Below are 55,522 nucleotides of genomic sequence, written 5' to 3'. Positions count from 1 at the left end.
GAGCCGCAGCCCGCCGATGACCCGCGTTTCGTCGCCGCAGAGGCCGCGCTGGAGCGCGGTGACATGGCCGGTGCCGAAGCGGCCTATGAGGCGATAATCGCCGCTGAGCCGGGCAATGAAGAGGCAAAGAACGCGCTGCGCCAGTTGCGCTTCCTGTCCCGTGCCCAGGCCATCCCGGACTCCGCGATCGCCACCGCGAACGCCGATCCGGCCGATATCGACGCCGCCCTCGATGCCGCCGATGTGGAGATGCTGCACCAGCGGCCCGATGCTTCGTTCGACCGGCTGATCACCGTGATCAAGAAGACGGCGGGCGACGACCGCACCAAGGCTCGCACGCGTCTGCTCGAACTCTTCGAATTGTTCGACCCGGCAGAACCTTTCGTGGTCGCCGCGCGCCGCAAGCTCGCCGCGGCCCTCTACTGACGGACGCGCCCCCGGGGAGTCATGGCTCGGGGGTCAGCCAGATGGCGCTGTTAGGGGGGAGGGCAACGGTGGCGGAGGCGGGGCGGCCGTGCCAGGGTTCGTCGGTCGCCTTGATGCCGCCGAGGTTTCCGATGCCGGAACCGCCGTATTCGACGGCGTCGGTATTGAGGATTTCGCGCCAGGTGCCGGTGTTCGGCAGGCCGACGCGGTATTCGCCGTGGACCGAGCCGGAGAAGTTGAAGACGCAGGCGATGACGGAGCCGTCGGAGCCGTAGCGCAGGAAGGCGATCACATTGTGGTCGCGGTCGTCGGCCTGGATCCAGGAATAGCCGCCCGGACTGGTGTCCTGGCTCCACAGCGCGGGATGGGCGCGGTAGACCGCGTTCAGATCCCGTACGGCGGTCGCAATGCCCTGGTGCAGTGGGTTTTCCAGTTCGTGCCAGTCCAGGCCGCGGTCGTGCGACCATTCCCGGAACTGGCCGAAATCCTGTCCCATGAACAGCAATTGCTTGCCGGGATGCGACCACATGTAGGCCAGCAGTGCGCGCACGCCCGCTGCTTTGGCGAAATCGTCGCCGGGCATTCTGGTCCAGAGTGTGCCCTTGCCGTGTACGACCTCGTCGTGGCTGATGGGCAGCACGTAGTTCTCGCTCCACGCGTACACCAGTGAGAAGGTGATCTCGTTGTGGTGCCAGGAGCGGTGAATCGGATCGCGACCCAGGTAGCCGAGGGTGTCGTGCATCCAGCCCATATTCCACTTCATGGTGAAGCCGAGACCGCCGACATCGGTGCCGCGGGTGACGCCGGGCCAGGTGGTGGATTCCTCGGCGATGGTGACGACGCCGGGATGATAGCGGTGCACGGTTTCGTTCAGGTCCTGCAGGAAGTCGACGGCCTCCAGGTTCTCCCGGCCGCCGTGCACATTGGGTTCCCAATCTCCGTCGGCGCGTGAGTAGTCCAGGTACAGCATGGAGGCGACGGCATCGACACGCAGTCCGTCGATGTGGAATTCCTCGATCCAATACCGCGCGTTGGCGACCAGGAAGTTGCGCACCTCGTTGCGGCCGAAGTCGAAAATATAGGTGCCCCAGTCGAGTTGCTCGCCGCGGCGCGGGTCCGCGTGCTCGTAGAGTGCGGTGCCGTCGAAGCGGGCCAGGGCCCATTCGTCGCGGGGGAAGTGGGCGGGCACCCAGTCGAGCAGCACGCCGATGCCCGCGGTGTGCATGCGGTCGACGAAGGCACGGAAGTCGTCGGGGGAGCCGAAGCGAGCGGTGGGCGCGTAGTAGGAGGTGACCTGGTAGCCCCAGGAACCGCCGAACGGGTGCTCGGCGATCGGAAGCAGTTCGATATGGGTGAATCCGGCGGCGTGCACGTAATCGGCCAGCTGGTCGGCCAATTCGCGATAGCCGAGGCTGGGCCGCCACGAGCCGAGATGTACCTCGTAGGCGCTCATCGGCGCGCGGGTCGGATCGGTGCGCTCGCGTGCGGCGATCCACTCGCTGTCGGACCAGGTGTAGGTGCTGTGGGTGACGACGGATGCGGTGGCGGGCGGCATTTCGGTGGCGAAGGCCAGCGGGTCCGCGTGATCGACGGTTCGGCCGTCCGCGCCGTGCACCCGGTATTTGTACTTCGTGCCCACCTCGACGCCGGGCACGAAGACCTCCCACACCCCGGAGGAGCCGAGCGACCGCATCGGCGCGGTATGCCCGCTCCATCCGTCGAAGTCCCCGATCACGGTGACGCCGCGGGCATTCGGTGCCCAGACGGCGAACGAGGTGCCGTCTACCTCGCCATCGAGGGTGGTGTAGTGGCGTGGATGCGCGCCGAGCACTTTCCACAGTTGTTCATGGCGGCCCTCGCCGATGAGATGCAGGTCCAGCGCGCCGACGGTGGGCAGGAAGCGATAGCCGTCCGCGCTGATGATCGTCTGCCCGCCTTGGTAATTGGTGACGATTCGGTAGTCCATCAGATCGGGATGCGGGACCACACCGGCGAAAATACCGTGCCCCAACGACTTCAGCGGATGCTCCACACCGCCGACCCGGGCGAAGACGGTATCGGCATGGGGGCGCAGCACTCGGATGACGGTGCCTTCGGGATGCGGATGCGCGCCGAGCACGGTATGCGGGTCGGTATGCGTGCCCGCCGCGAGCAGCATCAGATCGCGGCGCTTCATCGAAAGGTCCTGCGGAAGGCCAGTTCCGCGCGCGCCTGCTGCGGTACCGCAGGCAGTGTGAGGATATGGGCGACCGCGTGCGCCGGATCCAGCCGCACGTAATTCGTCTGCGCCCAGTGGTATTCCTCGCCGCTGACCTCGTCGAAAACCACCGGATGGTCATGCCATTCCCGGCCGATCGCGGGCAGATCGAGCGAGATCATGCCCCATTCGGCCGCATAGGGATTCAGATTCACCACGATCAGCACGGCGTCACCGCTGGCCGGATCGACCTTCGAATAGGCGAGTAGCGCGTCGTTGTCCACGTGGTGGAAGTGGATGCACCGCAACTGCTGTAGCGCCGGATGCGCGCGGCGGATCTCATTGAGTCGAGTGATCCACGGCTCCAGCGATTCGCCGCGCGCGAGCGCCTCGGCGAACGGACGCGGGCGCAGTTCATATTTCTCCGAATCCAGGTATTCCTCGCTGCCCGGCCGGACCGCCTGGTGTTCGAAGAGTTCGAATCCGGAGTAGACACCCCAGGTCGGGGCCATGGTCGCGGCGAGCACGGCGCGAATGGCGAACATGCCGGGCCCACCATGCTGCAGGCTCTCGTGCAGGATGTCGGGGGTGTTGACGAACAGGTTCGGTCTGGCCTCGTCGGCCTTGGCGGCCAGCTCGTTGCCGAATTCGGTCAGTTCCCATTTGGCGACGCGCCAGGTGAAATACGTATAGGACTGGCTGAATCCGCGGCGGGCCAGACCGTAGAGCCGGGCCGGTCGGGTGAACGCCTCGGACAGGAAGATCACATCGGGATCGGTGCGCCGCACGGTCGCGATCAGCCATTCCCAGAAGTCCGCGGGCTTGGTATGCGGGTTGTCGACGCGGAAGATCTTGACGCCCAGGCCGATCCAGTGCCGCACCACGCGCAGGATCTCCGCGTACAGACCGTCCGGCTCGATGTCGAAGTTGACCGGGTAGATGTCCTGGTACTTCTTCGGCGGATTCTCGGCGTAGGCGATGGTGCCGTCCGGGAGCGTGGTGAACCACTCCGGGTGGGCGGCGACCCATGGATGATCCGGTGCGCACTGCAGGGCCAGGTCCAGGGCCACTTCGAGGCCGAGTTCGGTTGCGGTGGAGACGAATTCGGCGAAGTCGGCGGCGGTGCCGAGTGCGGGATGGACGGCGTCGTGTCCGCCGTCCTTCGAGCCGATCGCCCATGGGGAGCCGACATCACCCGGTTCGGCGGAGAGCGCGTTGTTGCGGCCCTTGCGGTTGATCTCGCCGATCGGGTGGATCGGCGGCAGGTAGATCACATCGAAACCCATGCTGGCAATGCGCGGCAATTCCTTTGCGGCGGTGGCGAAATTGCCGTGGATCGGGTTGCCATCGACATCGCGGCCGCCCGTCGAGCGCGGGAAGAACTCGTACCACGAGCCGTACAGCGCGCGTTGGCGTTCCACCAGCACGGTGTGCTGCGGACCGCGAGTGACTATGTCCCGCAATGGCGTAGCGCGCAGGATCTCGGCGACCTCGGTGCCGAATGCGGGCGCGACGCGAGCGGGCAACTGCTCATCGCTGCGCAGCGCCGCCGCGGCCGCGCGCAGCCGCTCGAACTGCTTCTTGGGTACGGCCTGCGCGGCCCGCTCGAGCAGCCGGGCGCCGAGTTCGAGGTCGTTGTCCAGATCGGCGGCGCTCTGTCCGACGGCCAGCTTCGCCTCCACCGCTGCCCGCCAGGTGGCGATCGGATCCCCCCAGCCCTCGATGCGGTAGGTCCACGCGCCCGGTTGGTTGGGCACGAAGGTGGCATTGAAGACATCCGGCTCGAAATCCGGCGTCATGCGAATGCGGGTGGTCCGCGCCGATCCGGGGCCGCGCACCGCGAGCGTGGCGGAGACGGCCTCATGCCCCTCGCGCCAGACCACGGTGCGCACCGGAAAGACCTCGCCGACGACGGCCTTGGCCGGGCGGCCGCCCGGTATGGACGGGGCAGTGTCATCGATGGCGATGCGGCCGGTCACGTCGACCAACCTACCGGGTGCGGGGCGGTTGGTCGGGATCAGCGTGCGTCGGCCGCCAGACCGAGGCCGAGCGCGACCAAGATCGCGCCGAGGGCGCGTTCCACCCGCTGGCGGATGCCGGTGCGCCGCAGCCAGGCCCCGGCCCGATCGGCTGCCAGCACGATGCCGACGCACCAGGCCGTATCGATGACCAGCTGGATGGCCGCCAGGATCAGCACGGTCGGCAGCACCGGGCCGGTCGACGGCAGGAACTGCGGCAGGATGGTCAGGCCGAAGACGGCCGCCTTCGGATTCGCGGCGATCGAGATCAGCGATGCGCGAAAGGCCGAGCCGGGGGTGCGGCCGGTGGGCAGCATCTTGGTCATCGTGGCGCCGAATTCGTCGTCGCCGCGCGCCCCGCGCCAGGCCTGTACGCCGAGCCAGATCAGCACCAGCGCCCCGATGACGTGCACCGCGGTATTCATGAACCGGTTCGCGACCAGCAGCACCGACAGACCCGCGCCACCGGCGAGCGTCCACCCGAACACGCCTATTTCGTTTCCCGCCACCGCGGCCAGACCCGCCGCGCGACCGTCGCGCACCGCGCGCTGGAGGAACAGTGCCGTCGCGGGTCCGGGCAGGGCGGCCAGGATGAGACAGGCCAGCAGGAACTGTGGGAGCACATCGATCCAGTGCGGCATCAGCCGATGCTGCCATTGATGCCGGGGTTGCCGCGACCGATATTCCGGCGGGTGCCGTATGCATCGCACCGCGACGGACCCGGCGTCAGTGGTCCCGTCGTCAGGTCTGTGAGCGGGTCCGCCGGTGTGTGTGGACAGGTGACCTGGGTCGCTGTGGCCACCCGGGGACTCGGCATTCGGTAGGGTTCCGCACGTGAAGGCACTCCGTCGTTTCACCGTCCGTGCCCATCTGCCCGAGCGTTTGGCGGCCCTGGGCGAACTTTCCACGAATCTGCGCTGGTCGTGGCATTGGCCGACGCAGGATCTGTTCGCCGAGCTCGATCCCGAGTTGTGGCGCGAGGTGGGCCGCGATCCGGTGCGGATGCTGGGGGAGGTGCCCGCGGCGCGGCTCGACGAGTTCGCCGCCGACGCGGACTATGTCGGCCGGGTGGACGCTGCGGCCGCGGATCTGCGCGACTATCTGACCCGGCCGGGTTGGTTCCAGCGGCAGACCGACGAGCCGGTGCGCGGTATCGCCTACTTCTCGATGGAGTTCGGTGTCACCGAGGTACTTCCGAACTATTCGGGCGGGCTCGGGATTCTCGCCGGTGATCATCTGAAGGCTGCCTCCGATCTGGGGTTGCCATTGATCGGCGTCGGATTGCTGTACCGCTCCGGCTATTTCCGACAGTCGCTGACCGCGGACGGCTGGCAGAGTGAGCACTATCCGGCGCTCGACCCGCAGGGGCTGCCGCTGCGGTTGCTGACCACCGACGGCGCGCCGGTGCTGGTCCACGTGGCGATGCCCGACCAGCGGGTGCTGCGGGCGCGGGTGTGGATCGCGCAGGTCGGGCGGGTGCCGCTGCTGCTGTTGGATTCCGATATTGCCGAGAACGATCCGGAACTGCGCGCGGTCACCGACCGGCTCTACGGCGGTGATCAGGACCATCGGATCAAGCAGGAAATCCTGGCCGGTATCGGCGGGGTGCGGGCAGTACGCGCATACACGCGTGCGGCCGGACTGCCGGATCCCGATGTGTTCCATATGAACGAGGGCCACGCCGGATTCCTCGGTGTCGAGCGGATCCGTGAATTGGTTTCGACCGGACTCGATTTCGATACGGCGCTGGCCGCGGTGCGGGCGGCGACGGTGTTCACCACGCATACTCCGGTGCCCGCGGGTATCGATCGGTTCCCGATGCCGTTGGTGCGCAGGTACTTCGGCGGCGGCCACGGTGAATCCGAATCCGCCATGCTGCCCGGGCTTTCCATCGACCGGATCGTGGCGCTGGGTCGCGAAGCCGATCCGTCGGTGTTCAATATGGCGCATATGGGTCTGCGACTCGCGCAGCGCGCCAACGGTGTTTCCAAACTGCACGGCGAGGTGAGCCGCGCGATGTTCGCGCCGCTGTGGCCCGGATTCGATGCGACCGAGGTGCCGATCGGATCGGTCACCAATGGTGTGCACGCCCCGACCTGGGCGGCGCGGGAATGGTTCGACAAGGCACGCGAATACATCGGACCCCAACTGGTCGAGGAGGCGCGGGGCTGGGAGAAGCTGCGCGATATCGATCTGGCCGAACTGTGGTCGACCCGGAATACCTTGCGCGCCACCCTTGTCGCCGAGGTGCGGCGCCGGGTGCGGGCCTCCTGGTTGGAGCGCGGTGCCGCATCGGCCGAATTGGATTGGGTCGATGGCGTTTTCGATCCGAATGTGCTGACCGTCGGCTTCGCCCGCCGGGTGCCGACATACAAGCGGCTGACCCTCATGTTGCGCGATCCGCAGCGCTTGCGTGCGCTGCTGCTGAATCCGGATCGGCCGATGCAACTGGTCGTCGCGGGTAAGAGCCATCCGGCCGACGACGGCGGTAAGGCGCTGATTCAGCAGGTCGTCCGCTTCGCCGACGATCCGGAGGTGCGCCACCGCATCGTCTTCCTGCCCGACTACGACATGTCCATGGCTCGCTACCTGTACTGGGGTTGCGATGTCTGGCTGAACAATCCGCTGCGTCCGCTGGAGGCCTGCGGCACCTCCGGGATGAAGTCCGCGCTCAACGGCGGACTCAACCTCTCCATCCGCGATGGCTGGTGGGACGAGATGTACGACGGCGAAAACGGTTGGGCCATACCGACCGCCGACGGCGTCTCCGACGAACACCGTCGCGACGACCTCGAGGCGGCCGCCCTCTACGATCTCTTCGAACGCACGGTGGCGCCGCGGTTCTACGACCGCGATCGTTCCGATATGCCGGTGCGCTGGGTCGAGATGGTGCGCCACACCCTGGAAACGCTCGGGCCGAAGGTGCTGGCCTCCCGCATGGTCCGCGACTATTCGGTCGAGTACTACGCGCCCGCCGCGGTCGCCGGGAAACGTGCGAGCGCCGACGAATTCGACGGTGCCCGGGCGATTTCGGAGTATCGCCGCCGAGTGGAGGCCGCGTGGCCCTCGGTCAAGGTGATCCAGGTCGACAGCGCGGGCCTGCCCGACACCCCCATCATCGGCGCCGAGCTCTCCCTGTCCGCCCGTATCGACCTCGGCGGCCTCACCCCCGCCGACGTCACCGTACAAGCCGTACTCGGCCGCGTCTCCCCGACCGACGACCTCTCCGACATCACCACCTTCCCCATGGCCCACACCGGATCCGACTCCGGCACATACCTTTTCACCGTCGAAACCCCGGTCCCCCTCTCCGGCGCCGTCGGCTACACGATCCGCGTCCTCCCCCATAACGAGTTACTCGCCAGCGACGCCGAACTGGGCCTGGTCATCGCTCCGAGCGCCTGATCGGCCACACCCCGCCGAATCCGCCGTGCGGTGATCTCGGCAACCCCCGGCGCATCTCGACCGGAAACGCGATGTCCCCCCGACTTCCGATCTACTCGGAGGTTTTGGCGAGTTGGACCAGGCCCTTGGCGTCCCAGGGGAGGGGGCCGGTCGGGAAGCTGAAGCGGAGCATGCGATGGGGGGCGGTGGCTTCGAAGTGGAGGGTGAAGGCGGGGAGGATGCCGTGGATTATCTTGTCGAGTAGGCCGTTGATATGGGCGAAGCTGGGCTTGGCTTTTACCTGCCAGGCGTCGAATTTGCCCGCGGGGACGTCTACGGAGGTGCGTCTTTCGACCTTGACCTCGACCGGCCAGTGGATCGAATAGGCGAGCCAGAGGTTGATCGTGGCCTTGGCGCCCTTGGTGAAATCCAGGCCGCGGAAGGTGGTGGCGCCGCCGAGTAGGGAGGTCAGGGGGCTGGGGAAGGGTTCGACCTTGCCGCCGAACTGGAGGTGCGCGGTGCCGTCGAAGTTGCCTTCCTCGCGGCTGACCAGGGTGTCGCCGAATGTGCTCTCCGCGACGTAGCTGCGGGTGGAGAGGAAGCCGCCGGTGCGGTCGAAGATCTGCTCGACCCGCATAGCGAAGTCGTTGGCCATATCGAATGTCAGCTGGGTGCGGTAGGCGTCATCGCCGTCGTGCTCGACCAGCGACGTTACCTGGTACTCGGTCGGATCGGTGCCAACGGTCGCCACATACTGGGACAGTTCGCCATCGACAATGCCGGGATCGCGAAAAGTATTGCGCACGTTTACTTCCCCTCAAATGGTCCAGGCTGCTGACGCGAGCGCCGATGCGCACGGAACGCCGTGCGAAGTTAAGTTAGATGAATCTGTCTGAGATGGCTACCGTGATGCTGCTCACGAATGCTCGCACCGGCCCATTGGGGCGAGTTCTCGGATCCAGTGAACTGTCGGCTACCGTGCCCCTGGCACCCTCGTACTTATTTTCGACTGGAGAAACCCATGGTCACCGACGTTCTGAGCCGAACCCGAGGACGTTTGGACGCGTACTTCGGCATCAGTTCGAACGGCTCGACCGTAAAGCGTGAGCTGATGGCTGGAACGATCACCTTCCTGGCCATGTCCTACGTGCTCGCGGTGAATCCATCGGTACTCGGCGACCAGGGCGCGCTCGGCGCCAAGGGCATCCCCATGCAGGCGGTTTTCACCGCGACGGCCGTCGCCGCGGTGTTCGGCACGCTGGTGATGGGCATCTGGGCCAAATATCCGATCGCGCTCGCGCCGGGTATGGGCCTCAATGCCTTCTTCGCCTACTCGGTGGTGCTCGGGATGGGAATCCCGTGGCAGGCGGCGCTGTCGGGCACCTTCCTGTCCGGGGTGATCTTTTTCGTGCTCGCGGTCACCAAGGTGCGCGAGCGCATTCTCAATGCGATTCCGATGCAGATGAAGCTGGCCGTCGGCGCGGGCATCGGCATGTTCGTGGCATTCCTCGGCCTGAAGAATGCGGGCATCGTGGTCAATAGCGACGCCACGCTGGTCACGCTCGGCGACTTCACCAAGGGCACCACCCTGCTCGCGCTGTTCGGCCTGGTCATGACCGTGGTGTTCTTGGTCATCGGCTGGCACGGCGCGGTGCTGTACGGCATTGTGCTCACGGCGGTGGTCGGCGTCATCAGTGGTCTGGTGGATCTGCCGCACGGTGTCGTCGCGATGCCGAGGGGGCTCGAGCACACCTTCGGTCAGGCGATCATCCATCTGCCGGACGCCTTCACCGGCCAGATGGCCGTCGTCATCCTCACCATGCTGTTCGTCGACTTCTTCGACTGCTCCGGCACCTTGATCGGCGTGGCCAACCAGGCCGGGTTGCTCGATAAGGACGGCAAGTTGCCGCGCGCGGCCAGCGCCCTCGCGGCCGATTCGGTGGGCACCATGGCGGGTGCGGTCATCGGCACCTCCACCACCACCGCCTATGTCGAATCGACCGCGGGTGTCTCGGCGGGCGGGCGCACCGGCATGACCGCCGTGACCACGGCGGGTTGGTTCCTGATCGCCATGTTCTGCTACCCGATCTTCGCGGTCGTCGCGGGCTCGGCCGCCATCACCGCGCCCGCACTGATCGTGGTCGGTGTGCTGATGGCCCGTGCGCTCGGCGAGATCGACTGGAACCGGCTGGAGTACTCGATCCCGGCCTTCATCACCGTCATCATGATGCCGCTGACCTACTCGATCGCGAACGGACTGGCGATGGGGATGCTGTTCTACCCGATCGTCATGACCGCGAAGGGGCGCGTCAAAGAGGTGCATCCGGCGATGTGGGCGCTGCTGGTGATGTTCCTCGGGTACTTCTTCTTCCTGGCGGAATAACACCGAGGATCGCGCGGTTGGGCTGCACTGTGCGATAATCGGACCGCAGTCCGTTTCATTGCCGAGGCTAAACAGTCACTGTTCGAACCGATGCAGGGATGAGGACCAGCATGACCAACAACCGCACGCTCGAGCGCCCAGGCGGCTCGAGTATCACGACTCTCGACAACTCCGCCGCCGATCTCGGCCTCTTGGTGCTGCGCGTCGTCTTCGGTGGCCTGCTCGCTGCGCACGGCAGCCAGAAACTGTTCGGCTGGTTCAACGGCGTTGGCTGGAGCCGCAATGCCGCCACCTTCGATTCGATGGGTTACAACCCGGGCAAACTGTTCGGCACGCTCGCCGGACTGAGTGAATTCACCGGCGGCATCCTGTTGCTGCTCGGCCTGCTGACCCCGCTGGCCTCGGCCATCGTATTGGGCACCATGATCAACGCGATCAACACCACCTGGCACGGCGGCCTGATGAGCGGCAAGGGTTACGAAATGCCCCTGCTGTTCGCCACCGTCGGCGCGGTCGTCGCTTTCACCGGCCCCGGCAAGTTCTCCCTCGACAGCGGTCGCCCGTGGCGGCGTCAGGGCGTGGTGTGGGGCATTGCCTCGATTGTGGTGGCCGTGATCGCGGCCGTCGTCACGCTGATCCTCAAGTGGACGCTCTGATCCGGCAGTACGTGCGGCGCGGCGACCGAGGCGGGGTTGCCGCGCCGCTGCTTTATCTGGGGCCCAATTGATTTCACGCCGCGTCGGGGTGTGAATGCAGGACCAGGACCGTGGTGGCGCCGTGATGGAATTCGTAGCGGGTTTCTCGGAGCGAGGACCTGATCCCCTTGTCGTGCAGTTCTTTTCGCAGGTGCGCGACCAGATCGTCCTGGCGGGCGCCGGTGTGATCGACGAGCGGGTAGAGGCGGGTTTCGGCGGTGGACACCCTCGACAGTTCGAGCAAGGAAGCCAGATGGAAATCGGGGTCGAGGCGGTCGGCGTAGGTGAAGAGCAGATGGGAGCTCAGGACCAGGTCGAAACTGTTGTCGGGGAAGGGCAGCGACGGTAGCCGGGCCGCGACGTAACGATCGCGATGGGTGGTGAGGTCGGTGCCGAAGCGAGCCGCGGCGGCGAGGCGTATTCGTCGGTGCTGTTGTGGATCGCCATAGAAGTCCCAGCGGTAGCGGTCCAGATGCGCTGTTGCCCAAATGTTTCCGCGATCGGTTTCGGATCGGGCGAGGTCGCGCAACTGCTCCGCGGCCAGGGCATAGATCGGGTCCGCCGCGATGACGGTTCCGCCGAATTCACTGGCCTCCGCCGTGAAACTTGCTGCGCCGCCGGGACAGTCGAGGATGCGTCCGCTGAGGTCGGCATCGGTGAGTGCGAAGATCGCCCGGTATTCGGCCAAAGATCTTGCGCTGATCAAGAATTCGCCGAGAGTGTCGATATCTGGCTGGTGCGTCATTGAGAAACGGTCTCATGTGGGGATCGGCCGCGACAGGGGTTCATGGTGTCCCCGCGCCGCGTGCAGGGCTTGGCGCGGGGACCGCCGATACGTCCGGTGTGGGAATTGGGGGGTCCACCGAAGTATCGAATCTCAACTTACTTCTGTATGGAAATAATGGACCATTTTGTGAGTGGTGTCACAGTTCGACCTGATCAGGCGCTGGCGGCGGTCAGGCGCCGGAGTGCTTTGGTGACGACTTCCGGATCCGAGGTCTCCCAGTACGGCGGCAGTGAGGCGCGCAGGTATCCGCCGTAGCGTGCGGTCGCCAAACGCGAATCCAGGATTGCCACGACACCGCGGTCATCGACGCTGCGCAAGAGCCTGCCGGTGCCCTGGGCCAGCAGCAATGCGGCGTGATTGGCCGCGACGGTCATGAAGCCATTGCCCCCGCGCGACTCCACCGCGCGCTGCCGCGCGGTCAGCAGCGGGTCGTCGGGGCGCGGGAACGGGATGCGATCCAGAATGACCAGGCTCAGCGACGGGCCGGGCACATCGACGCCCTGCCACAGCGACAGCGTGCCGAACAACGAGGTCTCCGGGTCGTCGGCGAACTTGCGCACCAGTGCGCCGGTCGCGTCGTCCCCTTGACACAGAACGGGCGTGTCCAGCCGCTCGCGCAGTGCCTCGGTGGCCGCGCGTGCGGCGCGCATCGAGGAGAACAGACCGAGGGTGCGGCCGCCTGCCGCCGTGATCAGCCGCTCGATTTCGTCGAGATAGGCCGGTGCCAAACCGTCGCGGCCGGGGGCGGGCAGATGTTTGGCGACATACAGGATGCCGGACTTGGCATGGTCGAACGGCGAACCGACATCGAGCGAACTCCAGCGCACGGTATCGGCGTCCGAGGGCGCCTCGGCGCCGTTCGCGGCCGCGGTATCGCTGCGGTTGGCCGATTGCGCGGGCAGGCCCCAGGTGATGGCGAGTCCGTCGAAGGAGCCGCCGATCTGCAAGGTGGCCGAGGTGAGCACGACGGTGGCGGTGCCGAAGAGTCTGCTGCGCAGTAGCCCGCCCACCGAGAGCGGCGCCATTCGCAGTGTGCGCCGGGCGACGCCGCGGATCTCGTCCGCGGCGAGCCAGATGACATCGTGGCGTTTGGCCGGATCGGGTTCATCGAACGCGGTCAAGGCGCGCACGGCACTGTCGTGCACCTCGTCGATGGCGGCCAGTGCCTGGGTGCGGGCGGCGGCGCTCTCCGGATCGCCCTGGGCGGTGGTGCCGCCCTGCGGCGCGAGCGCGGTGCGGGCATTCCAGGCGGCGTCACGCACCAGCGCCAGCACCGGCGCGATGCCATCGGGCAGGGCGTCCCAGCGGGCGGCGGGCAGTTCGTCCAGCACCGTGTGCCAGGCCTCGGCGGCCTCCTCCAACCGGTCCACTTCCTGCTGGTCGATGAGTTTGGCGCAGCGCCGGGCGGCGGCGCTGATCGCCGAGGCGGCCAGTTCGGCGGTGGCCACGCCGGTGACCCGGTCGACCAGCTCGTGCGCCTCGTCGATGACGACCACATCGTGTTCGGGCAGGACCTGGATGCCGCTGATCGCGTCGATGGCCAGCAGTGCGTGATTGGTCACCACCACATCGGCCTGCGCCGATTCCGCCCTGGCCCGCTCGGCGAAGCAATCCTGACCGAACGGGCAGCGCGACTTGCCGAGGCATTCCCGCGACGACACGCTGACCTGCCGCCAGGCCCGGTCGGTGACGCCGGGGACGAGCTCGTCCCGGTCGCCGGTCTCGGTATCGGAGGCCCATTCGTTGAGCCGCTGCACCTCCCGGCCGAGCCGTGAGATGGCGAACGCGTCGAAGAGTTCGGCCTCCTGCGGCTCGTCCGGAATCGCGCTATTGATCTTGTTCAGGCACAGATAGTTGTTGCGCCCCTTGAGGATCGCGAATTTCGCGGCCCGGCCCAGCGGCTTACTCAGCGCCTCGGCCAGTCGCGGCAGATCCCGATCGACGAGCTGACGCTGCAGTGCGATCGTCGCGGTCGACACCACCACCGTCCGCCCGGTCCGCACCGCATGACGCAGGCTCGGCACCAGATACGCCAGCGACTTCCCGGTCCCGGTCCCCGCTTGCACCGCGAGGTGCTCCTTGGCAGCGATCGCATGGTCCACCGCCGCCGCCATCGTCAGCTGCCCGACGCGCTCCTTCCCGCCGAGCGCATGCACAGCGGTGGCCAAAAGCTCGGGGACGGGCGGCAGTTCGGGCACGCGACGAGCCTACTGCGTGGAACCGACAGAGATCACCGCCCGATCCGGTCCGCGCGGTGCTTCGCACACCTTCGATGCGCCATCCCGGCGTGTCCTGCGGCAGGTCGGGATGCGCGGACCGGGCTACCGGGCGACCGACCCCTCGAGATCAACGCCCGCGGTGCGCATGCGATCGAGGGCGGCGGTGGTGGTCTCGGGTGCCACGCCCGCGGTGAAGTCCAGCAGCACCCGGGTGCCGAACCCTTCGATGCGGGCATCGAGGGCGGTCGCGCGGACGCAGTGGTCGGTGGCTATTCCGACGATGTCGAGTTCGTCGATGGCGTGCTCGCGCAACCAGTCGGCCAGGCTGGCGCCGTCCTCGGTGGCGCCCTCGAAACCGGAATAGGCCGCGGAATATTGGCCCTTGGAGAAGATCTCCTGGATCGGCGCGGTATCGAGATTCGGGTGGAAATCCGCACCGGAGGTGCCGACCCGGCAGTGCGGCGGCCAGGTGTCGACGTAATCGGGATGTTCGGAGAAATGTCCGCCCGGATCGATGTGGTAATCGCGGGTCGCGACGACCGCACTGTAATGCGTGGAGTTCAGATAGTCGGTGATGCGACGGGCGACCGCGGCCCCACCGGTGACGGCGAGTGATCCGCCCTCGCAGAAATCGTTCTGCACGTCGACGATGATCAACGCTCGGTTCATGCCGACCTCACTTTCCCAGGATGTCATGCGCCGAGGTGTAAACGCTCGGGCTCCTGTCTGTGGATTACATTGTGCCGCCTGATCGATCGGGCGGGCCACGGCACCTGGAGGAACACGTGAACAGCACCGTCAGAATTTCGATCGCACTCTTCATCGGCTACACCGCCTATCTCGCCACCGCCTTTCTGCTCGGCGACCGCCCCGACGCGGCCGCTGACTGGGCGCGGCTGCTGATCAAGGGGGTCCTGATCGCGCTGATAGCGGTTTCGACCGTCGAATGGCTGGCCAAGCGGCGCAATGCCAAGGCCGCCACGTCCCCGGTCAGTTCAGAAATGTCGTCGGAATCGCCGGCTCCCCATCCGACAGTTTCAGGCCCTCCCACGGCAGGCTGACCAGCCCGCGCGAAACCAGTTTGCGACTGTCCGCGAGCGTGGGCAGTCCATCGACCACCTCGCCGCCGCGGACCAGCGGAACCAAGAGCTCGCGCATTTCGAATCCGTTTGCGGCGGGCTGCGTTCCGGCGGCCGGGTAGATGATCTCCTCGAACACGGTGCCGGTCCGGCGGGACAGCCGGACCGCCTTTTTGGTGCCGCCGCGCGACTCCTTGTGGCTGCTGCGTTTGGCGACGGGCAGCCCGTCCACCTCGACCAGTTTGTAGACCATGCCCGCGGTGGGCGCTCCGGACCCGGTGACCACCGACGTCCCGACGCCGTAGACATCGACCGGTTCGGCCCGCAATGCCGCGATCGCGTATTCGTCGAGATCGCCGGAGACCACGATGCGGGTCTTGGTCGCGCCGAGCCGGTCGAGTTGCTCGCGCACCTGCCTGGCCAGTACGCCCAGATCGCCGGAGTCGATACGGACACCGCCCAATTCGGGTCCGGCGACCTCGATGGCGGTGGCCACGCCCTTGGTGATGTCGAAGGTGTCCACCAGCAGCGTGGTGCCGATGCCGAGCGCATCGATCTGGCCGCGGAAGGCGGCCGCCTCGTGCGCGCCGTCCGCGGCGCTGTGCAGCAGGGTGAACGCGTGCGCGCTGGTGCCGGCGCCGGGCACGCCGAAGCGGCGCACGGCCTCCAGATTGGAGGTGGCGTCGAAACCGGCCAGATAGGCCGCGCGCGAGCTGGACGGCGCGGCGAGTTCGTGGGCCCGGCGCGAGCCCATCTCGATCATCCGACGCCCCGCGGCCGCGCTCACCATGCGTGCGGCGGCCGAGGCGATCGCGCTGTCGTGGTTGAGGATCGACAGGGCCAGGGTCTCCAGCAGGACGCATTCGGCGAAGCTGCCGCGCACCGAAAGAATCGGGGAGCCGGGGAAATACAGCTCGCCCTCCGGATAGCCGTCGATATCGCCGGTGAAGCGGTAGTCGCGCAGCCAGTCGACGATCTCGGAGTCCAGGAAGCCCGCCGCGATATCGAGCTCCGGTTCTTCGAAACGGAAGTGCGCCAGCGCGTCCAGCAGGCGGCCGGTACCCCCGACCACACCGTAGCGGCGACCATTTGGCAAGCGGCGGGCAAACACCTCGAAGCTGCAGCGGCGGTGTGCCGAGCCGTCGCCGAGCGCGGCCGCGAGCATGGTCAGTTCGTACTGATCGGTCAGCAGAGCGGTACTGCGCATGTCCACCAAGTCACTCTAAACAGCTGCCGCGCGCATGATAGGCCGGTGCTGCCGGGGCGTCCGCCAAATCCGGGTGTGTGGGTGTTGTGTATCCGGAGTCGAGTCGTACCCTGAGTGTTATGGCCTTGTGCAAAGCGAACGCGACACTGTCGGCGGCACAGGCGACTCCGGAGGCGGTCGAGTACACCGAGATCCTGGAGGCCGAGGACCGTCCGTGGGTGACGGTCGTCTGGGATGATCCGGTCAACCTCATGCACTACGTCGCCTACATCTTCCAGAAGCTGTTCGGCTACAGCAAAGCGAAGGCGACCGAATTGATGCTCAAGGTGCACAACGAGGGCAAGGCCGTGGTGTCGTCGGGTTCGCGGGACAAGATGGAACAGGACGTGCGAAGGCTGCACGCGGCGGGACTCTGGGCGACCATGCAACGGGATGACTGACCGTACGACTACGCTGACGTCAGTGCGGAAGTGGAGCCGGAAGAACTCGCTGAGCGGCCTCAAGCTGCGATCCGAGATGGACGCGCGTGAGGCGAGTGTGCTGCGGTCCCTGGTCGGCGCGGTCTCCGGGCTGCTGACCGAGCGGGCCGAATCCGCGCCCGCCGACGAACTCACCGAGCTGACCGGGTTGCGCAGCGGCAATACGACGCCGCCCGAGGATCCCCGGCTGCACCGGCTGCTGCCGGACTTCCATCGCAGCGAACCCGGTTCCCCCGACGCCGACCGCGCCGATCTCAATAGCGCCCTGCGCGGCCTGCACGAACCCGAGATCATCGATGCCAAGCTGGCCGCGGGGTCGGTGGTGCTGAATACAGTGCCCACCGACGGCGGGAAGATCGTGCTGACCCCCGAGCAGGCCGATGCCTGGCTGACCGCGCTCACCGATGTGCGGCTGGCATTGGGCACGGTGCTCGGAATCGATGCCGACACACCCGATCACCTCGAACCCGATGACCCGCGCGGGCCGCATCTGGATGTGTATCACTGGCTCACCTGGATGCAGGATTCACTGCTGCAGGCGCTCGCGCCCTGACTCTGCCGCGGCTGGCCGGAAGACGCCACCCTGGATCGGTGCCGAGTAGTCAGGAGCAGCAGCTGTGAATGCGCAAGCGGGACCGAGGAATTCGCTCACCGACGTCACCGGCCTGTTGGTCGGGCACCAGCACGCGATCGATTCGGACGCGACGCTGGGTTCCGGCGCGGCGACCGGCTGCACCGTCGTACACGCGCCCGGCGGTGCCATCGCCGCGGTCGATGTTCGCGGCGGTGGGCCGGGGACCAGGGAAACCGATCTGCTCGACCCGGGCAACACTGTGCGCCAAGTGAATTCGATCCTGCTCACCGGCGGCAGCGCCTACGGACTCGCGGCCGCCGACGGAGTGATGCGCTGGCTGGAGGAACATCGCGAGGGCATCCCGATGGATCCGGCCGATCCGAGCCGCGTGGTGCCCATTGTGCCCGCCGCGGTCATCTTCGATCTTCCGGTGGGGGACTGGGACATTCGCCCCACCGCTGACTTCGGGTTCCTGGCAGCCGAGGCGGCGGCGGTCGAGTTCGAGCGCGGTTCGGTCGGGGCCGGGGTCGGCGCGCGTGCCGGTTCGATCAAGGGTGGCGTCGGCACCGCGAGCGTGGTGCTCGGTGCGGGTGTCACCGTCTCGGCGCTGATCGTCGCCAACCCCGTCGGCTCGGTCTTCGACCCACGCACCGGCCTGCCCTGGGGCGTCGGCACCGACGGTCCCGAGCACTTCGGGCTGCACCCGGCAACCCCGGACCAACTGGCCGCGGCCAACGCGCTCCCGGTCAAGGGCACCGTCCTCAACACCACCATCGGTGTGGTCGCCACCGACGCGCCCCTGGACCCCGCGGGCTGCCGGCGCGTGGCCGCCACCGCCCACGACGGCCTCGCCCGCGCCATCCGCCCGGCCCACTCACCCCTGGACGGCGACACCCTGTTCGCCCTCGCCACCGGCACCGCCGAGATCACCGCCCTGCCGATGCCCCCGGCCTTCCCGGCCGATCTACTCCTCCTCGATGCCGTCTGCACCGCCGCGGCGGTTTGCGTGGAGCGCGCCATCGTCGACGCCATCCTCTCGGCCCACTCCGTCGCGGGCATTCCCGCCTATTCCGACCTCTTCCCGCGCTGATCCACCGGGGGCCGATGCGTCGGGGCGAACGCGATCTGGCCGACGAACGCGAAAGTGGGCGTGCGACTTGGGAACCGCGCTGGTCCGGGTGCCGGTGGGCGGGAACCTCCGGTTGCCGACGCCCGATCGCCGGTCGGTGTGGGCACCGCGAGCGCGGCCGCCGGAGGGGTACCGGCCGACAGGCGGCCGGGAATAGCCGAATATTCTTGGTCGTTGTCGGGTGCGTTGTGTCGGCGACTGTGGTGCCGAAATGCGGAAGGGTTTGACTCGTGCTGGTGATAAGGGCCGACCTCGTGGAGGCGATGGTCGCGCATGCGCGCGCCGATCACCCGGACGAGGCGTGCGGTGTCATCGCCGGTCCGGAGGGGTCCGATCGCCCCGAGCGGTTCATCGCCATGGTCAATGCCGAGCGCTCGCCGACCTTCTACCGGTTCGACTCCGGTGAACAGCTGAAGGTGTGGCGGGCCATGGACGACGCCGATGAGACCCCGGTGGTGATCTACCACTCGCACACCGCCACCGAGGCCTATCCGAGCCGCACCGACATCTCCTACGCGTCCGAACCGTTCGCGCATTACGTGCTGATCTCCACCCGCGATTCCGAGCAGCACGAGCTGCGCAGCTACCGGATCGTCGATGGTGTGGTCACCGAGGAGCCGGTCGAGGTCGTCGATGCGTACGAGACTGTTCAGTAACCCCATGTTCGTCGAATTCGAGGAGTCCCCGTGCCGGTAACCGTGTCCATCCCGACCATCATGCGTGGCCTCACCGGAGGCGAGAAGCGCGTCGACGCCCAGGGTTCGACCCTGTCCGCGCTGATCGAGAACCTCGACGCGAACCATCCCGGCCTCGCCGAGCGGCTGCTCAAGGACGGCAAGCTCAACCGCTACGTCAATATCTATGTCGACGACGAGGACGTGCGCTTCGCGGGCGGCCTCGAGGCGGAGGTTCCGGAGGGTGCGAGCGTCACCATCCTGCCCGCCGTCGCCGGAGGCTGATCAACCCCGTGGCGCGCTATGAATCGCTGATCGCGACCCTCGGCAACACCCCGCTGGTCGGGCTGCGCAATCTGTCCCCGCAGTGGGACGGGGAGCACCCGGTGCGGCTGTGGGCCAAGCTCGAGGACCGCAACCCGACCGGTTCCATCAAGGACCGCCCGGCCCTGCGGATGATCGAACAGGCCGAGACCGACGGCCGGCTCACGCCCGGCTGCACGATCCTCGAGCCGACCAGCGGCAATACCGGTATCTCGCTGGCTATGGCGGCCAAACTCAAGGGCTACCGGCTGGTGTGCGTGATGCCGGAGAACACCTCGGTCGAGCGTCGTCAGCTGCTGACCATGTTCGGCGCGGAAATCATCGATTCCCCGGCCGCCGGCGGTTCGAATCAGGCGGTCGCGCTGGCCAAGCAGATCGCCGCGGAGAATCCGGACTGGGTGATGCTCTACCAGTACGGCAATCCGGCGAACTCGTTGGCGCACTACGAGACCACCGGGCCGGAAATCCTGGCCGACCTCCCCGAGATCACCCATTTCGTCGCGGGTCTCGGCACCACCGGCACGCTGATGGGGACCGGGCGGTTCCTGCGGGAAAAGGTGCCCGGTATCGAGATCGTCGCGGCCGAACCGCGCTATGGCGAACTGGTTTACGGACTGCGCAATATCGACGAGGGCTTCATTCCCGAGCTCTACGACGAGTCCGTGCTGACCACACGCTTTTCGGTCGGCCCGTACGACGCGGTGCGGCGCACGCGCGAGCTGGTGCTCGAAGAGGGCATTTTCGCCGGCATTTCGACCGGTGCGATCCTGCATGCGGCGCTCGGCGTCGCGCGCAAGTGCGTGCGGGCGGGTCAGCGGGCCGATATCGCCTTCATCGTTGCCGACGGCGGGTGGAAGTACCTGTCCACCGGCGCTTATGACGGGACTCTGGAAGAGGCGGAAGAGCGCCTCGACGGCCAGCTCTGGGCCTGAGCCGTGATCCGATCCGGGCGCGATGTGTCCCGGTACTCTCGAAAGAGCGAGCCCTGGCGGGCAGCTCTCGACGGCCCGGGGACTCGCTCGACGAGGAGGTTGCGATGACCGGCGGTTCGGGAATCGGTTCGTCGTTCGATCCGGAGCGGATCGCCGCACTGCGTGCCCAACTGGGGCAGCCGATCGGTTCGACCCCGGGTGTGCCGACTCCGCCGAAGTCGAACAACTTCGCTCCCGTCGGACAGCTCTGGCTGCGCGCGGGTGTCATCATCACCGCATTCGTCGCCCTGCTCTACGGCGTCGAAGGCGTCGACACCCTCGACGACAACAAACTCGACTACAACGGCATCGAGCCGCGCGAGGCCGATGGCCTGTGGGGAATCCTCTGGGCACCGGTCCTGCACCACGGTTGGGACCACCTGTTCGCCAATACGCTCCCGGTACTCGTCCTCGGTTTCATCACCCTGCTCGCGGGCATCGGACGTGGACTGGCCGCCACCGCGATCATCTGGATCGTGGCCGGTGTCGGCGTCTGGTTCACCGGCGCCACCGGATCGGTGCATCTCGGCGCGTCCTCGTTGATCTTCGGCTGGCTCACGTTTCTGATCTCGCGCGGCTGGTTCGCCCGCAATATCGCCCAGATCGGTATCGGCTTGGTGGTGCTGGCGATCTACGGGTCGGTGCTGTGGGGTGTGCTGCCCGGACAGCCCGGAATCTCTTGGCAGGGGCATCTTTTCGGGGCGGTGGGTGGAGTGCTTGCTGGCTGGGTACTCTCTGGAGATGCACGTCGAAACCGTCGCGGGGATCGAGCCGGAGTCAATGCGTAGTCGCGGGATGTGCGCGGCTCGTAGTGGAATGTGGGGGATCGGTTCTTGAGTGAGAAATCGTCGTGGGAGCATGGGGGAATGCGCCTTACCGTCCTCGGGTGCTCGGGCAGTGTGTCCGGCCCGGACTCCCCTGCGTCGGGGTACCTGCTGACCGGGCCGGATATGTCGCCGGTGGTCATCGATTTCGGGCCCGGCGTGCTCGGCGCGCTGCAGCGCTATGCCGATCCCGGTGAGGTCGATATCTTCCTCACCCATCTGCACGCCGATCACTGCCTGGATCTGCCCGGGCTGCTGGTCTGGCGGCGCTACCATCCGACACCCCCGGCGGGACAGGCGATCGTGCGCGGTCCGTCGGACAGCGCGGTGCGCATCGGCAATGCCTCGGCCGAGGTCGGCGGCGAATGCGACGACTGGTCCGATGTCATCGATCACCGGACGTGGGTCGAGGGCGAGGCGGTTGAATTCGGCCCCGGCCATACGGTGCTCGCGCGCCGGATGTATCACCCGCCGGAGTCCTATGGACTGCGCATCACGACCGCGGCCGGACGGACCTTCGTCTACACCGGCGACACCGCCATGTGCGATGCGGTGCTGGAACTCGCGCAGGACGCCGACATCCTGATGTCGGAGGCGTCGTGGACGCACGATCCGGCGAATCGGCCGCCCGGCATCCATCTGTCCGGCACCGAGGCGGGCATGATCGCGGCGCGCGCGGGCGTGAAAGAGTTGCTGCTCACCCATATTCCGCCATGGACGTCGCGTGAGGATGTGATCGCCGAGGCGAAGGCCCAATTCTCCGGGCCGGTACACGCCGTGGCACCGGGCGAAACCTTCGACATCTGACCGGTTGCCGCGCGCGGCGGGTCGTATGACTAGGCTTGGCGCGTGTCGAGACGAGCCGATGGCAGGGCGGACGATGAGCTCCGCGAGGTACGGATCACCCGTGGATTCACCACGCATCCAGCCGGTTCGGTGCTGGTGGAGTTCGGGCAGACCCGAGTGATGTGCACCGCGAGCGTCACCGAGGGCGTGCCCCCGTGGCGTCGCGATTCCGGACTCGGCTGGCTGACCGCCGAATACGCGATGCTGCCCGCGGCGACGCATACCCGCAGCGGACGGGAATCGGTAAAGGGCAAGGTCGGCGGGCGCACCCAGGAGATCAGCCGGTTGGTCGGCCGGTCGCTGCGCGCCTGCATCGATCTGGCGGCCATCGGTGAGAACACCATCGCCATCGACTGCGATGTGCTGCAGGCCGATGGCGGCACCAGGACCGCGGCCATCACCGGTGCGTACGTCGCGCTCGCGGATGCGGTCACCTACCTGGGCGCGGCGGGCGGATTGGCCGACCCACAGCCGATCTCGTGTGCGATCGCGGCGGTGAGCGTCGGCGTCGTCGACGGCCGGGTGCGACTGGACCTGCCGTACGAGGAGGATTCGCGCGCCGAGGTCGATATGAATGTGGTCGCCACCGACACCGGCACCCTGGTGGAGATCCAGGGCACCGGCGAGGGCGCCACCTTCCCGCGCTCCACGCTGGACAAGATGCTCGACGCGGCACTGGCCGGATGTGAGCGGCTGTTCGTGGTGCAGAAAGAGGCGCTGGCGCTGCCCTACCCCGGCGTGCTGCCGCAGCCGTCCGAGTCGAAGAGGAAGTAATGTCGCGCCGCGTCCTGGTCGCCAGCCGCAATGCCAAGAAGTTGAACGAATTGCGTCGGATCCTCGCCGACGCGGGTATCGCGGGCATCGACATCGTGGGGCTCGACGATGTGCCCGCCTACGACGAGGCGCCGGAGACCGGTGCGACCTTCGAGGAGAATGCGCTCGCCAAGGCCCGCGACGGTGCGGCCGCGACCGGATTGCCTTGTGTGGCAGACGATTCCGGTATCGAGGTGGATGCGCTGAACGGGATGCCCGGGGTGCTGTCCGCGCGGTGGTCCGGCAGGCACGGCGATGACGCGGCCAATAACGAGCTGTTGCTGGCCCAACTCGGTGATGTGCCGGACGAGCGGCGCGGCGCGCGGTTCGTCTCCACCTGCGCGCTGGTGGTGCCCGGCGGTGCCGAGACCGTGGTGCGTGGTGAATGGCCCGGCTCGATCGGCCGCAAACCCGTTGGGGACGGCGGTTTCGGCTACGATCCGCTGTTCATTCCGGCGGGCGGCGATATCAGCGCCGCCCAGCTGACCCCGACGGAAAAGGACGCGGTCTCGCACCGCGGCCGTGCCCTCACCCGACTCCTTCCGGCGCTGTCGGCTCTGGCCTGATCCGACAGCGGTTGTCGGCGCTGGTCAGAGGTCGAAGTCTCGCTTGACCTTATTCGCGTTGACGTGCTCGACGAAGAACGACAGCAGCGGGATGGTGCCCGCGATCAGCGTGCCGATGGTGCGCAGGATCGGCCAGCGCACCTTGACCGCGAGGTCGGCGGTGACGAGCAGGTAGACGAAGTAGACCCAGCCGTGCACAACCGCGATCCAGTTCGGGGTGTGCACGTCGAAGCCGTACTTCGCGATCATCTCGCCGGTCAGCAGCAGCAGCCACAGGCCGGTCGTCCAGGCGAGGACGCGGTAGCGCAGTAGCGCGGGCCGGATCTTCGCGGCGGTGGCGCTCGCGGCGGTGGCGCTGGGCCGCGCCGCCTCGGTCGTCAGCGCCTGGCTGGATTCGGTTGAGTTCTCGCTGGCGGTCAACCGGCGCTCCTCTGCGTGTCGTGTAGGCCCGCATCCCGGACTTGTTGGTCGATGTCGCTGGCGTGTAGTTCGGCCAGATACCTGTTGTATTCGGCGAGTTCCGGATCGTCGTCCCGGACGGCCTTGGGACGCTCGGGCAGCAGGCCCGCCGGAATCTCGCGCGGTGCATCGGCTTTCGCGGATCGCCGCGCCGCGGTCCGCGCCGTCTTCGCGGGAGCCTGCTCGGCCGGCGGCTCCTGCGCGTTCTCGTCCGACTCGGATTCGGTCTCCAGTCGCACGAACCGGAAGTACGCGAAGATCGCGAATCCGGCGAACAGCGGCCACTGCAGCGCGTAGCCGAGATTCTGGCCGGTACCGCTGGCCGATTCGAACCGCTGCCACTGCCACCAGCCCAATGCCAGGCAGGCGAGAGCGGCCACGATCACCAGCACGATAAGGGCCGGGCGATTGTGTGCCGAGCGGCGGGGTGGAGCGGACACGGTTACTACGGTACCCGTCTACTACACGGTACGTAGGAGCAGGTCGGCGGCGCGGTCGCGCCTTTAGAACTTGTAGGTGATCCCGGTCATCCGCTCGGATTCCTCCCACAGGCGGCGCAGCAGCTCCGGGTCGTTCGACAGTTTGCTCGACGGCGAGGGCTCGACCGGCCCCTGGGTCTGGAACAAACGGTTCGGACCCCAGTAGATGGTGGGATCGGCATCGGGCATGGTGGCCGCGAACAGGGTGGAGTGGGCGGCCTTGGCGGGGGGATGACCGATGATGCGGATGAACGGCTTGCTGAACCGGTCCAGCGGGGTCTCGGTCCTGGCGAAGAGATCGGTCGCGGAGACGCCGGGGTGCACCGCGTAGGACCGCTTGGTGGATGCGGCCTCGGTCAGTCGCCGCTGGAGTTCGCGGCCGAACATCAGGTTGGCGAGTTTGGACTGGGCGTAGGCGAGATTGCGCTGGTAACGACGGTTCTCATAGTTGAGATCGTCGATCCAGAGTTTCGGGGTCTGCTTGTGCGCGATGCTCGCCAGGCTCACCACCCGATCGCGCAGGCGATCGAGCAGCAGTCCGGTCAGGGCGAAATGTCCGAGGTGGTTGACGCCGAACTGGGTCTCGAATCCGTCCTTGGTGCGCGAGAACGGGACGTTCATCAGACCGGCATTATTGATGAGCACATCGAATTCGCCGGTCTTATCGGCGAATTCGCGCACCGATGCCAGATCCGCCAGATCCAGTCGCTCGACCCGGATATCGCCATCGATCCGGTCGGCGATCGGCTGCGCCTTCTCGACATTGCGGCAGGCCATGACCACGGTGGCGCCCTTGCTCGCCAGCACGGTGGTGGTCTCGACGCCGAGGCCGCCATTGGCCCCGGTCACAATGAAGGTGCGCCCGCTCTGGTCGGGTATTTCAGTCGGTTTCCACGCCATGAGCCGACCTTACTCTGGAGTAAGTTCCAGGGGAAGGGCGGCGCGCATCCGATCGCGGATTTGAGTGGTGGCGCGGTGATTCGCTGCCGTGTCGCTGGATGACCGCGATGACGGCAACCAACCATACTGGGTCAATGACCGGTGCACTCGCTGTCGCCGAAAAAGTCCCTGAACCGTTGAGCAGGGCCAAGACCGATATCGTGTTCGCCACGATTGTGCTGGGTATGTTGCTGGCGGCCTTGGATCAGACGATCGTGTCCACCGCGCTGCCCACGATCGTCGCCGATCTCGGCGAGGCCGGGCGGATGGCGTGGGTGGTCACGGCGTATCTGCTGGCGGAGGCGGTGGCGACCGCGCTGGCGGGCAAACTCGGCGACCTCTTCGGTCGCAAGCTGATCTTCCAGCTCAGCGCGCTGATCTTCATTGTCGGTTCGATGATCGCGGGCCTAGCGAACGGGATGACGCTGCTGATCATCGCCCGCGGTATCCAGGGTTTCGGCGGTGGCGGCCTGATGGTCACCGCCATGGCGCTGATCGCCGACACCATTCCGCTGCGGCAGCGCGGCAAATATCAGGGTGCGCTCGGCGCCGTCTTCGGTGTCACCACGGTGATCGGCCCGACATTGGGCGGGCTGTTCACCGACCATGCCAGCTGGCGATGGTGCTTCTATGTCAATGTGCCCATCGCGGTGATCATGATCGCGATGGCCGCGCGCACCATCCCCCGGGTGCGGGCCGTCGTCAAGCCGATCATCGATTACGCGGGTATCGCTCTGGTCGCGGCCGGTGTCTCCTGCTTGATCCTCGGGCTGGAGTGGGGCGGACAGGAGTATCCGTGGGGCTCCCCGATGATCATCGGCCTGTTCGCGGCCGCGGTGGTGCTGCTGGGCACGTTCGTCGCGGTGGAGTTGCAGGCCAGGGAGCCGATGCTGCCGATGGGGCTGTTCCGCAGCCGCGTGTTCACGGTGTGCTCGATCCTCAGCTTCATCGTCGGGTTCGCGATGCTCGGTTCGATGACCTATCTGCCCGCGTATCTGCAGTATGTGAACGGTGTTTCGGCGACCGTGTCCGGTGTGCGCACCTTGCCGCTGGTGGTCGGGTTGTTCATCACATCGATCATCTCCGGGCAGGTGGTCGGCCAGACCGGTCGCTACAAGTACTTCCCGATCGTGGGCACGCTGGTGATGGCGCTCGGGCTGTATCTGATGTCGACCATGGGCCGGACCACCAGCGTGTGGTTGGAATCGCTGTACATGCTCGTACTCGGTCTCGGCCTCGGCCTGACCATGCAGGTGCTGACCATCGTCGTGCAGAACACCGTGCCCTACGCCCAACTCGGCACCGCGACCTCGGGTGTCGCCTTCTTCCGCACGGTCGGAAGTGCCTTCGGCACCGCCATTTTCGGCACGCTGTACACCCAACAGATCGGTCCCAATCTGACCGACGCGCTGATGCGGGTGCGCGTGGTACCGCCGGAGGTCGCCGCGAATCCGCAGTCGCTGCGGGCGCTGCCGACCGAGGTGTCGGCACCGATCGTCGACGCATACGCCGAGTCCATCGATCACGTATTCCTGTGGGTGGTGCCGGTGGCACTGGCCGGTTTCGTGGTCGCGTGGTTCCTGAAGGAAGTGCCGCTGCGCGATAGTGCGCGGACGGGTGCGACGGATGTGGGCGAAGGCTTTTCGATGCCGGAGCCCTCGGACCGCTTGGTGTACCTGGAGCGCGCCGTCTCGGCCACCATGCGCAAGGCGCGGGACGAGGGGCCCGTCGGTCCGCGCATCCTCGCCGACGCGGGCAGCGATCTGAGTCGCGGCGAAGCCTGGGCGCTGGGGCAGGTCTACCTGCACACCCGGATCAGGGGTGCGGCGACCCTCGACGCGATCGCGCAGGTGTACAAGCTGCCGGATGAGGTCATCGAACCGATCTACGACCGGGTGATCGGCCGCGGCTATCTGACCGAAGACGCTGGCGGCCTGCGACTTACCGATACCGGCCGGACCGAGGTCGACCGGATCCAGGCATCGTGGCAGCGCTGGCTCGGTGCCCGGCTCGACGACTGGGACTGCGCCGATCCCGCCGACCGGGCGCTGCTCGATCAGGCCTTGGCGAATATCGCCGCCAAACTCCTCGATGAGCAGGCCAGGGAGCAGGAAGTCGCGCACGTCTAGTACTTGTGCCCGAATACTCGTAGACGTATATTCGTAGACGAGTAAGGAGGTGTCCATGGCCACGAAGCGCAAGGTGAACAATCTGCTGGCGCTAGCGGTGCTCGCGACCGTCATCGAACGACCGATGCACCGCTACGAAATCGCTTCGAAGATGCGTGAGCACGGCAAAGACCGCGATATGGACATCAAGTGGGGCTCGCTGTACACCGTGGTGCAGAACATGGAGAAGGCGGGCTTCCTCGAGGTCGTCGGCAATGAGCGCGACGGTGCTCGGCCGGAACGCACGATCTATGCGATCACCGATGCCGGTCGGGCCGAAATGGCCGACTGGACAAGGGAATTGATCGCCGAGCCGGAACCGGAGCCCAGCCGGTTCGTTGCCGGACTCTCCGTCGTGGCGGCGCTGCCGCCGGATGAGGTCGTCGAGTTACTCGGCCAGCGCATAGGCGCGCTGAGCCGCACCATCGACGCTGCGCGCCGAGAACTCGATCAACTCGCGGCGGCCAATCTGCCCAGGCTGTTCGTCATCGAAGCCGAATACGGCGTGGCGATGCTGGAAGCAGAGGCGGCGTGGGCCGCGTCGCTGCGTGACGAGATCGCCGCTGGCACATTTCCCGGTGTCGATCTCTGGCGCCATATGCATGCCGTCGGCATGACGCCCGCCGAGGTCGGCGAACTGGTGGAAAGGGGGATGACGGAATAGACGTCCCGCTCCGGATTCCGGCATCGGGCGGAGCGATCAGTTGAGACCAGGCCCGGCGGGGTGCGGCAACACCGCCGCCGAGCCCGATGGAACCGTCTCGAACCGCGTCCGCATGCGCGCACCCGGCCACAAGGCTGGCAACCACAGGATAACTGGGTGTGCGGTGGGGCGGTCGGTTCGGGCTTCGAATGAACCCGTATCGCACACATTGGAGTACACCCATGTCCACAACGGAAACAGCCATTGTCATCGGCGGCGGTATAGCCGGGCCGGTCACCGCGACCGCACTGCACAAGGCGGGCATTGCCGCCCGCGTCTACGAGGCCTATCCCGGTCCGACGTTCGGCATCGGAAGTGGGTTGGCACTGGCGCCGAATGGTGTTGCTGCCCTTGATATTGTCGGCGCTGGCGATTTGATCCGCGCGATTGCGAGTCCGGTATCGCATACCCAGCTGTCGGTCGGCGGCAAAGTTTTGCGGATGCCCGACATGCCGGATGTGCCATCGTTGAAGATGGTCGACCGCAACGAATTACACCGGACGCTGCACGACCACGCGGTCGCCACGGGCATTCCCTTCGAATACAACAAGCGACTCGTACGCGTCGATGAGGACGCCGACGGCATTACCGCACACTTCGCCGATGGCAGTTCCGCCACCGCCGATGTGCTGATCGGCGCGGACGGCATTCGTTCCACCGTGCGCGGTCTCATCGATCCGAACAATCCGGGACCCGAGTACACCGGAATGATCGGATTCGGCGCGATGATCGACAATGAAATCGGACTCGAGTCGGAGACAATGGTTTTCGCATTCGGCAAGAAGGCGTACTACCTCTACGGAACGGTCGGCGACGATAAGATCATGTGGGGCGCGAATCTGCCGCACAAGGAGTATCTGTCGTTGACCGAGGCGCGGGCGATTCCGGCCGAGCACTGGTTGGGAATCCTGCGGGAGACCTACGCCGAGGACACCCCGGGCGGCGAATTCGCCAGAAAGACCACCGCCGAAAACCTGGAAACGACTGGGGCACTGCACATTATGCCGTCTGTGCCGACCTGGTACCGGGGGCGCATGGTGCTGGTCGGGGATTCGGTGCACGCGCCGTCCAATAGTTCGGGCCAGGGGGCATCGCTGGCCATCGAGAGTGCGGTGCAGTTGGCGCGGTGCCTGCGGGACCTGCCCGATCACCGCGCGGCCTTCGCCGCCTACGAGGGGGTGCGGCGGCCGCGAGTGGAGGGTGTCGCGGCTCGGGCGCGCAAGATCAATCACAGCAAGACGCCGGGACCGGTGGCACGCCGGATGATGTCATTGCTGATGCCGCTGCTGATCAAGGGGATGAACCCGGAGAAGACGATGGGTGTCGAGCAGCGGTATCGGATTGATTGGGATGCACCGGTGCAGCGGGAGTTGGCTGCTTCGAGGGCGTAGCGAGGTGCTGCCTGTCCCCTGGGAGTGGGGGCAGGCAGCATTTCGGTTCGGTTTCGAACCCGACGGCTGTGTCGTCCGTATGGTGGGAGATGGGAATCGAAATTCAGGGGGGATAGTGCATACCGATCCTGCGCTGCAGCTGACCGGGCTGTACAAGCGATTCGGCGGTCCGTGGGTGGTCGACAATGTCGGCCTAACGGTGCCGCCGGGCTCGTTCTTCGGGCTGGTCGGCCCCAATGGCGCCGGCAAGACGACCACCTTGTCGATGGCCTGCGGGCTATTGCGGCCGGACGGCGGTCAGGCGCATATCTTCGGCGTCGATGTGTGGGCCGATCCGATCACCGCGAAGACACTGGCCGGTGTGCTGCCGGACGGACTGGCCCTGCCGGAACGTCTGACCGGACGAGAGCTGTTGACCTACACCGGTTTACTGCGTGGTCTGCCCGCGAAGACGGTGGCCGAACGGGCCGAGGAATTGCTCGGGGTGTTCGAATTGACCGGTGCCGAGCGCACTCTCGTCGTCGACTACTCCGCGGGCATGCGCAAGAAAATCGGATTGGCCGCGGCGCTGTTGCATGCGCCGAAGCTGCTGGTGCTCGACGAACCGTTCGAGGCGGTGGATCCGGTGTCCGCGAGCACGATTCGCACCATTCTGCAGCGGTTCGTCGCGGCGGGCGGCGCGGTGGTGCTGTCGAGTCATGTGATGGCCCTGGTGGAGAACCTGTGTGACCGGGTCGCGGTGATCACCGCGGGACGGGTGGTGGCCGTGGGCACCCTCGACGAGGTGCGCGGGGACAGCAGCCTGGAGGCGGCATTCGTGCAGCTGGTCGGCGGCCGGGTCGGCGGGGAGGACGGGCTGTCGTGGTTGGCGTCCTGATCCGGATGCGGTTGCTGCTGACCAAGCGTGCGCTGGGCAACGGCTGGCAGGGGGTCACCTTCGTCAGTGGCGTTGTCATCGGTCTCGTCTTCGCGCTCGGCACCGCGGGCCTCATCGGATTCGCGGTTCGTGACGGCGATGTGGCGGGTGGTATCACCGTCGCCGCCGCCTGGTACGGCATCTGGACGCTCGGCTGGCTGTGCGGGCCGGTGCTCATGGGCAGCAGTGATGAGACCGTGCAGCCCGAACATCTGCGACTGCTGCCGCTGAGCCATCGGCAGTTGGCCACCGGGCTGTTGGCCGCGGCCTTCGTCGGTCCAGCGGCGGTGATCAACCTGCTGGCCTTTTCGGGGCTGATCGTGCTTGCGGCGCAACTGAGTTGGGGCGCGGCCGCGGTGGCGCTGGTCGGTGTGATGCTGCAGTTGATCTTCGTGGTGGTGCTCTCGCGCGTGGTACTGGCATGGATCGGTGCGGCGATGCGATCGCGACGGGGGCGCGATCTCGGGGTGCTGCTCGCCGGTCTGGCGGGGCTGGCCTACTACCCGATGAGCTACCTGCTGAATCACGTGGAGGCCGTGCGGGAATCGGCACCATGGCTGGCGGGTCTGCTGCGCGTCCTGCCCTCCGGCTGGGCGCCCGATGCGGTGGCCGCCGCGGCGCGTGGCGACTGGTTGTTCGCGCTGCTCGCACTCGCCGGGTTGTTCGCGCTGACGGTGGTGCTGTGGCAGGCGTGGTCGGTGCTGTTGCGGCGGCGGCTGATCGCGCCGATGGGAGCGACATCCGGTGCGGCCGGACGGGGGATGCTGCTGAGCCGGGTGTGGCCGAGCGGTCCGGTCGGTGCGGTGGTGGTCAAGGAGTTGCGGACCTGGTCGCGCGATAGCCGACGGCGCGCGGCGCTGCTGCCGGTACTGTTGGTCGGAGCGCTGCTTCCGGTATTTCCGGCGATACAGGGCGACAGTTCGCGTGGCGTGGTGTTCGCCGGTGTGAGTGCGGCATGGTTCGCGGGGCTGGCCGCCAATAATCTCTACGGCTACGACGGAACGGCGCTCTGGCAGACCTTGGTGACACCCGGTGCGGTGCGCGCGGACGTGCGCGGACGACTGCTGGCGCTGCTGTTGGTGATCGGCCTGCCGACGCTGCTGCTCGCGGTGGTGTTGCCGGGTGCGCTCGGCCGCTGGTCGATGTACCCGTGGACGCTGTCGTTGCTGTTCGTCGTGCTCGGCGTCGGCGCGGGTTGCGCGGTATTCCTGTCGGTCACCGCGCCCTATCCGCTCCCACCACGAACCGGAAACCCCTTCGCCTCCTCCGGGAATCCGGGCTGCGCGAAGGCTCTGGTCCAAATCAGCACCAGTCTGGGCCAACTGGTCGCGGCCATTCCGGTGCTGATCGTGCTGGTCATCGGCCGAGTTCTCGACCTCGCGGCCGTGCAGTGGCTGGCGCTGCCGCTCGGCATCGCGATCGGGGTCATTGGTGCGGTTCTCGGTGCCCGCCTTGCCGAGCAGCGGTTGTCGGACCGTGGACCGGAAGTTCTCGCGGCCGTGCAGCCGCGTTGACGCTTGCGATCCGACGGGCCGAACCGGGCACGGATTTTGGGTGGTCGAGCGCGGGGCCGTGCTCGGGAACGGGGCTGCTCGGACATCGAAAGAGAAATACACTTGATGGGTGAGCAATAGGGATTCCGATGGCATTCTCGATCTGAATCAGCTGCGGACATTCCTGGCGGTGCATCGGGCGGGTTCGGTGACAGCGGGTGCCCGGCTCGTCGGGTTATCGCAGCCGACGGTGACGACTCAGTTGCAGGCGTTGGAGAAACGGCTGGGTTATCGGTTGTTCGAGCGGCTGCCGCGCGGGGTGGTTTCGACGGCGGCGGCCGTGGAGTTGGCGGCGCGGGTGGCGGGGCCGGTGGACGCCCTCGATGGGATCGCTGGTCGTGCCGTGCCCGCCGAACCGGTGCCGCAGCCGCCGGTACGCTTGGCCGGACCCGCCGAACTGCTTGCGGTGCAGGCACTTCCGGCACTGGCGCCGTTGATCGCGCGCGGTGTCCGGCTGACGGTCACCGCGGGGCTGTCCGATGACCTGCTGGCCGGACTGCGGGCCGGGCACTACGACCTCATCGTGTCCACGGTGCGTCCACGCGGCCGGGCCCTGGTCGCCGAACCGCTCGCCGACGAGGAATTCGTCCTGGTCGCCGCGCCCGAACTGGCCGAACACATCGACACCGCACGGTTGCGCGCCGAGGGTCCGGCGGCCCTGACGGGCCTACCCCTGATCAGCTATTCCGCCGACCTGCCGATCCTGCGCCGCTACTGGCGACACATATTCGGTGTCCGCCTCACCGCCGAACCCTCGGTGGTCGTCGCCGACCTGCGCGCGATCACCGCGACGGTCGCCGCCGGCGCGGGCATCAGCGTTCTCCCGCGCTACCTCTGCGCCGCCGAACTGGCCGCTGGCACCTTGGTCCCGCTACTCGAATCCGACGACCCACCGATCAATACCGGCTTCCTGGTCCGCCGCCCCGGCACTACCTCCCGCCCCCACGTCGACCTGGTGTACGACCACCTGCGGGCCGCCGGGCGCTTGTGGTGAACCGGCTGGAGGGTGCTGTTCGCCGTCCGGACGCGCGCCACTCGCGTGTCGACCGGTGCGAGACCGAAGCGAGGTGCTGAGAAAGTGGCGCCGGGTCCTGGCCTGTGCCGGTTTCCGACTCGGCCCACTGAGCCTGGCGCGGTGCTCGACGCAGAAGTCTTCGAGGTCGCCTCTGGTGATGGCGAAAACCTCTGCGCTCAGTGTGATGCCGAGGCCCGGCAGGCTGATGATCACGTCCGATCCCGGACCGTTCGGCGACGTCCGCCAGCAGCCTCTTCTCGTAGTTGCGGACTCGCCGCGACCGCATCCCGCGCATCGGTGACGCATGCTGCGGCGGCCGTGGAGTCTTCGGTGTGTGGGGTGTGAAATCGCTAGTTGGGCAGGGTCTGGCGTTGGTCGGCGCGACGGCGGAGGATTTCGGCGGTTTGGTCGTCGGCGGGGAGGAAGGCTTCGAGGTGGAGTTCGGAGAGGGTGATATCCACCGCCGTCGCGAAGCTGGTGATCGTGGTGATGAGGCGGAGTTCGCCGTCGGGGCTGCTCAGGCGTAGGGGGACGGCGAAGCCGAGGTGGTCGGGGCCCAGGGTGGCCTCGGGGAGGTAGCTCTCGAGTTCGGCGATGAATTCGTCGAGGTGGGTGTCGGGGCTGCGCAGGGACTTGCCGCGCAGGCTTTCGGTGACGTGGCGGCCCCATTCGGGTAGGTTCTGTACGCGTCGGGCCAGTCCATCGGGGTGCAGGGCCAGGCGGAGCACATTGATCGGCGGGGTGATCAGTTGCGGCGCGGCCCCTTCGGTGAGGATGTCGAAGGCGGCGTTGGCGGCGACCAGTCGGCCGTAGGGGCGGGTGACGACCGCGGGGTAGGGCAGATGTCCGTCGAGGATGCGCTCCAGAGCGGTCCGAATCGGGCCCAATTCCGGTGTGTCGAGGTCGGATTCGGGGAAGATCGGGGCGAATCCCGCGGCGAGCAGCAAGGCGTTGCGCTCGCGCAGCGACAGCTCGAGCGATTCGGCCAGCCGCACCACCATGGTGCGACCCGGTCGCGAGCGTCCCTGCTCCAGGAAGCTCAGATAGCGCTGGCTGGTATCGGCGCGAATGGCCAGGTCGAGCTGGCTCACGTGCCGTTGTGTCCGCCAGTGCCGCAACTGCTGCGCGAACGGACTTGGCTCTACCACCGTGGTCATGACTTCAGTGATATCCGACCCGCCGCACCCGCGCCATTCCCCGCGGGGAATGACCGAACCGCATCCGCACTGCCGCGGTGTCATTCCCTGGAGGGAATCGCGTCGCGGCGGCGTACTCGTAAAACTCTGAGCCATGAGCAAGCGATTCGATGACAACGACCTGACCGCCTTCGCCGAGCGCTACATGGCCCAGTGGAACGAGGCCGACCCGGAACTGCGCCGCAAGCTGATCCACGAGATCTGGGCCCTCTCCGGTGCGCAGACCCTGGTCGATCCGCCGCTGGAGATCCGGCAGGCCGCGGCCCAACTGAACTTCGCGGTACCCGCACTGGAAGTGCGCGGCCACGACGCGATGGAGGCACGGGTGACCAGGGCCTACGAGATGTTCGTCGCCTCCGGCGAATACCTCTTCGAGGTCGGCGAGGCCACCGAACTGCCCGCCGGTCTGATCGGCCTGCCGTGGTCGATGGTCGCCCGCGCCGACGGCTCGGTCGCGGGCGGCGGCTATGAGGTCATCGGCCTCGACGCCGACGGCCGCATCACCTCCGACCACCAATTCATCGAGGGCGTGCGATGAGTGCGGTGCGTGCGGCGGGGCTGGCGAAGACGTTGCGGTACAGCCGGATCGTGCGCACCGCGGACGGCGGCTCGCGATTCGTCGACGCCGAACTCGACTTGGCCGATCGGGCCCTGGCCACGGGTGTCCCCGCGATGGCAGTCGTCGGGTTGTCGTCGGTGGCGACCGTGACGTATGTGCGCAGCGCGCAATTCGATAGCGATCCGCACCCGGCTCCGGCCGAACAGTGGGTGGTGATGCTGCGCGGCGTGATCGAGGTGAGGACGAGTGACGGTCGCAGGCGGCGCTTCGGCCCCGGCGATCTCGTCCATGTCGAGGACACCGACGGGCAGGGGCACGTCACCGTCGGTGTCGGGGACGCGCCCTTCGAGGCGCTGTTCGTGCCGACCACTAATTCTTCGATTACTACCGAGAACTGAGAGAGCAGATCATGAATGCCATTGCCTATCACCTCGATCCACTGCACGGCTTGGCCGGGCTGACCGTTCGGGAGCACGAGGTGCCGGTGCCGGGGCCGAATCAGGTGGTCATCAAGGTGCGGGCGGCATCGTTGAATCGGCGGGATCTGATGCTGATGGACGGCAGCTATCCGCTGCCCGCGACTCCGGACATTGTTCCGCTCTCCGATGGTGTGGGCGAGGTCATCGCCGTGGGCGACAATGTGACTCGTGCCGCACTCGGCGACCGGGTGACCGCGACGTACTTCGTGCGCTTCATCAGTGGGCCGCAGCGGCTGGCCTACGTCGCCGAGCAGTACGGCGCCAACTACAACGGCATGCTCGCCACTTACGCGGTCATCGAAGAGGATTCGGCGGTGCATGTGCCCGACCATCTCACCGATATCGAGGCGGCCACGCTGACCTGCGCGGGAGTCGTGGCGTGGGCGGCGCTGACGAAGCCCGCGCCGGTCGGACCGGGTGAGACGGTGCTGACCGTGGGCAGCGGCACCGTTGCGCTGTTCGCCGTGCAGTACGCGAAAATGCTGGGCGCCCGGGTCATTTCGATCACCTCAGGGCCGGATAAGGCCGAGCGGCTGCACAAGCTCGGCGCGGACGAGACCGTCGACCGGAGCGAGACACCCGACTGGGACGAGAAGGTACTCGAACTCACCGATGGACACGGTGTCGAACATGTGGTGGAGGCGGTCGGGCTGCCCACCCTGTCGAAGTCGGTGCGCTCGGCCGGATACAACGCGATGATCACCATGATCGGCGCAGCGCAGCTGCCGAAGGGACAGTCATTCGAGAATCCGTTCGTCGGTCCGTATCTCGCGATCCGCCGGATCGCGGTGGGCAGCCGCGACGATTTCGAGGCGATGAACCGGACCATCACCGAACACCGCATGCGCCCGGTCATCGATCGGACATTTCCGCTCGATCAGGCGGTGCAGGCGTACCGGTACTTCCGCGACGACAATCCGTTCGGCAAGGTCGTCATCACGATGCCCTGAGTCAGGGGCAGCCGTTTAGTCCGTGCGTCATGGCGTCCTTTTCGGCCTGAGCGATCCAGAGCTGATAGGCCGCCTTGGCCGGAATCTGCCTGGTCACATAGGCGGTCAGGCCTCGAACGGCACGATATTGCCCGCCACATCACGGGTTCCTGCGGTGGCTTCGATGGCGGCCGCGAGTTCGGCGACGGTCGTCCAGGTGCGCGGTGGTTCGGCTTCGATATTGCCGATGGTGTACCAGGTCTGGTTACCGCGATAGCGGACCAGACCCTTACCCATGTCGTCGAGGGCGACATCGAGCTCGCCGGAAACCGTCCCTTCCTCTTCGGTCATGACGGCTGCCTTGACGGAAATCTCGATGATGTCGCTTATTTGAACTCTCCTCGACGGACGCAGTCATCGACCGCGTTGCGCAGTGCGGTGTGCTCGGCGGGATCAACGGTCAGCGCGTATTTTACCTTGATCTTGACGTAGTGCTCGATATAGCCACAGTGGAAGTTTCCCGGCGGCAGATAGTTCGTGGCGTCCTGATCACCCTTGGAGCGATTCGCCGATGGATCGGAGGCGATGAGATTGACGGCGTCATTGGCAATGCGGCGGCGGGTATCTTCATCGCGCTTGTCCGCACCCGAGCGCCAGGCCTCGGCCAGGGGGACGATGTGCTCGGCGTCGACGGTCGCCGGATCGGTCATCCACTTGTAGGGCTTGAGTTTTCCGGTCTTCGAGTCGAGGAATCCGTACTGGTCGCGCCAGCCGCCGTCCTTGCCGACGGTGAGTTGGCAGGTCTTCGGATCGAGTTTGACCGAGCCGGTGGCGTCGCGCAGCATCATCACATCTCGGCTGGTGCACCTGCTGTACTGCTCGAATTCGGGACCGAATCCGTGCTCGGGCTTATTCGTATCCCAGTGCGGGAACTTCTCGCGGCTGTAGCCGTCCATCGATGCCTCCGGCGCATCGACCAGCTGCCCGAGCAATGTGGTGATGTCCTTACCGGAAATCGTTGCGGCGCTTGCCGCACCAGGCGCTTTGCCGCCGCTGTTACCGGTCCGATCGTCGACGGAGGAACAGGCGACGGCGACCACGATGGCCAGGACGACGGGTGCGCAAACGGCGAGTACGCGACGCACGGTGCTGGACGGCAACCACTTCACAACGATCGAACTTCCTAGCCTCGCACCGATGAATTTGTCGGGCGTCAAGCTACCTTCGGCCGCTCGTCCCGTATGTGATTGTCGCGTATGACGTTCGGCACATCCAGTGGGAGAACGTTCTGTGCGGCAAAGCGACTGAGCGGGCATACGCAGAACCACCCCTGAGTCGCCGTGCCGGCGCCGACTCAGGGGTGGTCGTGTCACGAAGGAGTTGGTCCCGCGGGCGGGTGAACGGGCCGGGTGTCCAGTCCAGATGATCCGTTCGGGCGGCTCCACGAGGCTGATGAGGGAAGTCTCGGCGAGTCGTCGGGCCGCGGGTGACTCCTCGTGACGGTCTGTGTGCGAACTTCATTGTTCTTACGTAGATAGACAGTAGGTCAATCCGAAATCCTTTGTAAACCCTTTACCTAATTCTGAGAATCTCCTGAATGCGGCAATGAATTTTTGAAGTATGTACTACTCACATACGGAAGTTAGGTTTACCTGCAGTTGTGCTGAGATCCGTCGGAGGTGGGTGGTGATCGCTGGGGTCCGAGGGGTGACGAGCGTCACATCGCGCGGCTGTCACAACGGGTCCGAAGTGTGTGTCGAAACCGGGTGCAGGCACAGAGCAGGATCAAGGAAGGACCCACACCATGGCTACCGTCGATGTTCTCGACTCGTTCATCAACTACACCGATATCGGTGCCGGTTCGGTACCGGTGGTGTTCCTGCACGGCAACCCCACCTCATCGCACCTGTGGCGCAATGTGATCCCGCATGTCGCCGGGCAAACCCGGGTGCTCGCACCGGATCTGATCGGCATGGGGGCGTCCGGGAAGCCGGACAGCGCCTACCGGCTCGAGGATCACGCCCGCTACCTGGACGCCTGGTTCGACGCACTCGGCCTCGACCAGGTCGTCATCGTCGGCCACGACTGGGGCGGCGCGCTCGGCATGCACTGGGGTGCACGGCATCCCGATCGCATTCGCGGCATCGCGCTGATCGAGACGTTTCTGCGGCCGATGAGCTGGGACGATCTTCCGCCGCTCGGCGCCGAACTGTTCCGCAAGTTCCGCTCGGCCGAGGGCGAGCGAATGGTGCTCGAGGAGAATATGTTCATCGAGTTCAACCTGCCGAAGGGCGTTGTCAGTCTGTCGCAGGAAGATCACGATGCGTATCGAGCACCCTTCCCGACACCGGAATCGCGCAAGCCGATGCTGGCCTGGTCGCGCGAATTCCCGCTGGACGGCTCGCCCGCCGACGTGGTTGCGCTGGTGCAGAACTACGACCAGTGGGCGGCCCGGACTCCGGAGGTGCCGAAGCTGCTCATGGGGCTGGACAACGGGGTCGGGCTCGGCTCGCCGGAGGTGATCGCCTGGGCTGGCGAGACTTTCGCCAGCGCCGAGGTCGTCTCGGTCGGCGCGGGCGGGCACCACGCTCCGGAGGATCAGCCCGACGCGATCGGCACAGCCGTCGCGAACTGGTTGCGCGCGCATTCGCTGACGACGGCGACCGCGAGTGCGTAAGGGGGTGGGCCGCGCGGAGCACTGATCGACGGGCTCCGCGCGGGGGACTTGCGTCCGGCCGGATACCGCCGAAGGATTGTGCGGTGGAACCCGAGCTATCGCAGTCCGAACAAGACCCCGCCGCTGATGTGACCAGGATCGGCCTCGGCGATGACGTCGAGGGCGCGGTGACGGCCGACGCGCGGGCTCGGGAGCGGGAACTGGTCGATCGGGCCATTGCCGGTGACGGTGCCGCCATCTCGGATGTGGTGCGCCAGCTGCAGGATCCGCTGTACCGGCTGGCGCTGCGCATGGTGTGGCGGCCCGCGGAGGCCGAGGACGCGACGCAGGAGATCCTCTTACGGGTGGTCGGGAATCTCGCGACCTGGCGGGGCGAGGCCAAGCTGCTGACCTGGGCCTACCGGATCGGGGTCAACTATCTGCTGAATCTGAAGCGGCAGACGCCACAGGAGGCCGCGCAGCTCAGCCTCGACGCATATCGCGAGGGTTTGGCCGACGGGCTGGCGGCCGAGGACTACCGCGGACCCGAGGCCGAGGTGCTATCGCACGAGGTGCGGCTCAATTGCAGTCAGGCCATGTTGCAGTGTCTGGCTCGCGACGAGCGGGTCGCATTCGTACTCGGTGAGGTCTTCGAACTCGGTTCCACCGATGCGGCCTGGATCCTGGGCATCACCGCATCCGCGTATCGGAAGCGGTTGGAGCGGGCCAAGAAGCGCATCGCGACATTCTTGAATTCGACCTGCGGGGTGGCGAATCCGGAGGCGTTCTGCCGCTGCTCGCGGCGGGTCGACAAGGCATTGGCACTCGGGCGTGTCGATCCGAAGCAGCCCGTATTCGCCCGCCATGCGGTCAGTGCGGGCGGGCGCACCGTCAAGGCGGCCGAGGAGCAGATGATCCGACTGCACGATGCCGCGGCGGTGATCCGGGTCCATCCCGATTACGCGGCACCGCAGGCGAAGATGGACGCGATCGCCGGACTGCTGCACTCGGGGCGCTTTCCGCTACTCGACTGAGGGTTCACGCACGCGGGTGATGCTGCGACTCGGCCGCGTCGTCCCGGCCGGAACCATCACGCTGACCGTGTATTTCCACGCCGATACCGACCGACTGGCCGCGCAATTCGAGCACCCGCTGCTGGCCACCGCGCGCTCCCAGCACTTCGGCAAGGGATTCTTCGACCAGGCCGCTGAACTGTGGGCGCACGACGGTGGGTTGCTCGCGACGAGCCATCAGCTGGTGTACTTCAAGGCCTGACCGCGGCGTCGAAATGCCTTGGGCTGGAATGCCGCCGAGGCCCCCGCGCTGCGCCGGAGGCCTCGCCAGTCGTTTATCAGGCGGCGGGCATCGGGCGCAGGAGCGGACCGGTGTGGGCGCCGCGGATGGTGCGTGTCGCGACGACTGCCCAGGCGGCGACCAGTCCGAGGTACAGGACGACCGCGGCGACGGCGAAAAGGTCGGCGCCGGTGTGGCTGTAGAGGACGGTACTGCCGGTAACGCAGGTGCCGAGGGGGAAGGTGAAGCCCCACCAGGTCAGGTTGAACTTCAATTCACCTGCGCGGGTGGTCTTTACGGTGACCGCGGCCGCCAATGCCAGCCACAGCATCGCGAAACCCCAAGTGACGACGCCGAAGATGACCGAGAAGACCATCAGGCCCTTGGCATAGAGGTCGGGCAGCGCGGATGGTCCGGCATTGGCGAGAAGTCCTGCGGCGGTGACGGATTGGCCGAGCGGGCCGAGCACGAGCCAGAGCGTGGGCACCATGCCCCCGCGCGGGAGGTCATGGTGCACCAGGCGGGACCAGATCATGGTGGTGGTGACAGTGGCGGCGATCAGGCTCAGACCGAACATGGCCAGGCAGAGCAGGATCATGGTCAGTCGCGGCTGTCCCTCGGGGGTGTAGGGAACCAGCAGTGCGCCCATGCCCGCGGACACCATCGGGGGCACCACGGGCATCATCCAGCCACCGAAGGCGGCGTCGGGTTCGATGCGGCGGTGGATGAACATCCGGTAGGGGATCGCGACGGCGGTCATCAGGCCGAGTGCGGTGCCGACCGACCAGAGCGCCCAGTCCACGGTGAGTGCGGCGCCGAGGCCGATGACATCGCGGCCGAGTAGCAGGGTGCCCGCGCCGACGGTCAGCAGTGCCATGGGTGGGGCGCCGTAGAAATGCGCCATGACCGGGTGGTCGCGGTGGCTGCGGACGGTCTCGGGGTAGCGCATCCAGTGCATGACGAAGGCAACGGTCAGTACCACCAGCAGCAGTGCGGCCGATGCCCAGACAACCGTCGCCGCGCCGCGCAGTCCCGGAAACCGCAGTGGCAGGGTGGCGGCATTCGCGACGATGCCGGTGCCCATGACGGTGGCGAACCAGTTGGGTCCGAGTTGTCGCAGCGATCGTGGCTCGACGGGATGGTGTTCGAGGTCGCCCAGGAGATGCCGCGCAGGTGCGGGGCGCAAGGTCACTGTGGCGGTCATAGGTCCAGATTCGTCGGCGCGGGCGGCGTCGGGTAGCCACCGCGTTCCTATGGGTGCATAGACTCGTTCTATGCCCCTGTCTCCCCGTGTTCCGGATCTGGCCGCGCTCGACCTGCTGCTTTCGGTCATCGAACTGGGCAGCCTCGGGCGTGCGGCGCAGGCACATGGGATCAGCCAGCCCTCGGCGTCGTCACGCATCCACCATCTGGAGAAGCTGGTCGGCCTGCCGGTGCTGGAGCGCAGCACCCTCGGTTCGCGGCCGACTCCGGCCGGGGTGTTGATCGCCGAATGGGCGCGCGGGGTGATCGACGCGGCCGGGCAACTGGACGCGGGCATCGACACTTTGCGCGCCCAACGCGATTCCCACCTGCGCGTGGCAGCCAGCCAAACCATCGCGGAGTACCTGTTTCCCGGCTGGCTCATGACCTTGCGCGGCGCCGCGCCCGATACCACCATCGCGCTGGAGTCCGGAAATTCCGTCGAGGTGGCCCAGGCGGTGCTCGACGGCAAGGATGCCATCGGCTTCATCGAGAGTCCCCGGAACTTCCGCGGCCTCGAGAGCCACATCGTGGCCCGCGACCGGCTGGTTGTCGTGGTCGCCCCGCAGCATCGGTGGGCGCGGCGCGGTGCGGTCGAACTCGCCGACCTCGCCGCGAGCCCGCTGATCCAACGCGAACCCGGATCGGGCACCCGCACCTGGTTCGAAAATGCTGTCGCGCGGGCCATTCCGGGGTGGAAACCCACAGTCGCCTTGGAACTCTCCTCGACCACCGCGATCAAAACCGCGGTCGCCTCGGGCGTCGGTCCCGCGGTCCTCAGCTCCCTGGCCGTAGCCGCCGAACTCGCCGCGGGCACCTTGGCGTCCCCGGCCATCACCGGCCTGCACCTGACCCGAACCCTCCGTGCGGTCTGGCCTTCCGGCCAGCGCCTCACCGGCCCCGCCCGCGACCTCTACGCCATTGCCCGCCGCACCACCGAATCCGGGCCGAGTTCCGACCCCACGCGGGCGGGATCCGCACACGCCTAGCGTCGCGTTCGGTGCTGCGAACCTGCTATTCGGCGTCCGAAGGTTGTGCGGTCGGGGGAATTCCGGTGTCCAGAAAGCGGATCAGGCGATCGATGCGGTTGGTGTGGTCGATGCAGCGCTCCAGTTTGTTGCCGACCATGGCGATATCGATGGCGGCCTCGGTGCTGGGCCGGGTGTGCGTCGGGTCGGCGAGGGCGGTATGGAGTTGCCGATGGAGATGATCCATTGCGAGGGAACCGGATTCGGGAGTGGCGGACTCACGCCCGGTGGCGACCGTTTCACCCGCGAGGGCGGTGTAGTGGGCGGCCAGGCGACTCATGGCGGTGAGAATATCCATAAGATGTTGGGGCGCAACGGGTTCCGGATGATATTTGTAGACGTGGTCGGCGACACGGCTGATCAGCCAGCCGATCCGGGACAGTTCACCGGCGATCTGGATCGCGGTCACGACATGGCGTAGATCACGCGCGACCGGCGCCTGCAGCGCGAGCAGCACCACGGTCCTGGCCTCGCAGGCCGAGTACATCTTCTGTAGCTGCTCGTCGTGCGCGAAGGCCTCGTAGGCGGCGGCGAGATCGGCGTCGCCGAGCGCAGCGGTGACGCGCTCGGCGGCATCGTGGGCGAGCCGACACATGAGCGTCAAATCATTGGTCAACGCGAGGAGCTCGCGAGTGAACTGGGTCCGCACTTGGCACATTGTCGCCTATCGGCGCGCTATCGCGTACATGAATCTCGACTCGGTCGCAACGTTGGCAGGAACCGGCAGGCCATGATGCTCGGGCTGACAGGATTGTGTGGCTACGACATCGCGGTCCACCTGCGACCGAGCCGATTTGCCGAGTGCGAGTCCGAATCGCCACGGGCATTGACGCTTCCGATACCGCGTTCGTGGACAACCACGGCGGCGAGGTCTTCGTGAACAGCCTGTGGGTCACCGCGCTCATCGATGGCTTCCTGCCGTTCGACAACGGCGTCGACCAGGTCTCGATCGTCTGATCGCCCCCACGATGGAAATTGTCCCCGGACGGCGAATCCGTCTGCGCCGCGAAATTGATGGGTCCCGCACGGGCGGTGTCAGCGGCGGGCGGACAGCGCGCCGCCGACCTGGCAGCCAGGGCGGCGCAGCGGAGGTTCGCCGTCAGTTCCGACTGGTCTTGATCTCCGCGGGGTAGCGTCGTGGTATGGCGAATCTGCGGGATGTGCAGCATCGGGTCGTGACGACTCTGCAGCGGCGGGTGGTGAATCCTATGTCGCGGAGATTGCCGACGCAGCAGTTGCTGGAGACGGTGGGGCGGGTGAGTGGGCAGCCGCGGGTCACGCCGATCGGTGGTCGCCAGGTCGGCAATGCGTTCTGGCTCGTCTCCGAATTCGGTGATCGCTCGCAGTACATCCGGAATATCAAGGCCGACAATCGGGTTCGAGTGCGGCTGCACGGGCGTTGGCATACCGGTACCGCGCATATGCTGCCCGACGATGATCCGCGCGCTCGGCTGCGGACGTTGCCCAAGGCCAATAGCGCGGCCGTTCAGTTGGTCGGCACCGACCTGTTGACCGTCCGGATCGACCTCGACGACTGACCGACCCTGCCACAGCTCGGCGCCCGCGGAATCTCGGCGATAATGCCCTGACGTGCGCGAACTCGCTTGCACCTGAGCACACGCGATCGAATGCGGACAATTTGCTGACACGATGGAAGTCATGATCCGTGCGTTGACTTCCCGCTGGACCGTATTCATCCCACTCGTAGCCGCGATCGCCCTGGCCGCCATTTGGGGACGGTCGCTGCCGGGTATCGGTGTGGTCGTGGTGGGCGCGGTCCTGGTCGGTTCGGTGCTCGCGGCGGTACATCACGCCGAGATCGTCGCGCATCGGGTGGGACAGCCGCTCGGATCACTGGTGCTCGCGATCGCGGTGACGGTGATCGAGGTGGGACTGATCGTCACGTTGGCGGTCACCAGCGGGGAGAAGTACGCGTCGTTGGCCCGCGATACCGTCTTCGCCGCGGTCATGATCACCTGCAATGGCATCTTCGGGCTCGCCCTGCTGGTCGGTGCGGTCCGCAGGCGGGTGGCGGTATTCACTGCCGAGGGCACCGGCGCGGCGCTCGGCACGGTGGCGACCCTGTCCACACTCAGTCTGGTCCTGCCGACCTTCACCACCAGTAAGCCGGGGCCGGAATTCTCCGCCGCGCAATTGGTCTTCGCCGCGGTTGCCTCGCTGTCGTTATATGCCCTGTTCGTCATGGTGCAGACGGTGCGGCATCCGGACGACTTCCTACCCGTCGAGGAGTCCGCCGACGGCGCGCCGGCCGAGCACGGCGAGCGGCCCGCGGTGCGCGCAAGCCTGCTCAGCCTGGCCATGATGGTGGTCGCGCTGGTCGCGGTCGTCGGTCTGGCCAAGGTGGTGTCGCCGTCGATCGAATCGGCGGTCGCCTCGGCGGGTCTGCCGCAGTCCGCGGTCGGTGTGGTCATCGCGCTGCTCGTGCTGCTGCCGGAAACCCTTGCCGCGGTGCGTGCGGCGCGTCGCGATCAGGTCCAGATCGGCCTCAATCTCGCGCTCGGGTCGGCGATGGCGAGCATCGGTCTGACCATTCCGGCAATCGCGGTAGCAACCATCTGGCTAGACGGTCCGCTGGTGCTCGGCCTCGGTGCGACCCAGATGGTGCTGCTCGCATTGACGGTCGTTGTCGGCGCGCTGACGGTGGTGCCGGGCCGGGCGACCCTGCTTCAGGGCGGCCTTCATATGGCCCTGTTCTCCGCCTTTGTGTTCCTCGCCGCCAGCCCCTAGGGGGTGTGACCGGAGCCATGAATAACTGTGCTGAGCGGGGTGAACAGCGAGTAAGTGGCGAGCGTCACAGCTTGCCGATTTTGTTGTAACCCAGCGTAACGATTAGCTTGCTGGATGTTGGCATCGACGCCGAATCCGGAGAGTGCGGCATGAACTTCGACACACCCCGCACCCTGTGCGCGGCACCGGGGCCCGGCCTATGACGCCGGATCTGCACACCCGGGAATCCGCGAGTTCGGTTGCCAGGAAGAACTTCTCGGATACGGTCGTCTCATCGCTGCGCACCTTCGGTCGCGCCTTCGGCGTGGCACAGGAGTCGGTCCTCGGCGCGGTCGGTGATATCGCCCGCGGCCGATTCCAGTGGCGCGAGGCCGTGCTCCAAGCATGGCGACTGATCACCGTCACCACCGTTCCCGCGATCTTGATGGCGATTCCGTTCGGCGTGATCGTCTCGATCCAGGTCGGCAATCTCATCCACACTCTCGGCGCCGATTCGCTGCTTGGCGCGACCGGCGGACTCGGCGTCATCAAACAGGGTGCGCCGATGGCGACCGGCTTCCTGCTCGGCGGCGCCGGCGCGGCGGCCATCGCCGCCGACCTCGGCGCGCGCACCATCCGCGAAGAGATCGATGCGCTGAACACCATGGGCATCAGCCCGATTCACCGCCTGGTGATTCCGCGGATGGCGGCAATGCTGGTGGTCGCACCGCTGCTGAATATCCTGATCATCTTCGTCGGCATCCTGGCCGGTTACGCGGTGGCCATCGGCGGCCAGGGCGTCACACCGGGTAGCTACTGGGCCACCTTCGGCTCGTTCACCACAACCGCCGATGTCTGGGTCTCACTGGTGAAGGCGCTGATCTTCGGGTTCCTCGTGGTGATCATCGCCTGCCAGCGCGGGCTGGAGGCCAAGGGCGGACCACGCGGTGTCGCCGATGCCGTGAACGCCGCCGTGGTGCTCTCGGTCGTCTCGATCACCGTGGTGAATCTGGTGCTCACCCAGGTCACCGCCATGTTCCTGCCGACAAGGCTGGCCTGATGGCCGTATCGTCCTACACCCCGAAGGGATTCGGCTGGGTCACGCGGTACTTCCGGCGCGGCAGCCGGGTGCTGGGCGCTATCGACGGTTTCGGATTCGTCGCCGTTTTCGTCTGGCAGGTGCTCGAAGCGATTCCGTTGACGCTGAAGCGCTATCGCGGCGAGGCCATGCGCGCGATCACCGATATGACCTGGGGCCGCGGCTCGGTCGTAGTCGGTGGTGGCACGGTGCCGATGATGATCGTGCTCGGCCTGGTGATGGGCGCGTCCGTTGCGGTCGAAGCCTTCGCCACGCTGAGCATGCTCGGGATGGGCCCGGTCACCGGCATCGTCTCGGCCTACGCCACCACCCGCGAATTGGCGCCGATCGCCGCCGCGGTGGGATTCGCCGCGCAGGCGGGCTGCCGGATCACCGCGGAGATCGGTTCGATGCGCATCTCCGAGGAGATCGACGCGATCGAGGCGCTCGGTCTGCGGTCGGTGCCGTTCGTGGTCACCACCCGGGTGCTCGCGGGCGCGTTGGCGATCGTGCCGACCTTTCTGATCGCGCTGATCCTCAGCTACGCGGCCTGCCGCGGCATCATCACGCTGGTGCACGGCCAGTCCGCTGGCGTCTACGACCACTATTTCTTCCAATTCGTCTCCGGCTTCGACGTGATCGCCGCGGTGATCAAGGTCGCCATCTTCGGGACGGTGGTGATCCTGGTGCACAGCTATTACGGATTCTTCGCCACCGGCGGGCCCGAGGGCGTCGGCATCGCGTCGGGGCGCGCGGTGCGCACGAGTTTCGTGGCCATCATCGCCATCGACATGGTGCTCAGCATTGTGCTGTGGGGCTTCAACGCGGCGATCAGTTTTACGGGGTAGCGGATGCCGAAATACGGAATGCCCGGTGTCGCCGCGGATAAGAAGCGTTCGCGGACGGTTGGTTCGGCGATTATCGCGTTGATCGCCGTTATCGCCCTCGCGACCACGCTCTATCGGAATCTGCGCGCCGACGACGGTCTGCGAATCGCGTTGCACACCCAGGAGATCGGTGACGGTGTCGGCGCTGGCACGCAGGTGCGCCTCGACGGGGCGCTGGTCGGCACGGTCGCGAATATCGCACCCGACGAGCGCGGCACCCAGCGGATCACCTTGCGGCTGGACCGGTCCCGGCTCTTCGGCATCGATGACAGTCTGCGGGTGGACTACGCACCGGCCAACCTGTTCGGCATCAGCGAACTCGAATTGCGCCGTGGCCCAGGTGGTTCGCCGCTGCGGCCCGATGCCGTGATCGATCTGACCGGGCAGCGCGCCTCGGATGTCTACGACGCGACGATGGGCAGCATTCTGCGCAGTCTGTCCCAGGTCGGCGCGACGGTATTCACTCCGCAGCTGGCCAGCGTCATCGCCCAGGTCTCCGCCGACTTCGAAGCCTTCACCCCACTGGTGCAGGCGCTGATCACGGTGGCGCGCACCATTGCCGACAATCAGACCATGCCGACCTCGGAACTGGTCGGCAGGCTCGGTCCTGCCTTCGACGGCGGCGGCAAGTTCGCGGGCGCGACGATTCAGGTGCTCGATCAGATCCGCGATATCAAGATCCTGCAGAGCGACCGGGAGCACTACGACCGCGGTGTCGCCGCGATGACCGGGAGCATTCTGCCCGCGCTCGGCACCACACTCAACACCGCGGGCGGATACTTCGCGGACAGCACCGACATGCTCGCGCCGATGCTGAATGTATTGGCGCAGATGGTCCCCCGGCCACAGCAGTCCGCCGCCGAACTGCGGGCCCTGCTGGAACGGCTGCGGGCCGCCATGCCGGATACCGCCGCTGGCCCGGTGCTGAATCTCGAGGTCGATCTGCGCGCTGTGCCGGGACTCGCGGTGCCGCTGCTCGGTCGGGCGGGTGTGCGATGACGGTGCGTGGCGCCGCGTGGCGGCTCGCTGTCTTCGCCGCGGTGATGATCGTGGTGCTGTCGCTGGTGCTGACGGCGATCAAGCGGCCGGTGGCCGGTGACACCGAGGCGCACGACGCGCTGTTCACCGATGCCAATGGCTTGAAGGTCGGCGATGACGTGCGCATGTACGGCGTGCAGGTGGGCAAGGTCGAGGGCATCTCGCTCGACGGCGTCAAGGCCAAGGTCCGGCTCACCGTCAAAACCTCGACGCCGATCTACGACAACAGCACCCTGGCCATTCGCTACCAAAATCTCACCGGCCAGCGGTATATCGACCTGCAGCAGCAGCCGAATCCCGGTGTCCGGCTGGCCGCGAACGCGGTTGTCGACACCACGATGACGGTCCCGTCCTTCGATGTGACCAGTCTGTTCAACGGCCTGAGACCGGTGCTGGCCACCATGTCTCCGGAAGCGATCAACCAGTTCACCGAGAGCATGCTCGCGGTGATCGAGGGCGACGGTTCCGGGCTCGGTCCGGCGATGGATGCCATCGGCAAGCTGAGCAAGTACGTCGGTGATCGGCAGACGGTGATCGCGACGCTGGTGCGCAATATGTCCGATATCGCCGACCGCGTCGGCGGCCGAGTGCACTATCTGGTCCCGCTGCTGGCCCGGCTCACCGATATTTTCCAAGCGCTGCAATCGAATATCGGCGGACTGGCCGAATTCGCGATGAACGCGCCCTCGGTGCTCGGCCCGCTCGATCGGCTGCTCGCCACCATCGGCCTGACCGCCGACAGCGGCGCCGATATCGACGGGCTCATTCGCAGGCTGTTCCCCGACCCGCAGGAGGCCGTCGACGTCTTCGGCAAGCTGCCCGGCCTGCTCGCCTCGATCGATAACGCCGTGCCGCGCACCATCGCGGGCTGGAAACCGGAGTGCAGCAAGGGAAATGCGGAGCTGCCGAAGCCGGTGCAGGTGCTGATCGGCGGACAGAAGGTGGCGGTATGCAACGCGTGAATCGCTGGTTCGGCGGCAATGGACCGATCCTCGACGAGCCGTCGCGACGGCGCAAAGAGGTGCGACTCGGCATTATCGGCGCGGTACTGGTGGTCATCGCGATGGGTGCGGCCGCGGCGCTTTACGTCATACCGTTCGGCGAGGCGACCTACACCGCGGAGCTGTCGGAGGCGCAGTCGGTGAAGTCCGGTGACGATATCCGCCTTGCCGGCGTCTCGGTCGGCGCGGTGAAATCGCTGGAGCTGAAGCCGGATAAGGTCATCATGCGCTTCACCGTCGACTCCGACGTTTTCGTCGGTGACCAGACCTCGCTGGACGTGCGCATGCTCACCGTGGTCGGCGGCCACTATGTGGCGCTGTTCCCGGCGGGCACCGCGCCACTCGGCGACAAGCCGATTCCGGCCGACCGAGTTCGCCTGCCCTACAGCCTGGTGCAGACCTTCCAGGACGCGACGGCACCGATCGGCAAGATCGACGGCGATACCCTGCGGCGCAATCTCGCGGCGCTCGACAAATCCATCGAGGGCGCACCGGACAGCCTGCGCACCACCCTGGACACCGTCGGTGGCTATATCGATGCCATCGACCGCCAGCGCACCCAGGTTTCGAATGCCATTGCGGTGGCCGATGAATACGTGACGATGTACGACGGTGCGAAAAGCGATCTGCGCAGATTGATGGAGAACGCCGATCTGCTCGAGACCGTCCTCATCGATAAGCGCGCCGAGCTGCGCGAATCGGTCGCGTTGCTGAACAGCGTGGTTCAGCGGATTGCCGCGCTCGCGCCCTCCTGGGATTCCACCCTGAAGCCCAAGGCCCAGCAGCTCGCCGATGCCCTGCCCCGGCTGGAACAGATGGGTGGCCAGCTGGAGCCGATCATCGCCTCCGCGCACGACCTGAGTGAGAAGTTGCGCGGGCTGGTGATTCCCGAGGGCGGGCTCGTGCTCGACCAGTCCGGCGAAACCATGACGGCACCAGCGGGTCTCGATCCGGCGCAGGTCTTGGGTACGGCGGTGTGTGTGCCGCTGCCCGGAAAGGCGTGCTGATGCTCAATCGTGTGCTCGGCTCGCAGGCGTTCATGTCGATCGCGGGTGCCGTCGTGGTCGCCGCACTGGCCATTGCCGGATATTTCATCGCCTTCGATCCGATGAAGAAGACCGAATCCTATTGCGCGATCATGCCCGACAGCATCGGGCTGTACGCGGGCAATCAGGTGACGATGCGCGGGATCACCGTCGGCACGGTCACCTCGGTGGCGAACCAGGGCAAGACCGTGCGGGTGGATTTCGACGTCGACGCCGACTACCCCGTCTATGCCGACGCGTCGGCGACCACCGTGTCGGATACCGTGGTCGCCGATCGCAATCTGGCCGTACTGTCCAGCGGCAAGAACACCGCAGACTGGGACCGAGGGCAGTGCATCACCAAGACGCTGACACCCAAGAGTCTCACCGAAACGCTGACCGCGCTGTCGTCGCTGTCGGATCAGCTCATCGGACCCGATCCGGCCCAGCCCAATTCGCTCGCGAAGGGGCTCGCCTCGCTCGATGCGGCGACCGCGGGCACCGGTCCGCAGGTCAATGAACTGATCCGCAAACTCGGGTCGGCGCTGAAATCACCCGATGCCGATATCGGCCATCTGGCGGGCATTTTCGATGCCTTCGCCTCGGTATCGCAGAAGGTGAACCAGTATTGGGGTGATCTGCAATCCATGCTGGTCCGGATCGGTCCGGCGCTGGATCAGGCGAGTACCGAATTGCTCGCTCCCGCGGTGAAACTCTTCGACGGCCTGCGCCAGGTCCTGCCCATGCTCAATGACATCACCACGATGTTCGGTGATCGGATCCTGCGCGTGCTCGACGCGAGCGTGCCGCTGATCAAGCTATTGCGCGCCAATGTCGGTTCGCTGCGCGATGTCGTGCTCATGACACCTGCCCTCACGTCGGCATTCCGTACCGTGGTCGCCGATGGCGCGCCCGGCATTACCTACGCGCCACCCAAGGTGGCCATTCCGCAAGAGAACGCCGAACAGGTCTGTGCCGCGGTGAATGCCGTCGCGCCCGGCACATGCGTCGGTTCCGCGAACGGCTTGGTCGATATGCAACTCGCCCCGCTGGTACTCGGATTGGCAGGTGGACGATGAGGAAGCGTCTGGCGGCGGTCGTGCTCGCGGCCGGAATCGCACTGGGCGGCTGTGCTTTCGATCCGTCGTCGGTGCCGGTGCCCGGCACATCGATATCCGGACCCACCTATCGGGTGCGGATCGAATTCGCGAATGTGCTGAACCTGCCCGCCAAGGCCAAGGTGATCGCCAATGGCGCGCAGATCGGCACCGTCGACAAGGTCACCGTCGTCCCGGCCGCCGATGCACCTGCGGGCCGTGGCGGATTCGTGGTGGTCGATACCGATATCGCGCAATCGGTGCGGTTGCCGACCACGACCATCGCGGAGCTGCGGCAGAACACCGTGCTCGGTGATATCCACATCGCATTGACCACGCCGTCCCATGGTTTCGGCTCGCTACTCGGACCCGGCGGCACCATTCCGATCGACCGGACCAAGCCGCCGGTGCAGCTCGAGGACACCATGGCCGCCATGGCCTTCTTCGTGCAGGGTGGTGCGGTCGGCCAGCTCCAGGACATCATCAACCGCTTCAATGCGGTACTGCCGCAGGATCCCCGGGAGACCGCGCGCATTTCGAAGGTCATGGGCGGCGACGCCGCGGATCTGGCCGCCGATCTGGACCAGGTGGATTTGCTGCTGAACGGTCTGGTCACCAATTCCCAAGTGCTGCACGATATTCAGCCCGAGCTGGACAATATCCTCAGCGCGGATTCGGTGCGACAGGTCAATGCGGCGACGAATTCGATTGCCGGAGTGACGAATATCTTCGGCGCGCTCGGACCGGTCGGCACCTCACTGACCTGGCTGGCGCCCCTGGTGCAGTCCAATGACGCCATGCTGCGGGCCTTCGTTCCGCTGCTCACCGGCGGGCCATTGGATCTGCGGTCGCCGTCGAATATGGCCATGCTCGTCGCATTGCTGCGCGACAAGATCATTCCATTCGTCGAGCACGGTCCGAAGGTGAATGTCACCGGCGTCAAGACCGATGCGGTGGCCGAATCCGAGCAGGTCGACCGGATCATTCAAACGTTGCGCATGATCGGAGCGGTCCGATGAAGGTGGGTTCGCTGGCCTCGCTCGGCGGTATCGCCGCCATCCTCATCCTCGGCGCGGGGTATCTGACCTTCGGCGTTGTGCGGCTCGATCCGTTCGCCGATTACACCGATGCCTCGATGGTGCTGCGGAATTCGGGCAGCCTCGGTGTCGGTTCGCCGATCCTGCTCACCGGCATCCAGGTCGGCAAGGTGACCTCGGTGCAGAACACCGCGGCCGGGGTGGAAGTCGGTTTCCGCGTCGACAAGGGACATGAGCTGCCGACCGACAGCACCGTCACCATCGAGCAGCTCTCCGCACTCGGCGAACCGTATGTGCAGTTCGTGCCGAACACCGATGGCGGTCCGTATTTGAAGGACGGACAGCGCCTGGACACCAAGGACATTCGCACACCGCTGTCCATTCCGGAGGTGGCGCGGCTGGTCACCAAGACCATGAACCAGCTCGACCCCACGGTGGTCGGCTCGATCGTCGATACGCTCGGCAAGTCGATCTCGGGCACCGCGACGGTGATGCCGGAACTCGCGCGCTCGGGCGATCTACTCGCCGCCACCATCATGACCAGGGCTCCGAAGATCGCCGAATTGCTCAATAGCTTTCAGCTCGCCGCTGGCGATATCGCCTGGGCCGGTCCGGCCACCACGGTCGGCGCGCCGAATCTGGTGCGGTTCGGTCAGGCGCTCGACGATCTCGTCGCGGCGGTCGGTCGACTGGTCACGGCCGGGAACAGTCCGCAGATGTACCTGGAGGGCAATGGCCTTGTGCCGTTTCTGCAACGGGTGACCGAGTGGATGGACAAGGTCGGGCCGGAGCTGAAATCGCTGATACCGGGATTGCGGCCGCTGGCCGACGCGGTCACCGCCAGCGCACCGCGCATCGACCTCAGCAGCCTGATCGGCCAGGCGCTCCACGAAACCGGCGATGACGCCGTCAAGGTGCGCGTCGGCGTCAAATAGGGCGCTGGCCGGAGGGAACACGCGCCGAAAAACCTGATCTTTCCTGCCGCGACTCGGTAGCCTGCCAGCAGAGCTTTTCGTGAAGGTAGTCCCTACTCGGCACGAAGGCGGTGCGATGGTGCAATCCGGCGGCAATCGCGGAACCGATAACACCCGCGTCATGACCATTGCGGCCGTCCTCGCTGCCGCACTAGCGCTGGTGGTTGCGATCACGCTGCTGCTGGGATCGAATGGGGATTCGAACGACGGGCCGACCTCGACCGTGACATCCGCCTCTGGGACGGTACCGACCACCGCCCGCCCGGCCCCCGCGCCCCCGATTTCGCCGCGTTCCGGGCATTCGGCGCGCAAGCGCGGCGACGACTGCTCACACGACAACATCATCGCCCAATGGGACCTGCGCAACGGACTATGGGTCTGCACACCCCTGCTGCAAGGCCCCGAGCTACACCAGGTCGGCGATGACTGCTCCCACGACGGCATTGTGGCGCAGTGGGGCCGGACGCCGGACGGTCACTGGACTTGTGTCCCGCAGAACCAGAGTGCTCAAGAGGTTCCGCCGGCGGCCGAGACCCCGGTCCCCGCTCCGGTCCAGACGCAGCCGAACTCGGCCCCGAATCCAGCGCCAGCGCCAGCGCCGGAACCGGCACCGGTCCCGAACTCAGCGCCGGTGCCGGAGAATCCGGTCCCGAATCCGGCGCCGGTGCCGGAGAATCCGTTCCCGCTTCCGAATCCGGCACCGATGCCGGACAATCCGTTCCCGGGCCTACCGCCGCTGCCCAGGATTCCGGGGCTGCCATAGCCCGGAATGTTCGGGAAAATCGTTCGACAGGGCTGAGATGCTCGGTTGGTGATCGTTGTCCCCGAATTATTCGCCGATCGTCTCGTCAGGATGGAGCCCGCGGCACGGGTGTGGGTGGATGGTCTGCCCGAGCTCGCGGCCCGCTACGCCGTCCAGGTCATTGCCCCGTGGGCAATGCGCTGACACGTTGGCAATGCGCAAAAGACGACTCCACGCCGCTCGTCCGGCCGATGCCCCCTGGCGAAACCGACTGCGTCCCAGACCAACTGAGACAAGACCGCCCAACTTTACGGCCCGCCGCCCGGCCCGCCGCCGCTACTGGTGAATCATCGCCGCATCATGTCGATGCCGCGGGAATGGCGCTGGGCCGCGGCAACGAGATATCAACATCGTCGCCTGCGGGCTCGAATTCGTGACCCGGTGCGGTGAACAGCCGCTACGTACCGAAGGCGGGCAGCACGTATCGCTCGACGAGCGTTCGCTCCGCGGCGGGATCTGTTGCGGGCCAGAACAATAGCGAGAGCACGACGCGGACTATCCACTGTCCGGCGATCGGGTCGTCGCCGGTGCCGGTGAGTTGCGTTGCGGCGTCGGCCAATCGGGGATTGTTCGCGAGGTATTCGTCGACCTCCGCGGGGGTGGTCGTGGTCAGGAAGGCGGTGGCGACCGGGTCGGCGCGGACGGCGGTCAGGGCCGCGAGAATCGCGTGGGTGATGCGGTCGGAACTGGTGTGGGCCGCGGCGGAGTGCTGGATGGTTTCGGCGATGCGGGCGGTGGCCCCGGCCAGGACGGCATCGCGTAGTGCCGACTTGCCGCCGACGTAGCGGTAGACGGTGGCGCGAGAGCAGCCGGCCTCGGCGGCGACGTGATCGATATTCAGTCCGGCCATGCCCTTGCGTGCGATGAGGTCGGCCGCGGCGGCGTGGATGCGCTCGATCGCGAGGTCACGGCGGTGGCCGCCAGCGAGCCAATCGGGCTGACCGGTCATGGCGAACTCCTGATTCTGCGTCGAAGCACCTGGGATTCTCCGACAGATACGGTTGAATAATTTTGTCTCGAGGTGAGACATCTTAGGCAAGATCGCCCAGCGGAGCGGCAGGTGGGCGGCAGGCCTCGAGACGGCGCGTGACCTGTGGATTCGATGCCGGGTTATCAGTTTTCCCAGGCTATTGACGCAGGTGGTCGGGGCCGCGAAATCTGGTGTGCGGAAGTAGAAATCGTGCGTCGGAAAGGCGGAGCGAATGACCCGCGCGTTGAATGACATCGACCTGTTCGACCCCGGGCTGCTCGACGAT

The 55,522-nt window shown here is 66.6% G+C and carries 59 protein-coding genes (2 of these 59 running past the window's edge); 42 read left to right on the top strand and 17 right to left on the bottom strand.

All coding sequences use genetic code 11. The features are described from left to right. On the top strand, positions 1-426 hold the 3' portion of the coding sequence (locus ACQP2D_RS37255; protein WP_433685882.1) for a tetratricopeptide repeat protein. It extends 426 nt beyond the left edge of the window; the window shows 426 of its 852 coding nt (coding positions 427-852); its start codon lies beyond the left edge, outside the window; it ends in the stop codon at positions 424-426. Positions 427-445: 19 nt separating this feature from the next. Here the strand turns inward: ACQP2D_RS37255 and glgB are convergent, their stop codons facing one another. From glgB to ACQP2D_RS37240, 3 genes are read right to left on the bottom strand one after another with little or no spacing between them, the layout of a single operon-like run. Further along, positions 446-2,602, bottom strand: a complete 2,157-nt coding sequence (gene glgB, locus ACQP2D_RS37250; protein WP_433680609.1) for a 1,4-alpha-glucan branching protein GlgB — start codon at positions 2,600-2,602, stop codon at positions 446-448. Continuing rightward, on the bottom strand, positions 2,599-4,602 hold the full coding sequence (locus ACQP2D_RS37245) for an alpha-1,4-glucan--maltose-1-phosphate maltosyltransferase (RefSeq protein ID WP_433680608.1): 2,004 nt from the start codon (positions 4,600-4,602) through the stop codon (positions 2,599-2,601). Before ACQP2D_RS37245 ends, glgB begins: the two co-directional genes overlap by 4 nt. Positions 4,603-4,640: 38 nt before the next feature. After that, positions 4,641-5,282, bottom strand: a complete 642-nt coding sequence (locus ACQP2D_RS37240) for a LysE family translocator (RefSeq protein ID WP_433680607.1) — start codon at positions 5,280-5,282, stop codon at positions 4,641-4,643. A gap of 193 nt (positions 5,283-5,475) precedes the next feature. Between ACQP2D_RS37240 and glgP the strand changes: the two genes are divergently transcribed. Next, positions 5,476-8,046, top strand: coding sequence for an alpha-glucan family phosphorylase (gene glgP / locus ACQP2D_RS37235; RefSeq protein ID WP_433680606.1), 2,571 nt, complete (start codon positions 5,476-5,478; stop codon positions 8,044-8,046). Between the two features lie 91 nt (positions 8,047-8,137). On the opposite strand, the gene ACQP2D_RS37230 is transcribed toward glgP, so the two are convergent. After that, positions 8,138-8,830, bottom strand: coding sequence for a hypothetical protein (locus tag ACQP2D_RS37230; protein WP_433680605.1), 693 nt, complete (start codon positions 8,828-8,830; stop codon positions 8,138-8,140). A 216-nt stretch (positions 8,831-9,046) separates the two neighbouring features. On the opposite strand from ACQP2D_RS37230, the gene ACQP2D_RS37225 reads away from it, so the two are divergent. Then, positions 9,047-10,408 carry an NCS2 family permease gene (locus ACQP2D_RS37225; protein WP_433680604.1) on the top strand — a complete coding sequence of 454 codons (1,362 nt, stop codon included), beginning with the start codon at positions 9,047-9,049 and terminating at the stop codon, positions 10,406-10,408. A gap of 110 nt (positions 10,409-10,518) precedes the next feature. Further along, positions 10,519-11,064 (top strand): DoxX family protein, encoded by a 546-nt coding sequence (locus ACQP2D_RS37220; protein ID WP_433680603.1) that lies wholly within the window; start codon positions 10,519-10,521, stop codon positions 11,062-11,064. 73 nt (positions 11,065-11,137) lie between these two features. Here the strand turns inward: ACQP2D_RS37220 and ACQP2D_RS37215 are convergent, their stop codons facing one another. The 3 genes from ACQP2D_RS37215 to ACQP2D_RS37205 all read right to left on the bottom strand — a co-directional run bounded on the left by ACQP2D_RS37215 (position 11,138) and on the right by ACQP2D_RS37205 (position 14,778). Next, on the bottom strand, positions 11,138-11,848 hold the full coding sequence (locus ACQP2D_RS37215) for a methyltransferase domain-containing protein (RefSeq protein WP_433680602.1): 711 nt from the start codon (positions 11,846-11,848) through the stop codon (positions 11,138-11,140). A 194-nt stretch (positions 11,849-12,042) separates the two neighbouring features. Then, complete coding sequence (locus ACQP2D_RS37210) at positions 12,043-14,088, bottom strand: ATP-dependent DNA helicase (RefSeq protein ID WP_433680601.1); 2,046 nt, start codon at positions 14,086-14,088, stop codon at positions 12,043-12,045. A 123-nt stretch (positions 14,089-14,211) separates the two neighbouring features. Continuing rightward, entirely contained in the window at positions 14,212-14,778 is a 567-nt protein-coding gene (locus ACQP2D_RS37205; protein WP_433685881.1) for a nicotinamidase, read from the bottom strand. A 116-nt stretch (positions 14,779-14,894) separates the two neighbouring features. Between ACQP2D_RS37205 and ACQP2D_RS37200 the strand changes: the two genes are divergently transcribed. Further along, positions 14,895-15,170, top strand: coding sequence for a hypothetical protein (locus ACQP2D_RS37200; RefSeq protein WP_433680600.1), 276 nt, complete (start codon positions 14,895-14,897; stop codon positions 15,168-15,170). Here ACQP2D_RS37200 and ACQP2D_RS37195 read toward each other — a convergent pair. Beyond that, positions 15,100-16,395, bottom strand: coding sequence for a nicotinate phosphoribosyltransferase (locus tag ACQP2D_RS37195; protein WP_433685880.1), 1,296 nt, complete (start codon positions 16,393-16,395; stop codon positions 15,100-15,102). The two genes, ACQP2D_RS37200 and ACQP2D_RS37195, sit on opposite strands and share 71 nt — an antisense overlap. A gap of 119 nt (positions 16,396-16,514) precedes the next feature. Here ACQP2D_RS37195 and clpS point away from each other — a divergent pair, with 119 nt between their 5' ends. From clpS to rdgB, 10 genes are all read left to right on the top strand, one after another. Next, positions 16,515-16,835: an ATP-dependent Clp protease adapter ClpS gene (clpS, locus tag ACQP2D_RS37190; RefSeq protein WP_355182354.1), complete on the top strand. Its 321-nt coding sequence runs from the start codon at positions 16,515-16,517 to the stop codon at positions 16,833-16,835. Positions 16,836-16,857: 22 nt separating this feature from the next. After that, positions 16,858-17,427: a DUF2017 domain-containing protein gene (locus ACQP2D_RS37185; protein WP_355182356.1), complete on the top strand. Its 570-nt coding sequence runs from the start codon at positions 16,858-16,860 to the stop codon at positions 17,425-17,427. 64 nt (positions 17,428-17,491) lie between these two features. Continuing rightward, positions 17,492-18,538, top strand: a complete 1,047-nt coding sequence (locus ACQP2D_RS37180; protein ID WP_433680599.1) for a P1 family peptidase — start codon at positions 17,492-17,494, stop codon at positions 18,536-18,538. Positions 18,539-18,807: 269 nt separating this feature from the next. After that, entirely contained in the window at positions 18,808-19,233 is a 426-nt protein-coding gene (locus ACQP2D_RS37175) for a Mov34/MPN/PAD-1 family protein (protein WP_433680598.1), read from the top strand. Positions 19,234-19,263: 30 nt separating this feature from the next. Then, on the top strand, positions 19,264-19,536 hold the full coding sequence (locus ACQP2D_RS37170; RefSeq protein WP_354954923.1) for a MoaD/ThiS family protein: 273 nt from the start codon (positions 19,264-19,266) through the stop codon (positions 19,534-19,536). An 8-nt stretch (positions 19,537-19,544) separates the two neighbouring features. Beyond that, positions 19,545-20,507 (top strand): PLP-dependent cysteine synthase family protein, encoded by a 963-nt coding sequence (locus ACQP2D_RS37165; RefSeq protein ID WP_433680597.1) that lies wholly within the window; start codon positions 19,545-19,547, stop codon positions 20,505-20,507. A 170-nt stretch (positions 20,508-20,677) separates the two neighbouring features. Next, positions 20,678-21,334 carry a rhomboid family intramembrane serine protease gene (locus tag ACQP2D_RS37160; RefSeq protein ID WP_433685879.1) on the top strand — a complete coding sequence of 219 codons (657 nt, stop codon included), beginning with the start codon at positions 20,678-20,680 and terminating at the stop codon, positions 21,332-21,334. A gap of 78 nt (positions 21,335-21,412) precedes the next feature. Continuing rightward, positions 21,413-22,177, top strand: coding sequence for a cyclic nucleotide-degrading phosphodiesterase (locus tag ACQP2D_RS37155; RefSeq protein ID WP_433680596.1), 765 nt, complete (start codon positions 21,413-21,415; stop codon positions 22,175-22,177). 42 nt (positions 22,178-22,219) lie between these two features. Continuing rightward, positions 22,220-22,990 (top strand): ribonuclease PH, encoded by a 771-nt coding sequence (gene rph, locus ACQP2D_RS37150; protein ID WP_433680595.1) that lies wholly within the window; start codon positions 22,220-22,222, stop codon positions 22,988-22,990. After that, on the top strand, positions 22,990-23,595 hold the full coding sequence (gene rdgB / locus ACQP2D_RS37145) for an RdgB/HAM1 family non-canonical purine NTP pyrophosphatase (RefSeq protein ID WP_433680594.1): 606 nt from the start codon (positions 22,990-22,992) through the stop codon (positions 23,593-23,595). Before rph ends, rdgB begins: the two co-directional genes overlap by 1 nt. A gap of 24 nt (positions 23,596-23,619) precedes the next feature. Here the strand turns inward: rdgB and ACQP2D_RS37140 are convergent, their stop codons facing one another. From ACQP2D_RS37140 to ACQP2D_RS37130, 3 genes are all read right to left on the bottom strand, one after another. Beyond that, the gene (locus ACQP2D_RS37140) at positions 23,620-23,976 is read right to left on the bottom strand and encodes a DUF3817 domain-containing protein (protein ID WP_433685878.1); all 357 of its coding nucleotides are present in this window, start codon (positions 23,974-23,976) and stop codon (positions 23,620-23,622) included. A gap of 35 nt (positions 23,977-24,011) precedes the next feature. After that, positions 24,012-24,494, bottom strand: a complete 483-nt coding sequence (locus ACQP2D_RS37135; RefSeq protein ID WP_433680593.1) for a transcriptional regulator — start codon at positions 24,492-24,494, stop codon at positions 24,012-24,014. Positions 24,495-24,557: 63 nt separating this feature from the next. Then, a complete protein-coding gene (locus ACQP2D_RS37130; protein ID WP_433680592.1) occupies positions 24,558-25,433 on the bottom strand; it encodes an oxidoreductase in 876 nt (291 codons plus the stop codon). 134 nt (positions 25,434-25,567) lie between these two features. Here ACQP2D_RS37130 and ACQP2D_RS37125 point away from each other — a divergent pair, with 134 nt between their 5' ends. The 6 genes from ACQP2D_RS37125 (at position 25,568) to ACQP2D_RS37100 (ending at position 33,197) form a co-directional block, all read left to right on the top strand. Then, positions 25,568-27,601, top strand: a complete 2,034-nt coding sequence (locus tag ACQP2D_RS37125; protein ID WP_433680591.1) for an MDR family MFS transporter — start codon at positions 25,568-25,570, stop codon at positions 27,599-27,601. Between the two features lie 55 nt (positions 27,602-27,656). Continuing rightward, the gene (locus ACQP2D_RS37120) at positions 27,657-28,304 is read left to right on the top strand and encodes a PadR family transcriptional regulator (RefSeq protein ID WP_433680590.1); all 648 of its coding nucleotides are present in this window, start codon (positions 27,657-27,659) and stop codon (positions 28,302-28,304) included. Between the two features lie 221 nt (positions 28,305-28,525). Continuing rightward, positions 28,526-29,734 carry an FAD-dependent oxidoreductase gene (locus tag ACQP2D_RS37115; RefSeq protein WP_433680589.1) on the top strand — a complete coding sequence of 403 codons (1,209 nt, stop codon included), beginning with the start codon at positions 28,526-28,528 and terminating at the stop codon, positions 29,732-29,734. A 79-nt stretch (positions 29,735-29,813) separates the two neighbouring features. Then, on the top strand, positions 29,814-30,611 hold the full coding sequence (locus ACQP2D_RS37110) for an ABC transporter ATP-binding protein (RefSeq protein WP_433680588.1): 798 nt from the start codon (positions 29,814-29,816) through the stop codon (positions 30,609-30,611). Beyond that, a complete protein-coding gene (locus ACQP2D_RS37105) occupies positions 30,596-32,164 on the top strand; it encodes a hypothetical protein (RefSeq protein WP_433680587.1) in 1,569 nt (522 codons plus the stop codon). Before ACQP2D_RS37110 ends, ACQP2D_RS37105 begins: the two co-directional genes overlap by 16 nt. 109 nt (positions 32,165-32,273) lie before the next feature. Then, positions 32,274-33,197: a LysR family transcriptional regulator gene (locus ACQP2D_RS37100; protein WP_433680586.1), complete on the top strand. Its 924-nt coding sequence runs from the start codon at positions 32,274-32,276 to the stop codon at positions 33,195-33,197. Positions 33,198-33,568: 371 nt separating this feature from the next. On the opposite strand, the gene ACQP2D_RS37095 is transcribed toward ACQP2D_RS37100, so the two are convergent. After that, positions 33,569-34,375 (bottom strand): helix-turn-helix domain-containing protein, encoded by an 807-nt coding sequence (locus ACQP2D_RS37095; protein WP_433680585.1) that lies wholly within the window; start codon positions 34,373-34,375, stop codon positions 33,569-33,571. Positions 34,376-34,508: 133 nt separating this feature from the next. On the opposite strand from ACQP2D_RS37095, the gene ACQP2D_RS37090 reads away from it, so the two are divergent. From ACQP2D_RS37090 to ACQP2D_RS37080, 3 genes are read left to right on the top strand one after another with little or no spacing between them, the layout of a single operon-like run. After that, on the top strand, positions 34,509-34,952 hold the full coding sequence (locus tag ACQP2D_RS37090) for a hypothetical protein (protein WP_433680584.1): 444 nt from the start codon (positions 34,509-34,511) through the stop codon (positions 34,950-34,952). After that, a complete protein-coding gene (locus tag ACQP2D_RS37085; RefSeq protein ID WP_433680583.1) occupies positions 34,949-35,371 on the top strand; it encodes a hypothetical protein in 423 nt (140 codons plus the stop codon). The genes ACQP2D_RS37090 and ACQP2D_RS37085 overlap by 4 nt, the downstream gene beginning before the upstream one ends. A gap of 11 nt (positions 35,372-35,382) precedes the next feature. Continuing rightward, positions 35,383-36,402, top strand: coding sequence for a zinc-dependent alcohol dehydrogenase family protein (locus ACQP2D_RS37080; RefSeq protein ID WP_433680582.1), 1,020 nt, complete (start codon positions 35,383-35,385; stop codon positions 36,400-36,402). Positions 36,403-36,507: 105 nt separating this feature from the next. Here the strand turns inward: ACQP2D_RS37080 and ACQP2D_RS37075 are convergent, their stop codons facing one another. Both ACQP2D_RS37075 and ACQP2D_RS37070 read right to left on the bottom strand, forming a co-directional pair. Next, a complete protein-coding gene (locus ACQP2D_RS37075) occupies positions 36,508-36,732 on the bottom strand; it encodes a hypothetical protein (protein WP_433680581.1) in 225 nt (74 codons plus the stop codon). Between the two features lie 35 nt (positions 36,733-36,767). Further along, complete coding sequence (locus ACQP2D_RS37070; protein WP_433680580.1) at positions 36,768-37,550, bottom strand: HNH endonuclease family protein; 783 nt, start codon at positions 37,548-37,550, stop codon at positions 36,768-36,770. A gap of 635 nt (positions 37,551-38,185) precedes the next feature. Between ACQP2D_RS37070 and ACQP2D_RS37065 the strand changes: the two genes are divergently transcribed. From ACQP2D_RS37065 to ACQP2D_RS37055, 3 genes are all read left to right on the top strand, one after another. After that, positions 38,186-39,058 carry a haloalkane dehalogenase gene (locus ACQP2D_RS37065; RefSeq protein WP_433680579.1) on the top strand — a complete coding sequence of 291 codons (873 nt, stop codon included), beginning with the start codon at positions 38,186-38,188 and terminating at the stop codon, positions 39,056-39,058. Positions 39,059-39,141: 83 nt separating this feature from the next. Continuing rightward, positions 39,142-40,071 (top strand): RNA polymerase sigma factor, encoded by a 930-nt coding sequence (locus ACQP2D_RS37060; RefSeq protein ID WP_433680578.1) that lies wholly within the window; start codon positions 39,142-39,144, stop codon positions 40,069-40,071. Further along, positions 39,989-40,312, top strand: a complete 324-nt coding sequence (locus ACQP2D_RS37055; protein ID WP_433685877.1) for a hypothetical protein — start codon at positions 39,989-39,991, stop codon at positions 40,310-40,312. Before ACQP2D_RS37060 ends, ACQP2D_RS37055 begins: the two co-directional genes overlap by 83 nt. A gap of 76 nt (positions 40,313-40,388) precedes the next feature. Here the strand turns inward: ACQP2D_RS37055 and ACQP2D_RS37050 are convergent, their stop codons facing one another. Then, on the bottom strand, positions 40,389-41,534 hold the full coding sequence (locus ACQP2D_RS37050) for a TDT family transporter (RefSeq protein ID WP_433680577.1): 1,146 nt from the start codon (positions 41,532-41,534) through the stop codon (positions 40,389-40,391). A 70-nt stretch (positions 41,535-41,604) separates the two neighbouring features. On the opposite strand from ACQP2D_RS37050, the gene ACQP2D_RS37045 reads away from it, so the two are divergent. Beyond that, complete coding sequence (locus ACQP2D_RS37045) at positions 41,605-42,561, top strand: LysR family transcriptional regulator (protein WP_433680576.1); 957 nt, start codon at positions 41,605-41,607, stop codon at positions 42,559-42,561. A 25-nt stretch (positions 42,562-42,586) separates the two neighbouring features. Here the strand turns inward: ACQP2D_RS37045 and ACQP2D_RS37040 are convergent, their stop codons facing one another. Continuing rightward, positions 42,587-43,258, bottom strand: coding sequence for a phosphate signaling complex PhoU family protein (locus ACQP2D_RS37040; RefSeq protein WP_433680575.1), 672 nt, complete (start codon positions 43,256-43,258; stop codon positions 42,587-42,589). 143 nt (positions 43,259-43,401) lie between these two features. Between ACQP2D_RS37040 and ACQP2D_RS37035 the strand changes: the two genes are divergently transcribed. The 13 genes from ACQP2D_RS37035 to ACQP2D_RS36975 all read left to right on the top strand — a co-directional run bounded on the left by ACQP2D_RS37035 (position 43,402) and on the right by ACQP2D_RS36975 (position 54,410). After that, positions 43,402-43,557 (top strand): hypothetical protein, encoded by a 156-nt coding sequence (locus tag ACQP2D_RS37035; RefSeq protein ID WP_433680574.1) that lies wholly within the window; start codon positions 43,402-43,404, stop codon positions 43,555-43,557. Between the two features lie 185 nt (positions 43,558-43,742). Continuing rightward, a complete protein-coding gene (locus ACQP2D_RS37030; RefSeq protein ID WP_433680573.1) occupies positions 43,743-44,138 on the top strand; it encodes a nitroreductase/quinone reductase family protein in 396 nt (131 codons plus the stop codon). A gap of 112 nt (positions 44,139-44,250) precedes the next feature. Continuing rightward, the gene (locus ACQP2D_RS37025) at positions 44,251-45,348 is read left to right on the top strand and encodes a calcium:proton antiporter (RefSeq protein WP_433680572.1); all 1,098 of its coding nucleotides are present in this window, start codon (positions 44,251-44,253) and stop codon (positions 45,346-45,348) included. 199 nt (positions 45,349-45,547) lie between these two features. Beyond that, the gene (locus ACQP2D_RS37020; protein WP_433680571.1) at positions 45,548-46,387 is read left to right on the top strand and encodes an MlaE family ABC transporter permease; all 840 of its coding nucleotides are present in this window, start codon (positions 45,548-45,550) and stop codon (positions 46,385-46,387) included. After that, the gene (locus ACQP2D_RS37015; RefSeq protein ID WP_433680570.1) at positions 46,387-47,253 is read left to right on the top strand and encodes an MlaE family ABC transporter permease; all 867 of its coding nucleotides are present in this window, start codon (positions 46,387-46,389) and stop codon (positions 47,251-47,253) included. The genes ACQP2D_RS37020 and ACQP2D_RS37015 overlap by 1 nt, the downstream gene beginning before the upstream one ends. A 3-nt stretch (positions 47,254-47,256) precedes the next feature. Continuing rightward, positions 47,257-48,291, top strand: a complete 1,035-nt coding sequence (locus ACQP2D_RS37010) for an MlaD family protein (RefSeq protein ID WP_433680569.1) — start codon at positions 47,257-47,259, stop codon at positions 48,289-48,291. Continuing rightward, on the top strand, positions 48,288-49,292 hold the full coding sequence (locus ACQP2D_RS37005; protein WP_433680568.1) for an MlaD family protein: 1,005 nt from the start codon (positions 48,288-48,290) through the stop codon (positions 49,290-49,292). Before ACQP2D_RS37010 ends, ACQP2D_RS37005 begins: the two co-directional genes overlap by 4 nt. Beyond that, the gene (locus ACQP2D_RS37000; protein ID WP_433680567.1) at positions 49,280-50,338 is read left to right on the top strand and encodes an MlaD family protein; all 1,059 of its coding nucleotides are present in this window, start codon (positions 49,280-49,282) and stop codon (positions 50,336-50,338) included. The genes ACQP2D_RS37005 and ACQP2D_RS37000 overlap by 13 nt, the downstream gene beginning before the upstream one ends. Then, a complete protein-coding gene (locus tag ACQP2D_RS36995) occupies positions 50,338-51,435 on the top strand; it encodes an MlaD family protein (protein WP_433680566.1) in 1,098 nt (365 codons plus the stop codon). The genes ACQP2D_RS37000 and ACQP2D_RS36995 overlap by 1 nt, the downstream gene beginning before the upstream one ends. Next, positions 51,432-52,472: an MlaD family protein gene (locus ACQP2D_RS36990; RefSeq protein ID WP_433680565.1), complete on the top strand. Its 1,041-nt coding sequence runs from the start codon at positions 51,432-51,434 to the stop codon at positions 52,470-52,472. The genes ACQP2D_RS36995 and ACQP2D_RS36990 overlap by 4 nt, the downstream gene beginning before the upstream one ends. Further along, the gene (locus ACQP2D_RS36985) at positions 52,469-53,425 is read left to right on the top strand and encodes an MlaD family protein (protein WP_433680564.1); all 957 of its coding nucleotides are present in this window, start codon (positions 52,469-52,471) and stop codon (positions 53,423-53,425) included. The genes ACQP2D_RS36990 and ACQP2D_RS36985 overlap by 4 nt, the downstream gene beginning before the upstream one ends. 115 nt (positions 53,426-53,540) lie before the next feature. Further along, positions 53,541-54,227: a hypothetical protein gene (locus ACQP2D_RS36980; protein WP_433680563.1), complete on the top strand. Its 687-nt coding sequence runs from the start codon at positions 53,541-53,543 to the stop codon at positions 54,225-54,227. A gap of 48 nt (positions 54,228-54,275) precedes the next feature. Beyond that, positions 54,276-54,410, top strand: coding sequence for a hypothetical protein (locus ACQP2D_RS36975; RefSeq protein ID WP_433680562.1), 135 nt, complete (start codon positions 54,276-54,278; stop codon positions 54,408-54,410). A gap of 253 nt (positions 54,411-54,663) precedes the next feature. Here ACQP2D_RS36975 and ACQP2D_RS36970 read toward each other — a convergent pair whose 3' ends face one another. Continuing rightward, complete coding sequence (locus ACQP2D_RS36970) at positions 54,664-55,215, bottom strand: TetR/AcrR family transcriptional regulator (protein WP_433680561.1); 552 nt, start codon at positions 55,213-55,215, stop codon at positions 54,664-54,666. A gap of 253 nt (positions 55,216-55,468) precedes the next feature. Here ACQP2D_RS36970 and ACQP2D_RS36965 point away from each other — a divergent pair, with 253 nt between their 5' ends. Next, positions 55,469-55,522, top strand: partial view of a cytochrome P450 gene (locus ACQP2D_RS36965; RefSeq protein ID WP_433680560.1) — the 5' end (the start) only. Its footprint extends 1,170 nt past the window's final position; the window shows 54 of its 1,224 coding nt (coding positions 1-54); the start codon lies at positions 55,469-55,471; its stop codon lies beyond the right edge, outside the window.

Origin of the sequence: Nocardia sp. CA-119907, from assembly GCF_050955995.1 — a bacterium.
Classification (GTDB): Bacteria; Actinomycetota; Actinomycetes; order Mycobacteriales; family Mycobacteriaceae; genus Nocardia.
The sequence above is the reverse complement of the archived record's forward strand: the minus strand, read 5'-3'. Positions and strand labels throughout refer to the sequence as shown.

Bases quoted from the DNA above. Each gene is read 5' to 3' on its own strand.
- ACQP2D_RS37110 (WP_433680588.1), top strand. From the start codon at position 29,814: ATGGTGGGAGATGGGAATCGAAATTCAGGGGGGATAGTGCATACCGAT.
- ACQP2D_RS37005 (WP_433680568.1), top strand. From the start codon at position 48,288: ATGACGGTGCGTGGCGCCGCGTGGCGGCTCGCTGTCTTCGCCGCGGTG.
- ACQP2D_RS37040 (WP_433680575.1), bottom strand. From the start codon at position 43,258: ATGTGCCAAGTGCGGACCCAGTTCACTCGCGAGCTCCTCGCGTTGACC.
- ACQP2D_RS37115 (WP_433680589.1), top strand. From the start codon at position 28,526: ATGTCCACAACGGAAACAGCCATTGTCATCGGCGGCGGTATAGCCGGG.
- ACQP2D_RS37025 (WP_433680572.1), top strand. From the start codon at position 44,251: ATGGAAGTCATGATCCGTGCGTTGACTTCCCGCTGGACCGTATTCATC.
- ACQP2D_RS37215 (WP_433680602.1), bottom strand. From the start codon at position 11,848: ATGACGCACCAGCCAGATATCGACACTCTCGGCGAATTCTTGATCAGC.
- ACQP2D_RS37205 (WP_433685881.1), bottom strand. From the start codon at position 14,778: ATGAACCGAGCGTTGATCATCGTCGACGTGCAGAACGATTTCTGCGAG.
- ACQP2D_RS37020 (WP_433680571.1), top strand. From the start codon at position 45,548: ATGACGCCGGATCTGCACACCCGGGAATCCGCGAGTTCGGTTGCCAGG.
- ACQP2D_RS37120 (WP_433680590.1), top strand. From the start codon at position 27,657: ATGGCCACGAAGCGCAAGGTGAACAATCTGCTGGCGCTAGCGGTGCTC.
- glgB (WP_433680609.1), bottom strand. From the start codon at position 2,602: ATGAAGCGCCGCGATCTGATGCTGCTCGCGGCGGGCACGCATACCGAC.
- ACQP2D_RS37050 (WP_433680577.1), bottom strand. From the start codon at position 41,534: ATGACCGCCACAGTGACCTTGCGCCCCGCACCTGCGCGGCATCTCCTG.
- clpS (WP_355182354.1), top strand. From the start codon at position 16,515: ATGGCCTTGTGCAAAGCGAACGCGACACTGTCGGCGGCACAGGCGACT.
- ACQP2D_RS37220 (WP_433680603.1), top strand. From the start codon at position 10,519: ATGACCAACAACCGCACGCTCGAGCGCCCAGGCGGCTCGAGTATCACG.
- ACQP2D_RS37000 (WP_433680567.1), top strand. From the start codon at position 49,280: ATGCAACGCGTGAATCGCTGGTTCGGCGGCAATGGACCGATCCTCGAC.
- ACQP2D_RS37130 (WP_433680592.1), bottom strand. From the start codon at position 25,433: ATGGCGTGGAAACCGACTGAAATACCCGACCAGAGCGGGCGCACCTTC.
- ACQP2D_RS37225 (WP_433680604.1), top strand. From the start codon at position 9,047: ATGGTCACCGACGTTCTGAGCCGAACCCGAGGACGTTTGGACGCGTAC.
- ACQP2D_RS36985 (WP_433680564.1), top strand. From the start codon at position 52,469: ATGAAGGTGGGTTCGCTGGCCTCGCTCGGCGGTATCGCCGCCATCCTC.
- ACQP2D_RS37125 (WP_433680591.1), top strand. From the start codon at position 25,568: ATGACCGGTGCACTCGCTGTCGCCGAAAAAGTCCCTGAACCGTTGAGC.
- ACQP2D_RS36970 (WP_433680561.1), bottom strand. From the start codon at position 55,215: ATGACCGGTCAGCCCGATTGGCTCGCTGGCGGCCACCGCCGTGACCTC.
- ACQP2D_RS36995 (WP_433680566.1), top strand. From the start codon at position 50,338: ATGCTCAATCGTGTGCTCGGCTCGCAGGCGTTCATGTCGATCGCGGGT.
- rdgB (WP_433680594.1), top strand. From the start codon at position 22,990: ATGTCGCGCCGCGTCCTGGTCGCCAGCCGCAATGCCAAGAAGTTGAAC.
- ACQP2D_RS37080 (WP_433680582.1), top strand. From the start codon at position 35,383: ATGAATGCCATTGCCTATCACCTCGATCCACTGCACGGCTTGGCCGGG.
- ACQP2D_RS37085 (WP_433680583.1), top strand. From the start codon at position 34,949: ATGAGTGCGGTGCGTGCGGCGGGGCTGGCGAAGACGTTGCGGTACAGC.
- ACQP2D_RS37030 (WP_433680573.1), top strand. From the start codon at position 43,743: ATGGCGAATCTGCGGGATGTGCAGCATCGGGTCGTGACGACTCTGCAG.
- ACQP2D_RS37090 (WP_433680584.1), top strand. From the start codon at position 34,509: ATGAGCAAGCGATTCGATGACAACGACCTGACCGCCTTCGCCGAGCGC.
- ACQP2D_RS36980 (WP_433680563.1), top strand. From the start codon at position 53,541: ATGGTGCAATCCGGCGGCAATCGCGGAACCGATAACACCCGCGTCATG.
- ACQP2D_RS37065 (WP_433680579.1), top strand. From the start codon at position 38,186: ATGGCTACCGTCGATGTTCTCGACTCGTTCATCAACTACACCGATATC.
- ACQP2D_RS37095 (WP_433680585.1), bottom strand. From the start codon at position 34,375: ATGACCACGGTGGTAGAGCCAAGTCCGTTCGCGCAGCAGTTGCGGCAC.
- ACQP2D_RS37155 (WP_433680596.1), top strand. From the start codon at position 21,413: ATGCGCCTTACCGTCCTCGGGTGCTCGGGCAGTGTGTCCGGCCCGGAC.
- ACQP2D_RS37045 (WP_433680576.1), top strand. From the start codon at position 41,605: ATGCCCCTGTCTCCCCGTGTTCCGGATCTGGCCGCGCTCGACCTGCTG.
- ACQP2D_RS37075 (WP_433680581.1), bottom strand. From the start codon at position 36,732: ATGACCGAAGAGGAAGGGACGGTTTCCGGCGAGCTCGATGTCGCCCTC.
- ACQP2D_RS36990 (WP_433680565.1), top strand. From the start codon at position 51,432: ATGAGGAAGCGTCTGGCGGCGGTCGTGCTCGCGGCCGGAATCGCACTG.
- ACQP2D_RS37015 (WP_433680570.1), top strand. From the start codon at position 46,387: ATGGCCGTATCGTCCTACACCCCGAAGGGATTCGGCTGGGTCACGCGG.
- ACQP2D_RS37010 (WP_433680569.1), top strand. From the start codon at position 47,257: ATGCCGAAATACGGAATGCCCGGTGTCGCCGCGGATAAGAAGCGTTCG.
- ACQP2D_RS37195 (WP_433685880.1), bottom strand. From the start codon at position 16,395: ATGCGCAGTACCGCTCTGCTGACCGATCAGTACGAACTGACCATGCTC.
- ACQP2D_RS37240 (WP_433680607.1), bottom strand. From the start codon at position 5,282: ATGCCGCACTGGATCGATGTGCTCCCACAGTTCCTGCTGGCCTGTCTC.